Here is a 57,671-nt window from a genome sequence, read left to right on the forward strand (position 1 = left end):
CCAGCTTGTCGTGCCCACCCAGCACAATCCAGCCATCACCGGCCACCGAGCCGCGCAACGATCACCAACGTCAAGATCACGAAAGATCCGGGCTAGACCAGGAACCGGAAGGCCGGCGAGCCCGGCTCGAGGGCCTCGATCTGCAGCGGCGAGCGAGCCATCCGCTCGAGCAGCGGCTCGAGGTCGTCACGGGACCCGATCTCCACGCCCACGAGCGCCGGGCCGGCCTCGCGGTTGTCGCGCTTGACGTACTCGAAGCGCGTGATGTCGTCGTCGGGACCGAGGACCTCGTCGAGGAAGCGCCGCAGGGCCCCGGGCTCCTGGGGGAACTCGACGAGGAAGTAGTGCTTGAGCCCCTGGAAGCGCAGCGAGCGCTCGATGACCTCGGCGTAGCGCGAGACGTCGTTGTTGCCGCCGGAGACCACGACGACGACGGTCTCGCCGGGCACGAGGTCCAGGCCCGGCCCGTCGGGGCGGATCGCGGCGCCGGCCAGGGCGCCCGCGGGCTCGGCGATGATCCCGTCGGTCTGGTACAGCGCGAGCATCTCGGTGCACACGAGGCCCTCGTCGACGGCGACGAGCTCGGCGCCCGAGCGGCGGATCAGCGGGTAGGTCACGGCGCCGGCCTTGCGCACCGCCGCGCCGTCGACGAACCGGTCGAAGCCGTGCTCGTCGAGCACCACCGGGGTGCCGGCGTGCAGGGCCGCCGCGACGTTGCGCGCCCCGGCGGGCTCGACGCCGACCACGCGGGTGCGCGGGTGCGTCGCCTGCAGCCAGGTCGCGGTGCCCGCGAGCAGGCCCCCGCCGCCGACCGGCACGACGACGGTGTCGGGCGCGCGGCCCAGCTGCTCGACGATCTCGGCGACGACCGTGGCCTGGCCGGCGACGGTGCGCGTGTCGTCGAACGCGGGCACCAGCGTCGCGCCGGTCTCCTCCGCCCACCGCGACGCCGCCGCCGACGCCTCGTCGTAGGTGTCGCCGTCGACCACCAGGTCGATCATCTCGCCGCCGAGGGCCACGATCCGCTCGCGCTTCTGGCGCGGGGTGGTCGACGGGATCACCACACGCCCGGGCACGCGGTGCGCGGCGCAGGCGAACGCGAAGCCCTGGGCGTGGTTGCCGGCGCTCGCGCAGACGACCCCGGCCGAGCGGGCTTCGTCGTCGAGCTGGCTGATGAGGTTGTAGGCGCCGCGCAGCTTGTAGGAGCGGCCCACCTGCAGGTCCTCGCGCTTGAACCACACCTCGGTGCCCGTGAGGCCCGAGAGCCGCGCGTTGCGCTGCAGGGGCGTGCGCTCGGCGATGCCCGACAGACGCTCCGACGCCGCGAGGACCTGCTTCTCGAACGTCGTGCCGTCGTGCCGTGCCATGCCCGCTCCCCGTGAACCGCCGGTTGATCCGTTCGATGGTAGGCGGACCCCCGGTGTGCCCTCGGGGCTGACCCCGATGGAGACCGGGGTCGGGTACGTCGAGACGCTGACGACGCGGGCCGTCGCGGCCCCTAGCGTGCTCGGGGTGATCCCGGCTCCGCGTCCGTCGTGGTGGCCCCGCGCGGGCGACGTGGCGCTGGCGGGCGCGCTCGCCACGGCCTCGATCCTGGGCACGGCGCTCACCGCGCGGCCTGACGACCGGCCCTGGTGGCCCGGCGGCGCCGCGCTCGTCGTGGCGGCCGCGACGGCCCTCGTCTGGCGGCACCGCGCGCCGGTGCTGGTGCTGGCCGCGACGCTGCTGACCGTCGCGCCCTACTACTGGATGGGCTACCCCGACGGGCCGGCGTCGCTGATGGTCGCCGTCGCGATGTACACCGTCGCCAGCCGCCTGAGCTGGCCGCGGTCGGTCGGGATCGGCGTGGTGCTGTTCGTGGTGTGGGTCGGGCTGGAGCGGGTGATCTCGTTCCGCGAGGTCGTCGTCGTGCCACCGGACCGCGACCGCTTCATGTGGATCATCGTCACCGTGGCCGTCGGGGTGGCCGTGGGCGGGCTGCGCCGTGGCCAGGCGGAGGCGGCGGAGCGTGCCGAGGAGCAGGCGCGCCGGCGCGTCGGGCAGGAGCGGCTGCGGCTCGCACGCGAGGTCCACGACGTCGTCTCGCACAGCCTGGCCATGATCGCGGTGCAGGCCGGCGTGGGCGCGCACGTCGCCGATCGGCGACCCGAGCAGGCCGTGGCCGCCCTCCTCGAGATCAAGGAAGCGAGCCGTGCCGCGCTGGCGGAGCTGCGCACGACGCTCGCGGTGCTGCGCGAGGCCGAGTCCCCGGACGCGCCGGGCCTGCACCGCCTCGACGAGGTCGCGCGCGTGGCCGGGCTCGCCGGCGTCGGCGTGGAGGTGCGGGGGAGCGCGGGCGAGCTCGACCCGCCGGTGGACGGCGCCGCGTTCCGCATCGTGCGCGAGGCCGTGACCAACACCGTGCGCCACGCCCGCGACGCCCGCCGCGTGACCGTCGACCTCGAGCGCGACGCCGGCGAGCTGCGCCTGCGCGTGACCGACGACGGCGGCCCCACCGACCCCGTCAGCCCGGGCCACGGGCTGCGCGGCCTCGCCGAGCACGCCGCCGCGATCGGCGGGCGCTCGTCGGCGACGCCCGGCCCGGACGGGTTCGTCGTGGAGGCCGCCCTCCCGTTGGTGTCGCGGTGATCCGGGTCGCGCTGGCCGACGACCAGCAGCTCGTGCGCGCCGGCCTGCGGGTGCTGCTGGAGACCGAGGACGGCTTCACCGTGGTGGGGGAGGCCGCGGACGGGGAGCAGGCGGTCGCCCTGGTGCGCGCCGAGCACCCGGACGTCGTCGTCATGGACGTGCGCATGCCCGGGGTCGACGGGCTGACCGCGCTCGAGACGATCGTCGCCGACCCGGACCTGGCCGCGACCGCGGTGCTCGTGCTCACGACCTTCGACCTCGACGAGTACGTCTACCGGGCCCTGCGCGGCGGTGCGGCCGGGTTCCTGCTCAAGGACGCCGAGCCCGCGGATCTGGTGCGCGCGATCGCGTTGGTCACCCGCGGGGACGCGCTGCTCGCCCCGGCGGTGACGCGGCGGCTGATCGCCGAGTTCGCCGGGCGCCCGCAGCCCGTCGTGCCCGCGGCGCACCTCGACGTCCTCACCCCGCGCGAGCGGGAGGTGCTGGCGCTGGTCGGCGGCGGGCTGGCCAACGACGAGATCGCCGCTCGCCTCGTCATCAGCCCGGCCACCGCCCGCACCCACGTCGGGCGCCTGCTGACCAAGCTCGACGCCCGCGACCGCGCCCAGCTCGTCGTCGTCGCCTACGAGACGGGGCTCGTCACCCCGGGATGCGCATCGCTCACGAGGGCGCAGCCGATCCCGGGGTCGGTACGCCTGCGGACGTAGGCCCGGGACACGTCGTCACGCCGACGACGGCGACCCCCGGACGTCGCGACGCTCCTCGGCGTGTCCCCGCTGTCCCGGCGCCGCTTCCTCGGCGCCTCGCTCGCCGCGGCCGGCGCCGCGGCGGTCGCCTCCGTGGCCGGCTGCGCCTCCGGCCCCCCGACGGTGCGCCCGCCGGCGACGCCGCGCCCGCTCGCGATCCCGCCGCTCGCCCCGTCGACCCGCGACGCCGCCGGCCGCCGGGTCGTCGAGCTGGTCGCCGCGCCGGGCACCCACGAGTTCCTGCCCGGCCTCGCGACCCCGACCTGGGGCTACGGCGGCCTGCCGTTCGGCGGCCCGACCGTGCGGGCGCGGCGCGGCGAGGAGGTCGTGCTGCGGGTGACCAACCGCCTGCCCGAGACCACGACGACCCACTGGCACGGCGCCACCCTCCCCGCCCGCGCCGACGGCGGCCCCCACCAGCCGATCCCGCCCGGCGGCACCTGGGAGGCCTCCTGGCGCCTCGACCAGCCCGCGGCGACGCTCTGGTACCACCCCCACCCGCACGGGCGGACCGAGCGCCACGTGCACCGCGGCCTCTGCGGGCTCTTCCTCGTCGACGACGACGTCCCGGTCGACCTGCCCGCCCGCTACGGCGTCGACGACGTGCCGCTCGTGCTCACCGACCGCAGCTTCACCCCGGACGGCGCGTTCGACGAGCAGCACCGCAACGCCGTCGGCCTGCTCGGCGACACGGTGCTGGTCAACAGCACGGTCGCGCCGTACCTCGACGTCACCACGACCCGGGTGCGGCTGCGCGTGCTCAACGCCTCGCCCGCCCGCAGCTACCGGGTCGTGCTCGACGACGAGACCCCGCTGACCCTCGTCGGCACCGACGGCGGCCTGCTCCCCGCGCCGCGGGTCGTCGACGGCGTCGTCCTCACGCCGGGGGAGCGGGCCGAGGTGGTGGTCGACCTCGTCCCCGGCCGGCGGCGGGTGCTGCGCTCGGTGTCGCACGACCTCGGCGCGGTCAACGGCGTCACGCGGGCCGCGGGGGCGCACGACTCGTTCGACCTGCTCGAGCTCCGGCCCGCCCCGCGCCTCGAGCCCTCGCCGCCGCTGCCCGCGCGCCTGTCGCGGGAGGCCCCGCTCGCCGAGGCGGCCGCCGCGCGCACCCGCCGCTTCACGCTGTCGCACGACCGCATCAACGGGCTCGCGATGGACATGACCCGGGTGGACGAGGTCGTCCCGGTCGCGGCGACGGAGATCTGGGAGTTCACCAACCGCCACACGCTCCCGCACAACATGCACGTCCACGACGCGCGGATGCAGGTCCTCGAGCGCGGCGTCCCGGCCGCCGAGCGGCCCTGGAAGGACACGGTCGCCGTCCCGCCCGCCCGTACCGTCCGCGCGCTCGTGCGCGTGGGCCCGCACGCCGACCCGGAGGTGCCCTACATGCTCCACTGCCACCTGCTGCGCCACGAGGACGACGGGATGATGCTCCAGTTCCTCGTCGTCGCCCCCGGCCAGCGGCCCGCGACGACCATCACCGGGGCCCACGATGACCACGGCTGAGCGCGGGGGCCGCGGGGCCGCGGTCGGCCTGTTCCGCGCCGTCACCGTGCTGCACGCGGCGATGACCGTCGTCCAGGCGCTCGCCGCCGGCGCGGTGCTGCAGGCGTCGCTCGCCGGGTTCCTCGTCCACCAGGCCGTCGGCGGCACCCTGCTGCTGGTCGCCGTGGCCCAGGTGGCGGTCGCCGTGCTGGCCTGGCGCCCCGGGCGGCTGCCGCCCTGGCCGATCGCCATCGCCGCGGGCCTCGTCGTCGGCGAGGTCGCGCAGGTCGCGCTGGGGTTCACCGGCGTCCTCGCCGTCCACGTCCCGCTCGGGGTCGCGATCGTCGGCACCGCCGTGGCCCTGGCCGTCTGGGCCGTGCGGGCGCGCCCCGGGCCCCGGGAAGGGTCGGTGATCGCGCCCGCTGCTCCGGGCACCCCACCTCCTCATCGGGCGCAGCGAGCACCCGGAGCGATCACCGGGTGAGCGTGCGCGACCCCGGTCCTCGGCTCGCGCCCCCCGCTTGTCGGGGGCCGGTGCTCTCCCTTGCGCGATGGCATCGAGGACGGGAGACGGCGATGAAGGTGCTGGTGGCCCCGGCCCAGACCCAGGGCGCGCGGAGGGGGGACTTCCACCACGCCGTGGAGGGCGAACTGGTGCGCATCGATCCGCCCTGCGCGGCCGACCGCCGCGATCCCGACGGTCGCTGCGGGTGTGGGCGCGCCTTCGCCGGCCTCAACTCCGCCCGGGCGACGACGACGGCGCGGGTCGCCGACCTCCCGCTGAGCCGCGCCGACGTGGTGGAGGCCCTGCGGTCGAGCCTGGCGCAGCAGGGGTGGGATCCCGCCGAGGCGGCGCAGGAGGCCGACGACCTGCTCCGCACGGTCGCCGACGTGCCGGTCGGCACCGTCTACGGGCGGCGGTTGTCGAAGCTCGTCGCACTGCGCACGACGGAGGAGACCGCGTCGGGGTGATCGGGGCCGCGAGCGGCGCGCGGCGCGCGGATATCGTGGTCGGCGCACGCCGAGCAGGAGGAGAGGACGCATGACCGAGACGATCGAGTTCCAGGCCGAGGCCCGTCAGCTGCTCCAGCTGATGATCCACTCGATCTACTCCGACAAGGACGTCTTCCTCCGCGAGCTCGTGTCCAACGCCTCGGACGCGCTGGACAAGGTCCGGCTCGCGAGCTACGTGGACAAGGACGTGGCGGTCGAGACGGACGACCTGCACATCGAGCTGGTCACCGACGCCGAGCAGCGCACCCTCACGGTCCGCGACAACGGCATCGGGATGACGCGCGAGGAGGTCGTGGACCTCATCGGGACGATCGCCAAGTCGGGCACCGCCGAGATGCTCGCGAAGATGCGCGAGGCGGAGTCCGCCGGGTCCAAGGAGCAGACGGCCGAGCTCATCGGCCAGTTCGGCATCGGCTTCTACTCGAGCTTCATGGTCGCCGAGCGGGTCGAGATGACGACGCGCAAGGCCGGAACGGCCGAGGGCGTCCACTGGGAGTCCACCGGCGAGGGCACCTACACGCTCGAGCCCGTCCCCGACGCGCCGCAGGGCACGGCGATCACGGTGCACCTCAAGCCCGAGGACGCCGAGGACGCGCTGCACGACTACGCGAACCCGGACACGGTGCGCCGGATCGTGAAGCGCTACTCCGACTTCATCACCTGGCCGATCCGGCTGAACCCGGGTGAGGAGGAGGGCTCGCAGGAGCCGATCAACTCGCGGAAGGCCTTGTGGGCGCGCCCGCAGTCGGACGTCACGGCCGAGGAGTACGCCGAGTTCTACCGTCACGTCAGCCACGACTGGCAGGAGCCGCTGGAGACCATGCGGCTCTCGGCGGAGGGCACGTTCGAGTACCAGGCGCTGCTGTTCCTGCCGAGCCACGCGCCGATGGACCTGTTCATGCGCGAGCACAAGCGCGGCGTGCAGCTCTACGTCAAGCGCGTGTTCGTCATGGACGACTGCGAGGCGCTGGTCCCCGAGTACCTGCGCTTCGTCAAGGGCGTCGTCGACGCGCAGGACCTCTCGCTCAACGTCTCGCGCGAGATCCTGCAGCAGGACCGCCAGATCCAGATGATCCGCAAGCGGCTCGTGCGCAAGGTCCTGCAGACGATCGCGGCGATGCAGGAGAACGAGCCCGAGAAGTACGCGACGTTCTGGCGCGAGCTCGGCCGGGCGGTCAAGGAGGGCCTGCTCTCCGACCACGACAACCAGAAGGCCATCCTCGACATCTGCTCGTTCCCGTCGACGCACAGCGCCGACGAGCCGACCACCCTGGCGGCCTACAAGCAGCGCATGCCCGAGGGCCAGGACACGATCTACTACGCCACCGGCGACTCCCGCTCGGGGCTGGAGAACTCCCCGCACCTCGAGGCGTTCCGCGCCAAGGGCTACGAGGTCCTGCTGCTCACCGACCCGGTCGACGAGGTGTGGGTCGACGTCGTCACCGAGTTCGACGGCACGCCGCTGGCGTCGGTGGCCAAGGGCGAGGTCGACCTCGGCGACGAGACGGAGACCCCGGAGGGCTTCGACGACCTGCTGTCCTGGATGGGCACCGAGCTCGCCGAGGAGGTCAAGGAGGTACGGCTCTCGTCGCGGCTGACCACCTCGCCGGCGTGCCTGGTGGGCGACCCGGGTGACCTCACCCCGACCCTGGAGAAGATGTACCGGGCGATGGGGCAGGAGCCGCCGAAGGTCAAGCGGATCCTCGAGCTCAACCCCTCCCACCCGCTGGTCACCGGGCTGCGGGACGCCCAGGCCGGCGGCACGGCGGAGAAGGACGTCGCCGAGCTGCTCTACGGGATGGCGCTGCTCGCCGAGGGCGGCGACCTCGCCGAGCCCGCGGCCTTCGTCAACACGCTCGCAGCGCGCCTGCAGAAGGCCCTCTGATGGCGGAACCGGCGGCGCCGGTCCTCCTGGGCGTCGACAGCTTCGTCGCACGGGTCACCGAACCCGACAGCGGGCGGGAGATCGGGCCCGAGGAGCGTTTCGAGCACCTGCTCGAGGAGATCGCGCTCGCCGACCGCGTCGGCCTGCACTCCTACGGCGTCGGCGAGCACCACCGCAGCGAGTACTACGACGCGGCGCCCGCGGTGATCCTCGCCGCCGCGGCGGCGCGCACCGAGCAGATCCGGCTGCGCAGCGCGGTGACGGTGCTGTCGGCGGCCGACCCGGTGCGGGTGTTCCAGGAGTTCGCGACGATCGACCTCATCTCGCGGGGACGGGTCGACCTCGTCGTCGGGCGGGGCTCGTTCGTCGAGGCGTTCCCGCTGTTCGGGCTCGCCTTCGACGACTACGACGAGCTCTTCACCGAGAAGCTGGACCTGCTGCTCAAGATCAACTCCTCGCCCGTCGTCACCTGGTCGGGCAAGCATCGCCCGGCCCTGCACGACCAGCCCGTCTACCCGCGCCCGGCCCAGGAACGGCTGCCGATCTGGGTCGGCGTCGGGGGCACGCCCGAGTCGTTCGCCCGCGCGGGCCTGCTCGGCCTGCCGCTGATGATCGCGATCATCGGCGGGGAGCCCCGGCAGTTCGCCCCCCTGGTCGATCTCTACCGCCGCGCGGGCGAGCACGCCGGGCACCCGCCGGAGGCCCTGCGGGTCGGCCTGCACTGCTTCGGGTTCCTGGGCGACGACGTCGCCAAGGCGACGAACGCCTTCTACCCCGGCTGGGAGGAGATGTTCACGACGGTCGCCGCGGAGCGGGGCGGGATGCCCCCGACACGGCGCGCGTTCGACGCGATGCGCGGGCCGGACGGGGCGTTCTTCGTCGGCGACCCGCGGACGGTGGCCGACAAGGTCCTGCGGGTGGCCGAGCAGCTCGGCGGCGTCGAGCGGATCAACCTGCAGATGACCAACCCGCGCCTGCGCCACGAGGACCTGCTGCACTCCATCGAGCTGCTGGGCACCGAGGTCGCGCCGCTGGTGGCGAAGGGCTGACGGTCCGGGCAGGGGCTTCCAGCGCAGGTCGGGAAAGCGGGCGAAACCGCGGTCGGTGGTCACCCACGTCGCCCCGTGCTCCATCGCGAGGGCCGCGTGGAAGGCGTCGGGCACGACGTCGCCCCGCGCCCCGACGTCGCGGCAGAGGCGGCTGAAGATCGTCCAGTGCCGGGTGCCGGGACGGACTGCACGGTGCACATCGAGCTCGGCCCAGCACGGCATCCCCCGCGGGCCGCGCGACGGTCATCGCTCGGTCCTCCCGTCGACCGGGGCCTTACCCCGCGCGACGTCCGGGTAGCCGGGCGAGACGTCGACCGCACGGCGCACCACCACAGCTCCACCCTGCAGGAGGCCGTCATGGCTGACCAGCGCACCGACCTCGATGTCGTCGACGAGCTCACCACCGACCACCGCGAGGCCCTCGAGATCCTCGACCGCCTCGGCACGACGCTGGACCCCGAGGAGCGCCGCGACCTCGCCGACACCGTGATCGGTGAGCTGGTGCGGCACTCGGTGGCCGAGGAGATGTACGTCTACCCGGCCATGCGGGAGCACCTGTCCGACGGCCGCGAGGTCACCGAGCACGATGCCGAGGAGCACAAGGAGCTCGAGCGGGTCATGAAGGAGCTCGAGTCGACGAAGACCGGCGACCCGCGCTTCGACGAGCTCGTGTCCGACCTCGCCGAGAAGCTCCGCCACCACGTGCACGACGAGGAGGACGAGCAGTTCCCCCGCCTGCGCGAGCAGCTGCCGCGGGAGACGCTCGTCGACCTGCGGGAGCAGGTGGACCGGGCGAAGAAGCTCGCGCCGACGCGGCCGCACCCGGACGCGCCGAACGCCGAGCTGTTCCACAAGATGGCGGGCCCCGGCGTCGGGATGGTGGACCGGATGCGCGACAAGCTCTCCGGACGGTCGCGGAGCTGACCGGCCACGGGGGCGAGGGCCGCCGGTTCGTCAGATCCGTCCCTCCCAGAAGACGAAGGAGCCCGGCACCTCGTCGCTGCCCGGGACGTCCTCACCCCCCGCGGTCTGGTCCGCCTTGGCCACCTCGACGGTGACCTCGGTGGGCCCGGGGTCGGGGAGGGCGAAGCGCAGCGGGACGACCCGCTCCTCGCCGGGGGCGAGGGTCCCCGAGAGCCCGTCGTCGACCGACGGGGCCTCCCGGTCCTCGGGCACCGTCACGTCCACGCCGAACCGGGACAGGTCCTCCGGCACCGGCGTGCCGTTGCGCACGGTGACCGTGACCTCGAGGGTTCGCGGGAACGGCGCCCCGGCCACCGCCGGACCGGCGACCGGGCCGGCCACGGTGACCGCGTTGCCGTCGCCGAAGACGTGCGTGGCCCCGTACGCGAGCACCGGCGCCTCGGGTTCCGCGGCCGCGGCGTCGTCCTCGGCCGGGGACGCGGCCGGCGCCGGCGTCGAGGCGGGTGCCGATGGTGGCGGCGGTGCCTGCGGTGCGGACGAGCACGCCGCGCCGAGGACGAGCGCGGTCGCCGCGCCGAGGGTCCCGAGCGCGGAGGCCCACGGGCGACGTCGACGCGCACCAAGGCTCCGGGTGGGGGCCGCCGTCTCAGCCATGCCGGCGCAGCTCGTGGAAGAAGCCGTCGACGACGTGGAGGCCACCCCGGCGGGCGACGTCGTCGTAGACCCACCGGCCGAGCGCGACGTCGAGGACCCCGAGACCGAACGGGGAGAAGATCGTGGTCCGGTCGCGCGGCGGTGTCACCCGCCCCGCCATGACGTCCGCGAGGGTGCCGAGCACGAACTCCCGGTGCCCGACCTGCTGCTCGGTCAGGTGCGGCGAGGTGTTCGCCCGCAGGCAGTGGTCGACGTCGTCGACGACGTTGGTCGATGCCAGCACGATCTCCGGGGAGAGATCGCGCAGCGAGACGTGCAGCACCAGCGGGTGGTGGTCGAACCAGGACGGGTCGTGCACGTGCGGCTCGCCGGCCACGGTCGCGAACACCACCAGGTCGCTGGACCGGATCAGCGACTCGGCCGTGTCGTGCACCGTGATCCGCCCGCGCTCCCCGGCGCGCTCGAGGTGCCCGCGGAAGCCTGCGGCGCTCTCGGGCGACAGGTCGTGGACCCCGACCTCGTCGGGGGCCCACCCGGTGCCCGCGAGGTAGGTGTGCACGAACCGGGCGATCAGCCCGGTGCCGATGAAGCCGACCCGGGTCGGCCGCGGTCCGCCACGGCCCAGGACGTCCGCGGCGAGCGCCGCCGACGCGGCCGTCCGTGCGGCGTTGATGATCGACGCCTCGAGGCAGGCGATCGGGTAGCCGCAGTCGTGGTCGTTCAGGATCAGCACCGCCGACGCCCGCGGGATCCCGGCGGCCACGTTCTCCGGGAAGCTCGACACCCATTTCAGGCCGTCGGTCCGGACGTCGCCCCCCACCGACGCGGGCAGGGCGATGATCCGCGAGGTGGGGCGGTCGGGGAAGCGCAGGAAGGACGACGGGGGGTTGACGGTGTCGCCGAGGTCGTGCAGCCGGTAGGTCTCCGCCACCAGGTCCACCACCTGGCGCTCGCGTCCCCGCAGCGCCTCCTCCACCTGCTGCCCGGTGATCACTGCGAACGGCGGGACACCGGTCGCGGGCCCGGGGGCGTCGGGGCGTGCATCGACGGCGGTCACGTCGCGACCGCCGGGGCGACCGGGGCGACCTGGGTGACGTGCAGCGGGTCGGCCATGCCCACGAGCACCGACCGCGTCCCCCCGTAGGGCTCGCGGGCGTGCGCGGTGCGGACGTTGTCGACGAGCAGCAGGTCGCCGGGCTGCCACGGCTCGCGCCGGGTGTGCCGGTCGTAGACCTCGTTGATCAACGCGACGAGGTCCTCGGACACGGGCAAGCCGTCGCCGAAGCGGGTGGTGAACGGCAGCCCGTCCTCCCCGTACATCTCGACGAGGAACTCGTGGACCTCGGGGTCGAGGGTGTGCTCGTTGAGGAAGGCGATCTGGTTGAACCAGCACCGCACGCCGGTGACGGGGTGGCGCGCCACCGCCGGCCGCCGCTGCCGGGTGCGCAGCCCCCCGTCGTCCTGCCAGGCGAACTCGATGGCGTGGGTCCGGCAGTACTGCTCCACGGCGCGGGGGTCCTCGGTGCCGAACGCCTCGCTCCACGGCGCGCCGATGTCGTCGCCGTAGGTGCGGTCGAGCCGCCAGCCCTCCCGCTCGAAGCGGGCGACGAGATCGGCGGGCAGCGCCTCGAGGACCGCGGCGGCGTCGGCGATCGGGGTCGCGCCGCCCGTCTCGGGCGCGACGAGGCAGGCGAACATCATCGTGCCCGGGAACTGCAACCCGTAGCTCAGCTCGTGGTGCATGCACATCTGCTGGTGGGCCGGCCACTTCGTCGACGAGTACACCCCGCCCGGGTAGGGCTGCCGTGGTGCGAAGGCCTCCCGCTCGGGCAGGAGGCCACCGGGGGCCAGCCCGCGCAGCGCGGCACCCGCGTCGGCGTCGTCGCGCAGGCCGAGACCGCGCAGCAGCAGCGCCCCGTGGTGCACGACGGCCGCGCGCAGCGCGTCGCGGTGGCGCTCGACCCAGTCGACGGGGTCGCCGGCGGCGTCGACCGCCAGCTGTGGCGGCCGGCCGGGCGGCTCGGCGACGTCGAGGCCGTGATCGGGGTGGGGCATCGTGGTCTCCTCCGAAATGGTCGTCACGACGTGGGCACGAGATCGGCGGCGTGCAGGACGGCCCGGGCCGCGTCGGCCGGGCGGGTGCGCAGGAAGTGGTGGCCGCCGTGGTCGAGGACGTGCAGGGTGACGTCCTCGGCGACGAGCTCCCAGCCGCGGTGGTGCTCGACGAACCCCGCGGTGCTCGGGTCGTCGGCGGCCACGACGACGGTCACCGGGGTCGCGAGCCGGCCGGCCGGGGGGTGCTCGAGCACGTCGACCAGGAAGGCGTGGGCGGCCTGGCAGTCGTGGCGGTAGGCGGCGGCCGACCGCTCGACACGCCGGGGGTCGAGCTCGGCCGCCACGCCACCGACGTCGTGGTGGCCCGCCAGACGCACGGCGATCTCGGCGTCGGTGCGCGCGTCCAGCTCCGCGGCGTCCCGCCGGCGGGCGGCCACCGTGCCGAGCAGCTGGGCGCCGAGCACGACCCGGCGGGCCGGGACCCCGCGCGCCTCGAGCCGCCGGGCCACGGCCAGGGCGACCGCGGCGCCGGACGAGTGGCCCCAGAGCAGGACGTCGGGCAGGGCGCGCTCGACGATCTCGCCCGCGACCCGGTCGGCGACCTCGGCGAGCGGGACGAACGGCTCGTCGTCGACGGTCGGGTCGTGCCCCGGCAGCTCGACGGCGTGCACGGCGAGCCCGGTCCCCCGCAGCCCGGTCGCCAGGGGCCGGAAGGACACGGCGTGCCCGCCGGCGGGCGGGATCCCGACGACCGTGCCGCGGGCGGGCCCGTCGGACTCGGCGAGCGCCTGGATCAGCCCCGTGCTCGCGGCGGCCCGCCCGTCCATCAGGGCCGCGAGGTCGGCGAGGACCGGGTGGCGGGTGATGTCGGTGAGCGAGACCTCCTTGCCCAGCCGCACCGCCATCTTCACGGCGAGCAGCGACGAGCCGCCGCGGTCGAAGAAGTGGTCGTCGCGCCCGACCGCGTCCTCGTCGACCCCGAGCAGCGGCGCCCACACCGCGGCGAGGCGGTGCTCGGTCGCCGTGCGCGGTGCCGCCCGGTCCGGCCCGCCGGTGCCGAGCTCGTCGGCGAGGGCGGTCAGCGCCTTGCGGTCGATCTTGCCGTTGCCCGTGAGCGGGAGCGTCTCGCGGTGGTGCAGCACCGCCGGGACCATGTAGCCCGGCAGCGAGGCGCCGAGGGTCGCCCGCAGCGTCTCGGTCGCGATCGGTCGTGAGCCGCTGTAGAAGCCGACCAGCTGCTTGCCGCGGCCCGGGGCCTCGGAGACGACGACGGCGCCGTCGCGGACGCCCGGCACGCGCAGCAGGGCGTTCTCCACCTCGCCCATCTCGATCCGGAAGCCGGAGATCTTCACCTGGTGGTCGCGGCGGCCGAGGAAGTCGAGCTTGCCGTCGGGCAGCCACCGTCCGCGGTCACCGCTGCGGTAGAGCCGCTCGCCGGGGCGCCGCGGGTCGGGGACGAACGCCCGCGCCGTCCTCTCGGGGTCGTTGACGTAGCCGCGACCGACGCAGACGCCCGAGAAGACGATCTCCCCGGGGGCGCCGAGCGGCACCGGGGACAGGTGCTCGTCGACGACGCGGACACCGACGTTGGCCACGGCCGGCCCGAGCGGGACCCGCTCGTGGTCGGGAACCCCGTGCAGGACCTCGTGGTTGGTGTCGTCCGAGGTCTCGGTGAGCCCGTAGGCGTTGACCAGCGGGATGTCGGGACGCACCGCGAACCACCGGGCGACGAGCTCCTTCTTCAGGGCCTCGCCGGTCACCGCGACGCAGCGCAGGTCGGGCAGGTCGACCGGGTGCTCCTCGAGGAAGGAGACGACGACGTCGAGGTAGGAGGGGACGATCTGCAGCACGCCCACCCGGCGCCGCGCGACCAGGTCGACGAACCGGGGGACGTCGAGGACGATCTCCTGCTCGACGAGGAGGGTGGTGCCGCCCACCACCAGCGCCGACACCAGCTGCCACAGGGAGATGTCGAAGCACTGCGGCGCGGTCTGGGCGACGACGGTGCCCTCGGTGATCCCCAGGTCCTCGATCTTGACGAGGACGTGGTTGAGCATCCCCGCGTGCTCGCACATCGCGCCCTTCGGCTCGCCCGTGGACCCGGAGGTGAAGTAGAGGTAGGCGAGCTGGCCGGCCGTGACGGCCGGGCGGCCGCACGCAGGGTCGGCGGTGTGGTCCCCCGCGTGGCCATCGGCCAGCGCGTCCTCGACGAGCAGCCGCTGCACCCCGTCGAGGTCGTCCAGCGCCACGTCGAGGGTCTCTTTGCTCCCGTCCTCGGTGAGGACGAGGCGGCAGCCGGCGCGCCGGAGGACGGTGCCGATGCGGTCGGCGGGGAAGTGCGGCTCGATCGGCAGGTAGGCGCCGCCCGCCGCCATGACGCCCAGCACGGCGGCCGCCCAGCCGAGGGTGCGCTCGGTGACGACGGCGACGACGTCCTCGCGCCGCAGTCCGCGCGCCAGCAGGGCGCGCGCGACGCGGTCGACGCGGTCGTCGAGCTCCCCGTAGGTCCACCGGTCGGCTCCGCGCACGAGGGCGACGGCGTCCGGTCGGGCCCGCGCGCGGTCGCGGACGAGGTCGTGCAGACGGCGGTCGGGCCGGGGGACGCGCGGGCCCGCGAGGCCGTCGAGCTGCACCCGGAGCTCGGCGGGACCCACCAGGCCGTAGCGGGTGGGAGCCGCGTCGGGATCGCCGACGAGCTGGCGCAGTGCGGTGAGGTGGTAGCCCGCGATGCGGGCCGCGGCGTCGGCGTCGAGCACGTCCGCGCGGTGGCGCACGCGCAGCACACCCCCGATCGGGCCGGCGACCCGCAGCAGGGTGCGGTCGTCGAGGTCGGCATCGCCGCCGGTGGGGTCCAGCACGCTCTCGGGCCACCCGCCCGCGAGCTCGGGATCACGGCGCAGCTCGTCGAGCGCCTCGGCGTCGCGGTCCCGCGCGTCGGCGGCTGCCGCGCCGGCGGCGGCCATGAGCTCCCGCCAGGACACCACGGTGACGTCGAGACGGCAGGGCCGCGGGGGAGCGCCCGCCGTGGGGGCGAGCCCGGTGACGACCTCGTCCTCACCGGTCAGAGCGGCGAGCACGCGGGCGTGGGCGGCCAGCACCACGGCCTCGACGGGCACCCCGGCCGCCGCCGCGAGGTGGCGCACCCCCTCCGCGAGGTCGTCGGGGACCGCCGCGACGTGCACCGCGGTCGAGGCGACGGGATCGCGGCTCCATCGGGGCAGGCGCTCGGTGCCACGGGCCAGGACACCTCGCCAGTGGGTGCGGTCGATCTGCGTCGTCATGCCCGTCCCTCCGTCCTCGCGGCCGCGGGGGCCCGGTAGCCCACCGTCTGGGTCTCGGCCATCTCGCGCGCCGGGTTGCCGCCCCACCGCTCGCCCGGGGGGACCTCCTCGCCCTTCATGAGGAAGGAGTCCGTGGCGAGGACCGCGCCGTCGCCGATCGTCGTGCCGTAGTGGATGAAGGCGCCGACACCGAAGGTGGCGCGCGCCCCGATCACGATGTGCTCGGACTTGAAGGCGCCGTCCTCCTGCGAGTGGCACTGCAGCACGACGCCCTCGTTGAACGTGCACTCGTCGCCGATGGTGGTGAAGGCGCGCTCGGTGAGGCTTGCGCCGTCGTCGAACACACGAGCGCCGATGCGGACGCCGAGCATCCGCCAGACCAGGTTCTTGTAGGGCGTGCCGTTGAACAGCGCCACCCAGGTGGGCAGGGCGACCTTCCAGTACCGCTCGTGGCGCCAGAAGTCGGGGTCGTAGATCGAGCGGCCCTCCGGGGCCCGGCACATCAGCGGCCTCACGCTGCGCTCGACCAGCACCAGGCACAGCGTCCCCAGCACGAAGATCAACAACTGCCCGGCGAGCATCTCCAGGGCTCCGACCTTGACGGGCACCGACGCGACGCACGCCACGAGCGCCGCCATGACGAGGACGAGCCACCACCCGACGAGCAGGTACAGCGCCATCGTCACCGCGTTGTGCCGGTTCTTGGCCGACAGGCCCCGGGCGAGCTCCTCGGGGGCGAGGTCGAGGGCGCTGTCGCGGGCGACCGTGCGCGGGATCTCGAAGCTCGGCGAGCCCAGGAGCCCGACGCCCTCACGCACCGGGCCGTCGACCGGGATCATCACCTTCGTCCCGAGCAGGCAGTCGTCACCGGTCCGGCCCTGCACGGGGTAGTGGATCCGGTTGCCGAGGAAGTTGCGCGCGCCGATCGCCGTGGGCGAGACCCGGAACGACGTGGCGGACAGGTCCGCGTTCATCACCGAGAGGCCGTCCGCGACGACGGTGCCGCTGCCGACCCGGGTGAGGAACGGGTTCTCGTGCTTGTTCAGCATCCCGAAGTTCGACCCGGTCTGCACCAGGGGCCGCATCCGGTAGCCGACCCGGCCGAGGTAATGGGCGATGGCCGAGCTGTCGCCGAACAGGTAGGTGAAGGCCGGGACGTTGCTCAGCGCGGCGACCGTGCGGTGCTGCCAGAAGCGCAGGCCGTAGAGGGGATACACGCGGTCGGCGCGGAGCCCGAGCGCGAACAGCCGGGGCAGCGTGGTCACCAGCAGCAGGCCCACGAGCAGGAGCCCGAAGACCATGATCACCGAGACGATGCCGGTCTCGATCCAGAACAGCCGGTTGGTCAGCGTTCCGGGTCCGGGCTCGATGAGGACCCGGAGCTGGGGGATCTCCAGGATCAGCAGTGCCGAGAGGCCGGCGGCAACGGGCAGCACCACGGCGAGCAGGACGGCGAGGGTGACCAGCGAGTAGAGGACCTTGCGCAGCGCCCCGCAGCGCATCGGCGGGACCCTCGGATAGGTCGTGTCGGTGGGCCGGGCGGGCGAGCCATGCCAGGTCGTCCCGGCGGGTACGGCCTGCCCCCGGTGCAGCGTGGAGCTGTGACCCACCGTCGCGCCGTCGCCGACGGCCGTGTCGATGTCGAGCACGACGTTCTCGCCGACCAGCGCGTCGCGCCCGATGGTGACCGGCCCGGTCTGGATGCGGCCGTCGTGCGCCCGGTAGCACGAGAGGTAGGTGTCCTTGCGGACGACCGCGCCGGTGCCCACGGTCAGCAGGTCGGTGCAGACCGGCACGTGCCCGGTGAGCAGCACCGTGCCCCGGCCGATGCGGGCGCCCAGCGCGCGGAGGTAGAGCGGGAAGAGGGGGGTCCCGGCGAAGAGCACCAGCGGGTTGGAGCGCACGAGGATCTTGACGATCCACAGCCGCAGGTAGGTCGCGCCCCAGACCGGGAACTCGCGGGGCCGCCAGCGCCCGATGATCAGCCACTTCAGCGCGATCGGGAGCACCGACAGGGCGGTGAAGGCGAAGGCGCCGACGGCGACCGACCGCAGGTAGAGGTGGAGCTCGTCCGGAGCGGCCGCGAGCCACTCGAAGGCCCAGGTGACGATGATCGCCGCGACGTAGGTGTACCCGAGGAAGAACAGCAGCTGCGCGGCGCCGCACAGGACGTAGGCGAGCCGCCCGGCCCGGGGGACGGGCGCCGCGGCCGGCGGGGGCGCGGGAGGCACTGGCACCAGGGCGGCCGAGGGCCGTGGTGCGGGGACGGTTGTGTCGGCCGGTGCGGGGGTGGGGGCGAGGGCGGTGGCCAGGGCGGTGAGGGTGGGGTGGGTGTAGACGTCCTGCATGGCGACCGACGGCAGGTCGGGGTGTTTGCGGACCCGGGCGCAGAAGCGGGCCATGACCATGGAGTCGGCGCCGAGGTCGTCGAAGACGTGGGCGTCGGGGTCGACGTGGTCGCGTTCGAGGACGCCGGCGAGGACCTCGCCCAGCTGCGCCCGGAGGCGTGCAGGCGCGGCGTCGGCCGGGGCGGGGGCCAGCGCGGGTGCGGGGGCGAGGGCGGTGGCCAGGGCGGTGAGGGTGGGGTGGGTGTAGACGTCCTGCATCGCGATCGAGGGCAGGTCGGGGTGTTTGCGGACCCGGGCGCAGAAGCGGGCCATGACCATGGAGTCGGCGCCGAGGTCGTCGAAGACGTGGGCGTCGGGGTCGACGTGGTCGCGTTCGAGGACGCCGGCGAGGACCTCGCCGAGCTGCACCCGGAGGTGCTCGGATGCCGGTGTGGGAAGCGGCCGGACGGTCGAGGCCGGACGTGAGGACAGCGGTACCAGCACCCGCGGGCGTGGCGCCGGAACGATCGGTAGCCGTTCGGTCGGGGGGTCGGGGACGGCGATGGCCGTCGTGACCGCGTCGAGGGCCACGGTGCGCGCGTCGCCACCCGGCGGCGGACCGGGCGGGGCCGCCGCCGGGCGCACCGCCCCGGCGCCCGGCGCCGACACCGCCCGATGCCGCCCCGCCGAGGGGGCGAACGTCATGGAGCGGAGCGGTCGGGTGCGTCCGTCGGTGCCGGCGCGTGGGGTCTGCACCGGAGGTGTCATCAGCCGTGTCCTCGGCGTCGATCAGGCCGGCCGGGCATCGGCGAGCGGCGCCGGCGGCGCGAGCACCCCGTCGCCGTAGTTCTCGATCAGCCAGGAGGGGGAGTAGACGGTGTCGAGGTAGCGCTCCCCGAGGTCGGGCGCGATCGCGACCGCGGTGAGGTCGGGCGCGCCGTGACGTTCCAGCCATGCCGTGGCGCCGCTGACGACGGTGCCGGTCGAGCCGCCGAACAGGAAGCCGCGCTGCGCGAGCTGGTGGCAGGCGCGCACGGTGTCCTCCTCCTCGACCCGGACGACGTCGTCGACGAGGGACGCGTCGAGCTGCGGGGGGTGCACGCTCATGCCGAGTCCGGGGATGAGCCGCCGACCCGAGGGGCCCCCGAAGCTGACCGACCCCACCGCGTCCACGGCGACGATGCGCACCGCTCGGTTCCACCGACGGAACCACCGCGCGCAACCCATCAGCGTGCCGGTCGTGCCCGCCCCGATGAACACGACGTCGAGGTCCGGGAACTGGCGGGCGATCGCCGGTGCCGTCGTGCGGTGGTGGGCCTTCCAGTTGTTCGGGTTGGCGTACTGGTCGAGCCAGACGTAGCGGGCGCTGGAGGCGCAGAGCCGGCGGATGTGGTCGAGCCGAGCACCGAGGAAACCGCCGGTGGGGTGCGGCTCGGTCACCGTGTGCACGCCGCTGCCCAGGGTCTGGATGAGGCGCCGGGTCGTGGCGTTGCATCGTGGGTCGGTCACGCAGAGGAATCGGTAGCCCTTGCTCGCCGCCACCATGGCCAGAGCCACGCCGAGGTTCCCCGAGGACGACTCCACCAGGATCGACCACTGGTTGAGGAGCCCGTCGCGCTCGGCGGCCTCGACCATGCCGATGGCCGCCTTCAACTTGATGGACCCGGCGAAGTTGAATCCCTCGCACTTGAGGAAAAGCGTGTGGCCGGTCGCGCCGCGGAGGTCGACGAACAGGTCGTCCTCGTTGTACTGGAGGGGGTCGGAAATGATGGTCACGCTGGATGCCCCCCATTGGGATCAGGTGCGCGCCGAGCGCGTGCGACTGTCGGCCGGTCCGCCACGAACGGCATCGATGCCCGTCGAGAATTCCCCTCTCGCCGTGCACGGGCAGGAATGCCCCTACCCTCCCGCTCTCCGTCGAGAGCCCGTGCTCCGCGAGGAATCCCCCTCCGCCGGTCGGTACGTGGTGCCGCCGGAGGATGTCGGTGCCGATCTCGCGGGCGTCTGTCCGCCCGTGTGCTGCAGTTCACCGGAGCCCGGTTCGCTGTTACTCCTCGGAGCGGGATCTCCGACGAGATTCACTCGTTCGGAGTAGAAGAGGCCAGGACGGTCTAGGCCTTCTGAGGCGGGTCGGGTCGCCGGTGGGGCGCGTGGAGTAACCGTCCGTCACGTCGAGCGACAGCGGCTCGATCACCGCGAGCGGAGGCGGCGCACGGTCCTCTCCGATCATCCACGGGAGGCGCGGGGCCCCCGCGTTGCGACGTTTCGGGACCTTCGACCCTGGTGCGAGCACACGGGATCGGGGCGCAAGTCGACGATTCGTGGAGGCAGGGCTCGGTGCGGTAACGAATCCTTGTCGGCCGCCGACCAACGGGGCACGCTCGGTGCTTCTCCCCGCTCGGAGGCGGGATGCCCGCGACGGCTCGACGGAGGGGCGTCCACGGAGCGGCGAGATCGACGGGGGAGAGCGGGGGAGAGCGCGGGGGCCGGAGCGTGACAGGGGGAGACCGTGGTGATCGACGACCTCGACGCTGTCGCGGAAGAGGCGTCTCGGGGCGGCCGCCGGCCGCTCGAGGAATTGCTCGCCGCCTTGACGCCGATCGTCGAGCGATATTGCCGGGCACGACTCGGGGGCCGTGAGCGACCGACGATGTCGTCGGCGGACCTGGCCCAGGACGTGTTGCTCTCCGTGATCACAGCACTACCGCGATGGCGCCGGGCCGACGGCCCGTTCCTCGGCTTCGTCTACGGGATCGCGGGCCACAAGGTGGCCAACGCGTTCCGGACGATGGGACGGGACCGCAGCGCGGCGACCTCCGACGTGCCCGAACTCCTCGAGACCGCGGAGCGCGCTTCCGGGCCGGAGGAGATGGCGATCGGGGCGTGGACCCGCCACCGGCTGTACGGGCTCCTCGAGCGACTGCCCGACCGGCAGCGCGAGGTTCTCGCCCTGCGCACGGTGATCGGTCTGAGCGTCGAGGAGGTCGCGGACGCCACGGGTAGCACGCCGGGAGCGGTGCGGATCGCGCAGCACCGGGCCCTGAGCAGCCTGCGTCAGATGCTGGCGATCGACGTCGCCGCCCGGCGCCCGCGGACCGAGCGGGCCGCCCCCGGGCACGACCAGGCGCCGTCGTGGACCGCAACGTGCTCGGGCGGGTCGGGATGACGGCAGCCGAGGGCAGGGGACGCGGCGTCGCCGACGGCTCCGGGACCTCCGGCTCCGCCCCGGGCGGTGAGGAGCGGTGCCCGGGTGGGTCGTGCGGGGACGGCTCCTGTGCCGAGGCACTCGCGGCCGACGACGCCCTCCTCGAGCGCGTCGCCCGGGGCACCCACGCGGTCGAGGAGCCAGTGGCCGACGACCTCGACGAGGAGGTCGAACGGGAGCTGGCCGCGGTCCTGAACACCTGGCGGGGATCCGTGCGACGGCACCCCGAGACGTGGTCGGTGGACGTCGACCGCGCGATGGTGCTCGTGGACCGGGCACGGTCGACCGCGTCCGGCACGCGGCGGCACCGTCTCCGCGCGCCCCTGGTCGCCGCCGCGGTCGCGGCCCTGGTGGCGGTGACCGTGTGGTCCACGCCGGGGCCGTCGACCCAGGACGCCGACGACGTCGTGCTGGCGGCCTCGGCCGATCTCGATCAGGCGTCGGCGGCCCTGGACCGCGGGGACGTGGCCCGGGCGCGGAGCGCGCTGGACCGGGCCGACCAGCACCTGCAGACCGCTGACGAGAGCCGGGCCGCCCGTCTCGCGCGGGAGCGCTGGCGAGCGGTGCACGAGCAGGTGGATTCCGGACCGTCGGCCCGGGCGACGACACGGTCGTCGGAGCGGCGGGCGGCCAGGAACACGACGTCCTCCACGACGACGGGCACGGCCGCCACCCAGGGCGCGGCGGCGGGGACGGCGGAGACGTCGTCGCGGGCCCACCGACCCCCGGCGTCGCCGCGCCGGCCCGACCGGGAGGACGCCTCGCGGCCCACGGCGCCCGAGACGGCGCCGAGGACCTCGCCGAACACCACGCCGAACACCCCGTCGACCGACCTCCGGCGACCGGCGTCAGCGCCGGTCCGCGACGTCCCCGAGCGGTCTGCGCGTGACCGCGACGAGCGGGACCGGAGCAGCCGCGAACGGCCCGAACGCGTTCAGCCTGAGCGCCACCGACCCGACAACGGCCAGGTGGAGCGCGACCGGTCCGAGCGGGTTCAGCCTGACCGCCACCGGTCCGAACGGGTTCAGCCCGACCCTGAACGGTCCGAACGTGTTCAGCCCGACCGCCACCGGTCCGAACGGGTTCAGCCCGACCCTGACCGGTCCGAGCGGGTTCAGCCCGACCGCGACCGGTCCGAGCGGGTCCATCCTGACCGCGACCGGTCCGAGCGGGTCCATCCTGACCGCGACCGGTCCGAGCGGGTTCAGCCCGACCCTGACCGGTCCGAGCGGGTTCAGCCCCAGCGCGCCCAGCCCGACCGCGACCACGGCACGGCCCGCCGGTCGGGGCCCGGCCACGTCGCCGACCCGCCTTCCGACCATCCGGTGGGTGGCACACCGGCTCCTCCGGGTCCACGCACCGAGGACCGGGACGGGCGACACGGCGAGAAGGGGCTCCAACAGCGCCGCCCGGACGACCGTGAGCATCGTCAGGATCGTGCCCAGCAGGACCGCCACGGCGACCACGAGGACGACGACCACGACGACGAGGACGAGGACGACGACGAGGACGACGACGAGGACGACGACGAGGACGACGACGAGGACGACTGACCGCCACGGAGCCGACACCGGGGCGCGGCGCACGCCGCGGCCACCGTGGCGTCCAGAACGGTCGCGTCCCACCGGCCTACGCTGGGACCGTGACCACCAGGGTGGCGGCGCTGTACACGGCGCCTGCGCGGAAGGCCCCGATGGTCGCGGTGGAGTCGATCGAGGCCGAGGCCGGCTCGGGGATCGTGGGCGACCGCCACCACGGCAGCCGTCACCGCCACGTCTCGGTGCAGAGCCGCGACGAGCTCGCCGCCGCCACCGCGGCCCGCGGGGCGCCGGTGCCCGAGGAGCTGACCCGGCGCAACCTCACCCTCGACCACGGGGCGGTACCCACGATTCCCGGCGCCCGCCTCGTGGTCGGCGACGTCGTGCTCGAGGTGGTCCGCCGGGCCGCGCCGTGTCGGGTGATGGACACCGAGATCGGTCCCGGCGCCGCGCGGGCGATGCACGAGCGCGGCGGCGCGATCTGCCGGGTGCTCAGCTCGGGGACGATCGCCGTGGGCGACGCGGTGGAGCTGCCGGGCTGATCACCGCGACGGTCCGGCGCAGGGGCCGACCGTCGCGGCGACGCCGTCGTGGTCCGAACCCGGCAGCGGGAACCGGCGAGCCCCGTCGCCGCACCAGCCGGGGCCGACGAGCAGGTGGTCGATGCGCAGGAGCAGCAGCCGCCACTGCGTCACCGACGTCGGCCCCGCCCACCCGGCACGCATCGCGTCGGTCAGCCCGACCTCGTCGGCGAGCAGCCGGTAGTCGCGGGCGCGGTCGGTGGAGTTGAGGTCGCCGGCCACGACGACGGGACCGCGCTCGCGCGCGACGCGCGCCGCGACCTCCTCGACGAGACGGTGGTGCTCGGCCGGCGTGGCCTGGTAGCTGCCGCGGCCGGTCCACCAGGGCCGCGGCACGTGCAGGGCGTAGAGCACGAACGGCGTCGGCCCCTCGACCGCCACGCGCATCCCGCGCAGGTCCGGCCCGGGCCGTTCGAGCAGCCGGACGGGGACGCGGCTGTACACCCCGACGGCCGGGGCGCCGAGCGAGGACACGTGGAACGGGTACGCCGCGGCCACCGCGCGGTCGACGCCGGGGCCGTTCTCCACGACGACGAGCACGTCGGCGGACGCCCCCACCAGCGCGGGCACCGTCGAGGGCAGGCCGGTCACGTTGGCGCTCGCGACGGTCAGGGCCGCGCCCGGGCGCACCGCCCCCGCGTCGGCGGGCGTCCACGGCCCGACCACCGCCATCGCGGCCGCCAGCACCGCGGACACGGCCGAGGGCACGCCACGTCGCCGCCCGCGCACGACCGCGGTGGCCGCCGCGGCGAGTGCGATCACCGGCAGGAGGATCGCGAGGACGTCGCCGACGAGGCCGAGCGGGTCGCGCAGCGGGAACCACAGCCAGGGCAGCACCGCGAGCAGCGCCCAGAGCCACGGCGCGGCCCCCGTCCGGCGGCGTGGCGGCGGAGCGACGGTGTCCCGCTCCACGTCTCGGCCCTCCCCGGCGCTGCCCGGGTCGACGGTAGCGAGCCGGATGACGCGGCGCCGCACGACGATCGTGCGCGGGCGACTCGGCCGCCGACAGCGGATCGCAAGGCGGGGTCGGGACCGGGTCGGGTACCCGAGGGACTCGTGCACACGTCGCGCCTCCTCGATACGGGGCGGGTGCGCCACGGCCGGCCGTGCCCGTGTGCCTGCCCCCGGCGTGCCGTCGCCGTGGTGGAGGGGTTGCATTCGAGGAGGGAGGCCCCGAGTGAGACGCGCGCTCGTCCGCCTGGGGGTCGCGCTGCTGACCGCTCTGGTGCTGCTCGTCGCGTACGGGCTGCTGGTGGAACCGCGCCTCGTGCGGGACGAGGAGCGGTTCCCGGTCGATCTGCCCCGGCTGCCCGCCGACGCGCCGAGCCGGACCGTCGCCGTGTTCTCCGACCTGCAGGTCGGGATGTGGTTCGCCAACACCGGGATGGTCGAGGACATCGTCGAGCGGGTGGTCGAGGAGCGTCCGAGCGCGGCGCTGATCGGCGGTGACTTCGTCTACAGCCACGATCCCGTCCCGGCGGAGCAGGTGGACCGAGCCGTCGACCTGGTGGCACCGCTCACCGCGGCCGGGATCCCGACCTTCGCGGTCCTGGGCAACCACGACTACGCCGTGGGCGCGGTGGACGAGCTCGTCGTCGGCCTCGAGAGCATCGGCGTGCGGGTCCTGCGCAACGAGGCGGCGCCCGTCCCCGGTACCGGCGCCGGCGCCGCTGCCCTGCACGTCGTGGGGCTGGGCCCGGCCCGGCCGGACCGGACGGACGTGGCGGCGGCGCTGGCCCAGCTCCCGAACGGTGCGCCGAGGGTGGTGCTCGCGCACAACCCGACGTCGTTCCCGCAGCTGCCCGCGGACAGTGCGCCGCTGGCCGTGGCCGGACACACCCATTGCGGTCAGGTCGCCGTCCCGTTCACCCCGGAGTGGTCGTTCCTCGAGCTCACCGCCGAGGAGCGCTACGTCGTCGACGGGTGGGCTCCGCCCGGGTACGGCGCCGTGGGGAACCGGCTCCACGTCAACTGCGGCATCGGGTTCAGCGTCGCCCCGATACGGATCGCGGCACCGCCGCAGCTGGTGCTCTTCGACCTGCAGCCCACCACGCGGGGCTCGCCGTGACCGGCGGGCGCCGGGGCTTCGTGGTCGACAGCGTCGTCGGACTCGCGGCGCTGCTGATGGGCGGGGTGGTGTTCGCGCTCCTGGTGGCGCTGGTGCAGGCCGAGTCGATGCTGGTCACCCTCGACCGGTACGTCGCCGCGGAGCTGAACGCGATCGTGTCGGGGAGCCCGTTCCTCCGATCGGTCCTCGGACTGATCACCGACCTCGGCGGGTCCCCAGCGAGCTGGGTGGTCCTCACCGCGCTGTCGGTCGCCCTGTGGTGGCGCCGCCGGCGCCGCCTCGCCCTCTACGTCGTCGTGACCGGGCTCGGGCTGCTGGTGCTCAACCCCGGGGTGAAGGAGCTGGTCGGGCGCCTGCGGCCGGTGGTGGAGGAGCCGGTCGCGACGGCGCCGGGTCCGAGCTTCCCGAGCGGTCACGCCCTCGGGTCGCTCGTGACCTACGGTGTCGCGCTCCTGGTCCTGCTGCCGGCGATACCGCAGCGGTGGCGGCGGCCGGCGATCGCGGGCGCGGCGTCCCTCGTCGTGCTCATCGGCTTCACCCGCGTCGCGCTGGGCGTCCACTTCCTGAGCGACGTCGTCGGCGGGTGGCTCCTCGGGCTGGGCTGGCTTGCGATCACCACGACCGCGTTCCGCGCCGGGCCCGGAGCCGGCCCGCGGTCGGCGCCCCCGCTCCCGCACGGCCTCGAGCCGCGAGCGGCCCCGGATCTCGTGCCCGTCCCGGACGACCGACCGTCCTTCACGGACCCGGTGCGGCGTGCCGCCGCGCTGGTGGTCGCCTGGGTGCTGCTGTGGGGGCTGCTGCTCGGCGCCGGCGCCGTGGTCACCCAGGCCTTCCCCGCCCCGGCCGACCGGGTCGACAGCGCCGTCGTGCGGTGGATGGTCGAGCACCGCACGTCGCCCGTGACCGTCGTGGCCACGACGGTGGGGAAGCTCGGCAGCACCGGCGTCGTGATCAGCGTCGCCGTGTTCGTCGCCGTGGTGGCCGTCGGGATCACGCGCCGCCGGCGGCCGGTGCTGTTCCTCGGGGTCGTGCTCGTCGGGGAGGTCGCCCTGTTCCTCGCCACGGCGTCGATCATCGGCCGTTCCCGTCCGCCGGTCCCGCAGCTCGGACCGGAGCTCCCGCCCACCTCGAGCTTCCCGTCCGGTCACGTCTCCGCCGCGGCCAGCCTCTACGGGGCCACCGCCGTGCTCGTGCTGACCTGGGCCCGGAGGTGGTGGCGATGGCTCGTGGTGGCCACGGCGGCGCTCGTCGCGGTGCTGGTCGCGCTGGCCCGCCTCTACTTCGGGGTGCACTACCCGAGCGACGTGCTCGCCAGCGGGCTCCTCGCGGTGCCCTGGCTGCTGGCCTGCTGGTACGTGCTGCGGCCGGAGGCGGCGCGAGGTCGGCCACACGGTGTCCGAGGGGGGACTTGAACCCCCACGCCCTACTCGGGCACTAGCACCTCAAGCTAGCGCGTCTGCCATTCCGCCACTCGGACTTGCCGGTGTCGAGAGTAGAGGATGCCGGTGGCGGTCCGGACACCGGGGACCGATCACGGTTCGGGAGCGGAGCGTTCGACCGCGACGGCCAGGTCCTCGAGGTCCCGGGCGAGCGCGCGCCGCACCATGTGGTTGCCCACCGGCCCCATGAGGGCCGACAGCACGCGGGACGGCCCGGACGTCCCGCGGCGGCTGGCAGGATGCGGCGCATGGGTCGTGCCGAAGACGAGGTCGTGACGCTGACCAGCGAGCTCATCCAGATCGACAGCCAGAACACGGGAGACCTCGCGACGACCACCGGCGAGGCCGAGGCGGCCGCGTACGTGGACGCGAAGCTGCGGGAGGTCGGCTACGAGACCGAGGTGATCGAGTCCGGGGCCCCGGGTCGGCACAACGTCTTCGCGCGGCTGAAGGGCGCCGATCCGGACCGTCCCGCGCTGCTCGTGCACGGCCACCTCGACGTCGTCCCGTTCGACGCCGGCGAGTGGTCGGTCCACCCGCTGTCCGGGTCGGTCCAGGACGACTACGTCTGGGGCCGGGGTGCGGTGGACATGAAGGACATGGACGCGATGATCCTGGCGTTGGCCCGCCAGTTCGCCGCCGAGGGCACCGTGCCGCCGCGGGACCTCGTGTTCGCGTTCCTCGCCGACGAGGAGGCCGGCGGCACCTACGGCTCCCACTGGCTCGCCGAGCACCGCCCCGACCTGTTCGAGGGCTGCACCGAGGCGCTCGGCGAGGTCGGCGGCTTCTCGCTGACCCTCGGCGAGGACGTCCGCGTCTACCCGGTGATGACCGCGGAGAAGTCGATCGCCTGGATGAAGCTCCGGGTGCGCTCGCGCCCCGGCCACGGCTCGATGGTGCACGACGAGAACGCCGTGACGATCCTCGCCGAGGCCGTCGCGCGGCTGGGCCGCCACCGCTTCCCGCTGGTGCTCACCGAGTCCGTGCAGGGCTTCTTCGACGAGGTCACGGCGCTGACCGGCATCGCGTTCCCCACCGACTCCTCCGCCGCGCTCGACTCGGCGGTGGCCAAGCTCGGCGGGGTCGCCCGGGTCGTCGGCGCGACCACCCGCGACACCGCCAACCCGACGATGCTGCAGGCCGGCTACAAGGCCAACGTCATCCCGTCACTGGCCGAGGCCACGATCGACTGCCGCGTGCTGCCCGGCCGCCAGGAGGCGTTCGAGCGCGAGCTCGACGAGCTGCTCGGCCCCGACGTCGAGCGCGAGTGGATCCGCAACCTCGAGGCCGTCGAGACCCCGTTCTCCGGCGAGCTCGTCGACGTCATCACCCGCGCCGTGCAGGAGGAGGACCCGCAGGCCCACACGCTGCCCTACATGATGTCGGGCGGCACCGACGCGAAGGCGTTCGTCAAGCTCGGGATGCGCTGCTTCGGCTTCGCCCCGCTGCGCCTGCCCCCCGACCTCGACTTCACCGCGCTCTTCCACGGCATCGACGAGCGGGTGCCGGTGGACGCGCTGCACTTCGGCACCCGGGTGCTCGAGCGCATCCTGCTGCGGGCCTGATGCGCGCCTGGCGTGTGCCCGCGTACGGCCCGTTCGACGAGGTCCTCGAGGTGGCCGATGTGCGGCGCCCGGAGCCGGGGGAGGGACAGACCCGCGTGCGGGTGGAGGCGGCCGCCCTGAACTTCGCCGACATCCTCTACTGCTCCGGCGAGTACCAGGACCGCATCCCGCCGCCGTTCACGCCCGGGCTCGAGGTGGCGGGCGTGACCGAGGACGGCCGGCGGGTCTTCGGGCCCGTGGTGATGCCGCACGGCGGCTTCGCCGAGGAGGCGGTGCTCTCGACGACCTGGCCGTGGCCCGAGGGCATGACCGCCGCGCAGGCCGCCGGCTTCTTCGTCGCCTACCAGACCGGCTGGTGCGCGCTGCACCACCGCACGACGCTCTCGCCCGGGGAGACCCTGCTCGTGCTGGCCGCGGCGGGCGGGGTCGGCGCGGCCGCGGTGCAGCTGGGCCGGGCGGCGGGCGCGCGCGTGATCGCGGTGGTCGGCGACGAGGAGAAGGCCGCCGTGGCGCGCGGCCTCGGCGCCGACGAGGTGCTGGTCCAGCCCGAGGACCTCGTGACGGCGGTGCGGGAGCTGACCGACGGCCACGGGGCCGACGTCGTCTACGACCCGGTGGGCGGCGACTCCTTCGACGCCGCGCGGCGGGTCGTGGCGTGGGAGGGCCGGCTGTTGGTGATCGGCTTCGCGGGCGGGCGGATCGCGCACGCGCCGACCAACCACGCGCTGGTGAAGAACTACGCCGTGATCGGGGTGCACTGGGCGGTCTACCGGCAGCGGGCGCCCGAGCTCGTCGCGGCGTGGCAGCGCGAGCTGGAGGCGTGGGCGCGGCGGGCGATCGACCCGCTGGTCGGGGCCGAGTACGCCTTCGACGACCTGCCCGCGGCGCTCACCGAGCTGGCCGCGCGGCGCACGACCGGCCGTGTGGTGCTGCGCGCGCCTTAGGTGGCGAGGCCGGCGACCAGCGAGCGGGAGAGCCTGCGGCGCAGCCACACCTTCCGCGTGCCGTCGGCGTAGAGCAGCGTGCGGGCGAGCTCCCAGCCGCCGAACTCGGCGCGGATGCCGAGCTGGACCGTGGCCGAGATGCGGGTGATGTCCGGGGGGAGGCGGACGGGCTGGTACTCCCAGTCTCCGTCCACCACGGGTGCGCCGACGGCCGCACCCCCGTCGTGGGCACCAGCGTCGTTCACGAGCCGACCACCTCCGGGACAGCTGCAGGAAGCCAGAGCCACCGTACGCAGACGGGTGCGCTCCGCGCACGTGAGCAGTGAGAAGTGCCGGAGCACCAATTTCTGCTCACGTGCGCGGAGCGCACCTCACTCCCAGGGCGGGAGGTCGGGCTCCTCGGGCTCGTCGTCCGGGGTGGTGGGGGAGCTCACGTCGTCGAGCGCGCCCCGGATCGCCGGTGGCAGGACGAGCTCCTCGGCGGCCAGCGACCCCAGCAGCTGGGCCCCGTCGCGGGCCCCGACGACCGGCGCGACCACCCCGGGCCGGTCGCGGACCCACGCCAGCGCGACGGCCAGCGGCGAGGTGCCGAGCCCGTGGGCGGCGGTCACGACGGCCTGCACGATGCGGGCGGTGCGCTCGGTGCGGTGCCGCCCGACGTAGCCCGCGAGGTGGGCCGAGGCGCCGCGGGAATCGGCGGGCACGCCCTCGCGGTACTTGCCGGTGAGCACGCCGCGCCCCAGCGGGCCCCAGGGCAGCAGCCCCAGCCCGTGGTGCTCGGCGGCCGGCAGCACCTCGGCCTCCACCGACCGGTCGAGCAGCGAGTACTCCGACTGCACCGACACCAGCGGCAGCGAGGTCACGCTCTGCCGCACGGCGGCCGAGGCCACCTGCCAGCCCGCGTAGTTGGCGACCCCGGCGTAGCGGGCGCGCCCGGTGGTCAGCGCCACGTCGACCGCGGCGAGGGTCTCGTCGAGGGGCACGTCGTCGTCCCAGGCGTGCAGCTGCCAGAGGTCGACGTAGTCGGTCTCGAGCCGGTCGAGCGAGGCGTCCAGCGCCGCGAGCAGCGCCGCCCGTGACGCGCCGCCGCCGAACGGCCCGTCCTCCCGGCGCGCGCCGGCCTTGGTGGCCACCACGACCTCGCTGCGCGGGATGACGTCGTCGAACAGCCCGCCCAGGATCCGCTCGGCCTCGCCGGCGGCGTAGACGTCGGCGGTGTCGACCAGTGTGCCGCCGGCGTCGAGGAACGCCAGCAGGGACGCGCCCGCCTCGTCGGCGTCGGTGTCGCGGCCCCAGCTCATGGTGCCCAGGGCCAGGCGGGAGACCCGCAGCCCGCTCGTGCCCAGGCGTCGCTGCTCCACGGCGCCCCACCTTACGAAGCGCTCACGGGCGGGAGCGCTCCGGGCACGGGGCGCCGGGTCACATGCCCGGTGTGGGCTACCGTCACGCGCCGTGCAGGGCGCTCCGATGGGCTGGCTCGAGGCGATCGTCCTCGGGATCGTGCAGGGACTCACCGAGTTCCTGCCGGTGTCCTCCTCGGCGCACCTGCGGATCACCTCGGCGTTCTTCTTCGGCAACGACGCCGGCGCGGCGTTCACCGCCGTCACCCAGCTCGGCACCGAGACCGCGGTGCTCATCTACTTCTTCTCCGACATCTGGCGCCTGCTGAAGGCCTGGTGCGTGGGCCTCGTCCGCCGCGAGGACCGCGGGTACGACTTCCGGCTCGCCTGGTACGTGATCCTCGGCTCACTCCCGATCGGCGTGCTCGGGCTGGCGTTCGAGGACGCGATCAAGGGCCCGGCCCGCAACCTCTACCTCAACGGCGCCGTGCTGGTGATCTTCGGTCTCATCCTGGCCGCCGCCGAGCGCTACGGCCGCCAGCGCCGCGGGCCCGATCAGCTCTCCCTGCGCGACGGCCTCGTCATGGGCTGCGCGCAGGCGATGGCGCTCATCCCGGGCGTCTCCCGCTCCGGCGGCACGATCACCGCCGGCCTCTTCCTGGGGCTCGAGCGGGCCGTCGCCGTGCGCTTCTCGTTCCTGCTGGCCCTGCCCGCGGTGTTCGCCTCCGGGCTGACCCAGATCCCCGACATCCTCGACCCGACCAGCGCGGACGTGCAGGGCGGCGTGGTGGTGTTCCCGAGCGTCGCACAGATGATCGTCGCCACCCTCGTCGCGTTCGTCCTCGGCTACGCCTCGATCGCGTGGCTGCTGCGCTTCGTCGAGAACCACACGATCTACGTGTTCGTCTGGTACCGGGTGCTGCTCGGCCTGATCGTCGTGCTCGCGGTCAGCAACGGTGTCGTTCCCGCCACGTAGGGTCGGCACCGTGACGACGGTGATCCTGCTGCGGCACGGGCGGTCGACGGCCAACACCTCGGGGGTGCTCGCCGGGCGCAGCCCCGGCGTGGGCATCGACGACCACGGGCGCGCGCAGGCCGAGAAGCTGGTCGACCGCCTGGCCGAGCTGCCCCTCGCCGCGGTCGTGACCTCGCCGCTGCAGCGCTGCCGCGAGACCCTCGCGCCGCTGCTCGACGCCCGCGGGCTCGAGCCGACCGTCGAGGACGACCTGTCCGAGGTCGACTACGGCGACTGGACGGGCCGCAAGCTCGGCGACCTGGGCAAGGAGGACCTCTGGAAGGTCGTCCAGGCCCACCCGTCGGCGGCGGTGTTCCCCGGAGGTGAGGGGCTGGCCGGCATGCAGGCCCGCGCCGTGGCCGCGATCCGGCGCCACGCCGCGCGCATCGGCGCCGAGCACGGCGAGCGCGCCCTGTGGGTCGCGTGCAGCCACGGCGACGTGATCAAGGCCGCGGTCGCCGACGCGCTCGGCCTGCACCTCGACTCGTTCCAGCGCATCGTCGTCGACCCGTGCTCGGTCAGCGTCATCAGCTACACGCCGACGCGGCCCTTCGTCGTGCGGGTCAACGACACCGGCGGCGACCTGTCCGCGCTGGTCCCGAAGCCGGAGAGCGAGGAGACGGCGGCCGACGGCGAGGCGGCGGACGGCGCCGGCGGCGACGACGCCGTGCCCGCGGCGGCCACCATCGGGGGGTCGACCGGCGTAGCATGAAGGGGCTGTCCGCGCCAGGTCCGCGCACGCCCGTGCGCACCGGTCCGGCGGCGCCCCGCCCGGAGTCCTACGATCGAGATGCCATGCCCAGGGTCATCCACGTCTTCCGTCAGCCCGACCGGTTCGTCGCCGGCACCGTCGGGCAGCCCGGCGAACGTTCGTTCTACCTCCAGGCCACCGAGCAGGCCCGCAAGGTGAGCGTGCTGCTGGAGAAGCAGCAGGTCTCCGTGCTCTCGGAGCGGATCGGCACCCTGCTCGAGGAGGTCTCCCGCCGTTTCGGCGCCGACGTGCCCACCACCGTGCCCGAGGACGAGGTCGACACCTCGCCGCTCGAGGTCCCGGTCGAGGAGGAGTTCCGCGTCGGCACCATGGGGCTCGGCTGGGACGCCGAGTCACGCAACGTCGTCGTCGAGCTCCTCGCGGTCACCGAGGAGGAGATCGACGAGTCGGTCGTGCTCGACGACACCGACGAGGGCCCCGACGCGCTGCGCGTGTTCCTCTCGCCGGCCGGCGCGCGGGCGTTCGCGACGCGCGCCGAGCGGGTCGTCTCGGCCGGTCGGCGCCTGTGCCCGCTGTGCACCCAGCCGCTCGACGCCGCGGGCCACGTCTGTCCCCGCCAGAACGGCTACCGCCGCGTGACGACCCCCGAGTAGGCGCGTGACCGAGACCCCGGACACGCTGGAGCTCCTCGTCCACGGCACCCTCGAGGTGCACGGACGCCTCACCGAGGCCTCCAACACCACGCTGCTGTGCGGCATCGCGGTGAACGGGGTCTCCGAGCTCTGCGTCTACAAGCCCGTACGCGGAGAGCGCCCCCTGTGGGACTTCCCGGACGGCACGCTCGCCGGGCGCGAGGTGGCGACGTACCTGGTCAGCCAGGCCGCTGGCTTCGACGTCGTCCCCCCGACGGTCCTGCGCGACGGCCCGTTCGGGCCGGGCATGGTGCAGCGCTGGATCGAGGTCGACGAGGAGCGCGAGCTCGTCGACATCGTCTCCCCGAAGAAGGTGGGCAAGGGCTGGCGGACGGTGCTGCGCGCCCGCGGCGCCGACGGCGACCCGGCGCTGCTCGTCCACGCCGACGACCCGGCGCTGTATCGGATGGCCACGCTCGACGTGGTGGTCAACAACGCCGACCGCAAGGGCGGGCACGTCCTCGCCGGCGCCGACGGCGGCGTCTACGGCGTCGACCACGGCATCTGCCTGCACCGCGAGGAGAAGCTGCGCACGGTGCTGTGGGGCTGGGTGGGCGAGCCGCTGCCGGAGGAGATCGTCGAGTGCCTGCGCCGGCTGCGCGCCGCGCTGTCACCGGGGCACCCGAGCGGACTGAACGACACCCTGCACGAGCACCTGACGCGCGCCGAGGTCTCGGCGCTGCGCTCGCGCACCGCCCGGCTGCTCGACGCGGGCGAGCTGCCGGCCCCCGGCGGACGCTGGCCGCCGATCCCGTGGCCCGCCTTCTGACCTGACCCCTGACCACGTGCGTGATCTTCGGCGCTATAGCTCAAAAGATCACGCACGATCCCCAGCCGAGGTGCTCCGCCCTGGTGTCCCGACGCCGTCACGCCCGTGATCCCCGCTGGCCGCGGGACTTCCACCACCGTCGCACCGCTGGGCTCCTCTCGCCCCGACAGGCCTGGGAGCTGCTGCGCTCGTTCCCCTCGCAGGCCGAGCGGAACGCCGCCCGGGTGCCCGTCACCCCGGCCGAGCCGCTGCCGCCCACCGGACCCGGGGGCATCGCCGTGACCTGGCTCGGCCATGCGTCGGCGCTGCTGCGCGTCGACGGGGTGACCCTGCTCGTCGACCCCGTGCTCGCGGGCGGCATCCCCGGCGCCCGCCGCCGCCTGACCCCGCCACCGCTGGCGCCGGAGCAGCTTCCCCCGCTCGACGCGGTGCTCATCAGCCACGACCACTACGATCACCTCGACGCGCCGACCCTGCGCCGCCTGCCGCGCGCCACGCCGGTGCTGGTCGGGGCGGGCAGCGCGCCGTGGTTCGTCCGGCGCGGGTTCACCGACGTCACCGAGCTCGACTGGTGGGAGTCGGTCCCGGTCGGCAGCACCCGGGTCGAGTTCGTCCCCGCCCACCACTGGTCGCGGCGCACCCCGTTCGACACCTGCCGGCGCCTCTGGGGCGGCTGGGTGGTCACCGCCGCCGACGGGCGCAGCGTGCTGCACGCCGGCGACACCGGCTACGGGCCCTTCCACGCCCGCGTCGGTGCCCGCCACCGCGACATCGCCGTCGCCCTGCTGCCGGTGGGCGCCTATGCGCCGCGGCGGCTGCTGCGCGGCGTCCACATGGACCCCGCCGAGGCCGTGCGTGCCGCCGCCGACCTCGGCGCCCGCCGCGTCGTCCCGGTGCACTGGGGGACCTTCGTGCTCTCCGGCGAGCCGATCCTCGAGCCGCTCGAGGGGGTCCGCGCCGCGTGGGCCCGCGCCGGCCGCGACCGCGACGACCTGTGGGACCTGCCCGTCGGCGGAACGGGGGTGCTGTGAGCACGTTGGGCGCCGCCCACCCCGTCGTCCCACCCCGCCGGTCGGGGCGGGCCCTGGTCGTCTTCGGCGTCGCGGTCCTCGCCTACGTCGCCGCGGTCCTCGGGCGCTCGTCGCTGGCCGCGACCGGCGTCGAGGCCGCGGAGCGCTTCACGGTCTCGTCCGGGGTCCTGTCGTTGCTCGCGGTCGTGCAGCTCGCCGTGTACGCGGCACTGCAGGTGCCGGCCGGGGTGCTCGCCGACCGCCTCGGGCCGCGCCGGCTCATCGCGGGCGGGGCGGTCCTCGTGGCCGTCGGGCAGGTGGTGCTCGCGCTCGCCGCGCCGTTCTGGCTCGCGGTGGCCGGGCGGATGCTCGTCGGCGCGGGCGACGCGGTGACCTTCGTCAGCGTCCTGCGCCTGATCCCGTCGTGGTTCCCGGCGCGCCGGGTGCCGGTGCTCAACCAGCTCGCGGGCATCCTCGGCCAGCTCGGCCAGGTGGTGTCCGCGGTGCCGCTGGCCGCGCTCGTGGTGGGGGCCGGCTGGACGCCGGCCTACCTCGCCGCGGGCGGGACGGCGGTGCTCGTGGCGGTGCTCGTGCTGGCGGTGGTGCGCGACGGTCCGGCGGGCGCGGCGGCGGTCTCCGCCCCGGCGATCGCGGGCGGGCTGGGCGCCGCGCTGCGCGAGCCGGGGGTGCGCCTGGCGTTCTGGTGCCACCTCGCGGCCCCGTTCCCCGGCAACGTGTTCGGGCTTCTCTGGGGCTTCCCGTTCCTCACCGGGGGCGAGGGCCTGGGTGCCGGCGCCGCCCGCTCCCTGCTCGCCCTGTACGTGGTGGCGGGCATCGCGATCGGCCCGCTGTTCGGGACCCTGGCCGGGCGGTGGCCGGCGCGGCGCGTGCGCCTCGTCGTCGGCAGCGTGCTGGCCCAGGCCACGACGTGGCTGGTGGTGCTCGCCTGGCCGGGGCCGGCGCCCGCGGCGCTGGTGGTGCTGCTCGTCGTCGTCCTGGGCGGGGGCGGCCCGGCCTCCCTCGTCGCCTTCGACATCGCCCGCGCCGCCGTCCCTCCCGAGCGCCTGGGCCGCGCGTCGGGCATCGTCAACGTCGGCGGTTTCGTCTCCACCGTCGCGGTGGTCCTGCTCGTCGGCCTCGCCCTCGACCTCCAGGACGCCGGCACCCCGGACACCTACGACCTCACCGCCTTCCGCCTGGCCATGCTCGTCCAGGTGCCGGTGTGGCTCGTGGCGCTGCTCGGGATCGCGCGCAGCGCACGGCGGGTCAGGCCGCGAGGCGACGGCCCCTGGCCGCCCGCAGGCGCGCGAGGCAGTCCCCGGGGCGCAGCACCACGTCCCACCACGTGAACTGGAGAACGGTCCAGCCGGCGAGCTGGAGGGCGTTCTCCCGCGTCGCGTCGGCCTGGAGGTCCTCGAGCGTGCGGTGATACGCCCAGCCCTTGAGCTCGACCACCACCCTCTCCCGGTCGAACACGAGGTCGGCGACCACCGCGCGGTCGGGGAGCACCAGCCGGGCGTTGGCCCGCCAGTCCGCCACCCCGGCCGTGCGGAGCATCGCGTGCGCGCGGCGCTCCAGCTCGAAGGCTGCCCCGCCGGCGGCGCGGACGAGGAGGTCGCCCATCGCGGTGCTGCCGCGCCGGCCGAGGGCCCGGGCGTGCGCCCGACGCAGGGCGGCGAGGTCGACGCGGCGCTGCAGCGCGCGGTCGAGGACGCGGTCGCCCTCCTCGCCGCCGACCTCCACCGCGGTCTCCAGCACCGCGAGCGCGAGGTGGACGACGGGGACGCCCCGGCGGTGCACGATCTCGTCGGCGCCCAGGTCCCGGCGGACCACATGCAGCCCCTCCAGCGAGGCGCCGACCGTGCGTGCGCGGTCGACCGCGACCCGGATCGTCCGCGGGCACGTCGCGACCAGGCCCCACCACCAGCCGGCGGCCGCCCCGCAGAGCGTCGCGCCCTCGCCCGCCAGGAGGACCGCCGCCCACACGCGGGCCTCGGGGCCCGCCGGTCGGTCGAGTGCGCGGTAGAGCCCGGCGGCGAGACGCTCCCATTCGCCGCGCGCCACCCGCGCGCGGCGGGCCCGCGGCCCGACACCGGCGGCTCGCGCCTGCCTCGTGGTGACGACGCCGTGCTGTCGGCGCAGGACCGTGGCGAGGTCGACGGGGTGGAGGCCCATCCGGCGACCGTGCTCCGCGCAGAGGCGTGGGGGCGAGCGTCGGCGCGCGTTCTGGGGACCGGTCGCGGGGCTGGGGACGGAGAGGCGCGACGTCCGCGCCCCCGCTGCTCCACGCGGAGCAGCGTCGGACGCCGCCCGGTGCGCCACTCGTCGAGAGATCGCCGAGAGTGCGCGATCCGTGGCCCTGCGAGCACCTCGGCGCACACTGTTGGCGATCACGGCCCACGCGTCGGGGATGCGCGCCCGAGGAGGCGCCCACCGCCCCTGACCGACACCCCGCGCGCGCCGGTCGGTCGCGGAGCCCGGCACCCCCACTGTGATCGCCGGGAGTGGGCGATCCCTGGCTCCAACAGCACCCCGCCGCACACTCCTGACGATCACCGGTCACGAACCGGACGCACCGGACCCCCACGCCGACGATCACCGCGGCGGGGCGCCGGATCCCGCGCGCGGACGTAGCGTGGAGGCGTGAGCACTCCTTCCGCTCCTGCTGATCTCCCCACCACCGCCGGTGAGCTGGCACGCAGCGGCCACCCGGCGGCGACGCCCCGCAGCGTCCGCACCGAGCTGCGCGACAACCTCCTCGCGCGGCTGCGGGCCGGCGCGGATCCCTGGCCCGGCATCGTCGGTTTCGACCGCACCGTGCTCCCGCAGTTCGAGCGCGCCGTGCTCGCCGGCCACGACGTCGTGCTGCTCGGCGAGCGGGGCCAGGGCAAGACCCGCCTGCTGCGCAGCCTCGTCGCCCTCCTCGACGAGTGGACGCCGGTCATCGCCGGCCCGGGAGGTGGGGCGACAGAGCTCGGCGAGCACCCGGGCGAGCCGATCACACCCGCGAGCCGGCGCCGTGTCGCGCAGGAGGGCGACGACCTGCCGATCACGTGGCGCCACCGCTCCGAGCGCTACGCCGAGAAGCTGGCGACGCCGGACACCTCCGTCGCCGACCTCATCGGCGACGTCGACCCGGTCAAGGTCGCCGAGGGCCGCAGCCTCGGTGACCCCGAGACCATCCACTACGGCCTCGTGCCGCGGGCGCACCGCGGGATCGTGACGATCAACGAGCTGCCCGACCTCGCCGAGCGCATCCAGGTCGCGCTGCTCAACGTCATGGAGGAGCGCGACATCCAGGTGCGCGGCTACACGCTGCGCCTTCCGCTGGACATCATGCTCGTGGCCAGCGCGAACCCCGAGGACTACACCAACCGCGGGCGGATCATCACCCCGCTCAAGGACCGGTTCGGGGCGGAGGTCCGCACCCACTACCCGCTCGAGGTCGCCGGCGAGATCGCCCTGGTCCGCCAGGAGGCCCACCTCGTCGCCGAGGTGCCCGACCACCTCGTCGAGGTGCTCGCGCGCTTCACCCGCCACCTGCGGCAGTCCGGCGCGGTCGACCAGCGCAGCGGCGTGTCCGCCCGCTTCTCGATCGCCGCGGCCGAGACCGTCGCGGCCGCCGCGCTGCGTCGTGCCGCGGTGACCGGCGAGGAGGCCGCCGTCGCCCGGCCCGTCGACCTCGAGGCCGTGCCGCCGGTGCTGCGGGGCAAGCTCGAGTTCGAGTCGGGCGAGGAGGGCCGCGAGGCCGAGCTGCTCACCCACCTGCTGCGCCGCTCGATCACCGAGACCGCCCGCGCCCGCCTGGCCGGGGTCGACCTGTCCCCGCTGGCCGACGGCGTCTCGGCCCTGGAGGGCGACCGCCGCGTCGTCACCGGCGATCGCGTCGCCGCCCGTCAGGTGGTGGACGCGCTGCCGTCCATCTCGGTCGTCTACACGATCGCCGAGCGGCTCGGCGCCGCCGGCACCGAGGCGCCCGGGCCGCTGGCCAGCGCCGTCGAGCTGGCGCTCGAGCACCTCTACCTCACGCGCAAGCTGGCCAAGGATGACGACGCGGACGAGGGAACGGTGGCCTATGGCGGCTGATCCGAACCGAGGCCGGCCGGGTCCGGGGCGCTACTCCTACGGGCGCTTCTACGACGGCCCCGACCCGCTCGCCCCGCCGTTCGACCTGCGCTCGGCGATGGACGAGCTGGGCCGCGACGTCATGGAGGGCACCTCCCCGCGGCAGGCGATGCGCGAGCTGATGCGCCGCGGCACCGGAGAGCAGCGGGGTCTCGACGACCTCATGCGCCGGCTCAACGAGCGGCGCAGCCGTCTGCAGCGCACCCACCGCCTCGACGGGACGCTGCAGGAGGTCCGCGAGCTCCTCGAGCAGGCGCTCGAGGCGGAGCGCGGCTCACTGCAGGCCGAGGACTCCGACGATGCCCGCTTCCGCGAGATGCAGCTCGACGCGCTGCCCCCGTCGCCGGCCGGGGCGGTGCGCGAGCTGGAGGACTACGACTGGCGCAACGCCGAGGCGCGCCAGGCCTACGAGCAGATCCGCGACCTGCTCGGCCGGGAGGCGCTCGACCAGCGCTTCCAGGGCATGAAGCAGGCGATGGAGAACGCGACGCCGCAGGACGTCGAGCGGGTCCGGGAGATGATCTCCGACCTGAACGACCTGCTCGAGGCGCACGCCCGGGGTGAGGACACCGCCGACCAGTTCGCCGAGTTCATGGGCAAGCACGGGCAGTTCTTCCCGGAGAACCCGCAGAACACCGATGAGCTGATCGACCTGCTGGCCGAACGCTCGGCGGCGGCGCAGCGGATGATGAACTCGCTGTCGGCCGAGCAGCGCGCCGAGCTCGAGGGCCTCATGCAGCAGGCGTTCGGCGACCCGCGGCTGGCCGAGCAGCTCTCGCGGCTCGACCAGCAGCTCCAGGGTCTGCGCCCCGGGGAGGACTGGCAGGGCCGGGGCCGGTTCCGCGGCGAGGACCCGCTGGGCATGGGCGAGGCCACGCGGGCCATGGAGGAGCTCGGGCAGATGGACGCCCTGGCCGAGCAGCTCTCCCAGTCGTACCCGGGCGCGCGGATGGAGGACATCGACCTCGAGGCGCTGGAGGCGACGCTCGGCGAGCAGGCGCGTGTCGACGCCCAGCGCCTGGCCGAGCTCCAGCGCGAGCTCGAGGCGCAGGGCGTGTTCCAGCGCGCCGCCGACGGCTCGTTGATGCTCTCGCCGAAGGCGCTGCGCCAGCTCGGGCAGTCCTCGCTGCGCGACATGGTCGGCTCGCTGTCGACCCGTCGGGGCGAGCGCGAGACCCAGCGCTCGGGCGCGGCGGGGGAGGCCACGGGGGCGACGCGTCCGTGGGCGTTCGGTGACACGGAGCGCTGGGACGTCTCGCGCACGCTGCTCAACGCGGAGATGCGACACGCCTCGGGGGACCCGCGCACCCTCGACGTCACCGACGTGGAGATCGTCGAGACCGAGCAGCGTACGCGGGCGGCGGTGGCGCTCTGCGTCGACACGTCGTGGTCGATGGTCGCCGACGGCCGGTGGGTGCCGATGAAGCGCACCGCGCTGGCGCTGCACCACCTCGTCTCCACCCGCTTCCGGGGCGATGCGCTGCAGCTCGTGACGTTCGGCCGGCACGCGAAGGAGGTGGAGCTGGGCGAGCTCACCGCCCTCGAGGGCGCCTGGGAGCAGGGCACCAACCTGCACCACGCGCTCCTGCTGGCGGGGCGGCACCTGCGGAAGCACTCCGACGCCGCGCCCGTGGTGCTGGTGGTGACCGACGGCGAGCCGACCGCGCACCTCGAGCCCGACGGGCACGCGGTGTTCGACTACCCGCCGAGCCCGGAGACGCTGCGGGCGACCCTCGGCGAGGTCGACGCCCTGGCCCGGCTGAACGCGGCGATGACCGTGTTCATGCTCGGCGAGGACCCGCGGCTCGAGGCGTTCGTCGACCTCGTGGCGCGGCGGGCCGGCGGTCGGGTGGTCAACCCGGATCTCGACGGTCTGGGGGCCGCCGTGGTGAGCGACTACCTCGCGAGTCGACGACGACGCTGAGCACAGTGGTGCACGATCCGTTGCCCCGGAAGGACCAGCGGTCGGACGCGTCGACCACGTCCCGCCACCGGCCGGCGAAAGCGGTTACGCTCGATCGTGGCTGGAGCCGATCCCCCCCGCGGTTCCAGGCCACCCCGGCCGGGTCCGTCATCCCGTGCAGGAACGTCGTGCTCGCCCACGACGTCCCTGCTGACACGACCCGGCCGGGGTCCCGGGGCGTTCGCCCCGGATCGGCCAACGGTTCGCCCTCGGGAGACGCGACGCTGCCCGCCACGCGGCGGGCTTAGGCTCGTGGTCATGCGTGCGTGGTCAACCGTCGACGTCCCGCGGCTGCCCGGCAGCCCGCCCCCGCTGCGCCTCCACGACACCGCCAGCGGCGGCGTCCGTCCCACCGCGCCCGGCGCGACGGCCCGGATGTACGTCTGCGGCATCACGCCCTACGACGCGACCCACCTCGGCCACGCGGCGACCTACCTCGCGTTCGACCTGATCCACCGGCTCTGGCTCGACGCCGGCCACGACGTGCACTACGTCCAGAACGTCACCGACATCGACGACCCGCTGCTCGAGCGTGCCGACCGCGACAGCGAGGACTGGATCGTGCTCGGGATGCGCGAGACCGCGCTGTTCCGCGAGGACATGGCGGCCCTGCGGATCCTCCCGCCGCGCGACTTCATCGGTGCGGTCGAGGCGATCGACGAGATCGCCGAGCTGGTGGGCAAGCTGCTGGCGGGCGGGGCGGCCTACCGTGCCGACGACGCGCGGTTCCCGGACGTCTACCACGACCACACCGCCACCCGGGACTTCGGCTACGTCTCGCGCTACTCGGAGGCCCGGATGCTCGAGGTCTTTCCCGAGCGCGGGGGCGACCCCGACCGTCCCGGCAAGCGCCACCCGCTCGACGCGCTGCTGTGGCGGATGGCCCGCGACGGCGAGCCGTCCTGGGCCTCCGACCTCGGCGAGGGGCGGCCGGGCTGGCACGTCGAGTGCGCGGCGATCGCGCTCAACCGTCTCGGCGACCAGTACGACGTGCAGGGCGGCGGGTCGGACCTCGCGTTCCCGCACCACGAGTTCGGCTCCGCCCACGCCGAGGCCCTCACCGGCGCGCACCCGCTGGCCCGGCACTACTGCCACGCCGGGATGATCGGGCTCGACGGCGAGAAGATGTCGAAGTCGAAGGGCAACCTCGTCTTCGTCTCCCGCCTGCGCGGCGACCGCGTCGACCCGATGGCGATCCGGCTGGCGCTGCTCTCCGGCCACTGGCGCACCGACCGGTCCTGGACCGCCGAGCTGCTCACCGAGGGCCAGGCGCGCCTGCACCGCTGGCGCGAGGCGGCCGCGGCGCCGACCGGACCCGACGTCGAGGACACGATCGACCGGGTGCGCACCCACCTCGCCGACGACCTCGACACCGCCGGGGCGCTCGCGGCGATCGACGCGTGGGCCGACGACGTGCTCGCCCACCGCGGCGGCACCGGGTGGACCGCCGACGGCCCCACCCGCCTCGCCGACGCCGCCGACGCGCTGCTCGGGGTCGTGCTCCGCACGTGAGTGATTCGGGTCGTCATGGGCGACCCAGATCGCTCACGTGCGGTACGCATCGGGTTCGTGCCCGTCGATCCGCCCACCACGACCCAGGTGCAGGCCCACCGGTTCGCGGTGCGGCGGCTGGAGTCCGCGCTGGTCGGGCGCGACCCGACGCCGCGCCACGACCCCGGGCGGCGGCAGAACCGGGCGTTGCTCGTGGGAGCCACGCTCGCGGTGCTCGCCCTGGTGGGGTTCGCCGTGGTCGGCCTGGTCCGCGGCGACGAGGGCTGGCGCGACGAGGCCGTCGTGCGCGGCGTGCCCTCGGGGGCGCTCTACGCCGTCGCCCACGGTCCGGACCGTCTCGTCCCCGCCCTGAACCTCGCCTCCGCGCGGCTGCTCGCCGCCGCGGCCGGCAACACCGACGGCCTCGGTCCGCCGACGCCGGTGCGCGACGACCTGCTCGCCGAAGCCCCGCGCGCGGCGCCGGCCGGCATCCCCGGCGCGCCGTCGGTGCTGCCCGACCCGACTGCTCCTGCCACCGACGCCTGGGCGGTCTGCGACGCCGCGACCCTCGACCCGTCGGTGCCGGATCCGGCGGCCGACCCCCCGGTGACGACCGTGGCGCTGGGCGGGGTGCCGGCACCGGGACGGGCGGTGGCCCCGGACGAGGCGTTGCTGCTGCGGGGGCCGGACGGGTTCTGGCTGGTCACGGAGGGCCGGCGCGCGCGGATCGACCCCACGATCGGGTCGGTGGTGCGCGGGCTCGACCTCACCGGCGCCCAGCCCCGCGCGGCGAGCCCGGCCCTGCTCGGCGCGCTGCCCGAGGGACCGCCACTGGCCCCGGTGATCGTGCCCGGCAGCGGCGCCACGCCCACCGATGCGCGCACGGCCGCGCTCGGGGTGCCCGTCGGCGCGGTCGTCAGCCCGGACGGCGCGCGCTTCCACCTCGTCGCGGCGGACGGGGTGCAGGAGGTGCCCGCGGTCGTCGCCCAGCTCGCCCGCTTCGCCAACCCCGACCCCGCCGCCGACCCGGGCATCGCCGTGGTCCCGGCCGGGCGCCTCGCGGCGGCCCCGCGCGTCACGGTGGTCGACGTGGCCGCCTACCCCGCGGCGACCCCGCGGCTGGTGACCTACGAGCAGGCCACCACCGCCTGCGTGCGCGCCGACCCCGCGGGTACCGCCGTCGTCTTCGTCGGCCCCGCCCTGCCCGGGCCCCCCGAGCCCACGCCGCTCGTGGGCCCGCCGCTGGACGGGGCGCGGGTCACCGGCGGCGGCGCGTACGTCGTGCCCGTCGCCCCGGGCGCGTCCTCCGACCCCGCGGAGGCGGTGCTCGTCGACCCGGGCGGGCGCGTCTTCGCCGTCCCGGACCCGGCGGCCGGCGCCGCGATGGGCCTCGGCGCCCCGCGACCGGCGCCGCGCGCCGTCCTGGACCTGCTGCCCCGCGGGCCCACCCTCGACCTGGTCGCCGCGCAGACGGCCCGCTGAGGCCCACGCCGCACCGGAGCGAGGGACGCCCTGGCTGCGTGCGACGCAGCGGGGGCGTCCCTCGCTCCCGGGGGCGGGCCCGGGACAGCGCAGCCCCGCATGGGGCAGGGTGCGGGCATGCGACCGGCGTGGGTCACGGGGACGAGGTCGCGCAGCGCCGTCCCGGCCCTGTGGACCGTGGTGTTCGTCGTCGCCTTCGGCACCAACGTGCCGACGCCGCTGCTGCTCGTCTACCGGGACGTGCTCGGGCTCGGCCCGACGGCGCTCACGGCGGCGTTCGGCGTCTACGCGGCGGGGCTGATCCCGGCGCTGCTGCTCTCCGGGCCGGCGTCGGACCGGCTCGGGCGCCGCCCGGTCGTCGTGCCCTTCGTCGTGCTCGCCGCGCTCGTGTCGGTGCTCTTCCTCGCCGCCGGCTCCTCGGTGCTGGTGCTCTTCCTCGGCCGCTTCCTCCAGGGCGCGGTGTCCGGCGTGGTGTTCAGCGTCGGCACCGCCTGGCTGGGGGAGCTGGTCGGCGAGCCCGGCCGCTCGGCCCGCCTCACCACCATCGCGCTGGCGACCGGCTGGGCCGGCGGACCCCTCCTCGCCGGCCTGCTCGGGCAATGGGCCCCGCTGCCGACCGTGCTGCCCTACCTCGTGCACGTCGCCCTCATGGTCGGGGCGCTGGCCGTGCTGCCGACGGTCCCGGAGAGCCTGGGGCCGGAACGCCGCCGGACGGCCGGGCCCGTCGTCAACCTGGGGGTCCCGGCCCCCGCGCGGCGGGCGTTCGTGCTGGTCGTGGTGCCCGTCGCGGTCGGGGTGTTCGCGTTCCCGTCGACGGCGGCCACCGTGCTGCCGCTGCTGCTCACCGCGCAGATGCCCGGCATCGCGGTCGCGGTCGCGGGGATCGTCGCCGGGGTCACGCTCTCCACCGGCGCGCTGGTCCCGCCTCTGCAGCGACGCCTCGGCGCGCCGGTCGCGGGCCCGGTGGGCCTGGGGCTCGGTGCGCTGGGGCTCGGCGTGGCCCTCGCCGGGCTGGCGCTGGCGGCGTGGCCGCTGCTGCTCCCGGCGTCGCTGCTGCTCGGCGCGGGCTACGGCCTGTGCCTGGCGTCGGGGCTGGCGACGGTGGCGCGGCTGGCCCCGGCCGGCGAGCGGGGCGCGCTCACCGGCACCTTCTACGCCTGCGCCTACCTGGGCTTCGGTGTGCCGTTCGTGCTCTCGGCCCTCGCGGGCGATGGCGGCCTGACCGGTCCGCTCACCGGGCTCGCGATCGTGTCCGCGGTGGCGGCCCTGGCCGTCGGTCTCCCCGGCGCCCGGCGGCTCGCGGCCGCCTGAGGAGTCACCCGCCTCGAACGTCGGTCGCCTCGTCGGGGAGCGAGGGTCGCCCCGAGTGCGCCGCACGCAGCCAGGGCGTCCCTCGCGCCCCGACATCCGCGAGCGTCCCACGGAGCCGAGGGTCACCCCCGCTGCTCACCACGCAGCCGGGGTGACCCTCGCTGCGCGATCGGCGCGCCTCAGCGTCGCGGCACCAGCACCGCCGCCACGGCGAGCAGCACGCCCGCCACGGCGAAGCCGGCGACGGGGGAGAGGTGGTACGGCGCGAGGAACACCGCCGGCGCGGCGGCGGCGCCGAGGAAGCGCAGCGCCTGGACCACCGACACCCCGCCGGGGGTCCCTCCCCGCAGCACCAGCGCGTTCACGCCCACGAGCAGCAGCTGGGCCGCCGCACCCGCGGCGGCCCACACCGCGGCGACGGCGACGGCCGAGGGCAGCACGCCGATCGCGGCGACGAGCACCGCGCCCACGACCGCGCCCCAGCGCACGAGCACCCCGGGCCCGACCCGGTCGACGCCCGCCCCCACGAGGCGCGCGGTGAGCAGGCCGGCCACCCCGAAGGCGGTGAGGAGCGCGCCCCGCAGCCCGGCGCCCAGGGTGAACGCGTCCTCGACGCGCAGCGCCACGAGGAACGACAGCCCGCCGAGCGCGCCCCACCCGAGCCCGGCGACGAGCCCGAGCCGCAGCACCGCGGGCCGCCAGGCGTCGCGCAGCCGGGGGCGACGGTCGGTGTCCTCGGGCCGGGGGTCGGCGGGCAGCCCCGCCAGGGCCAGCAGCGCCGCCACGGCGGCGACGCCGGCGAACGCGAGCCGCCAGTCCAGCTCGGCGGCGAGACCCCCGACCAGCGGGGCGAAGGTCTGTCCCGCGGCCTGGAGCGACCCGAAGACGCCCAGGGAGCGGCCCAGCCGGTCCGGGGGCGACGCGGCGGCGAGCGCCGAGAGGAGCAGGGGCGTGGTGAACGCGTTCGCCGCACCCTGCAGCGCCCGCGCCCCGAGGAACAGCCACCCCACGCCCGCGACGGCCGCGAGCACGGAGAACACGACATAGGCGACGTAGGCCGCGCGCACGGTGCGCCGCGCGCCCCACCGCTGCCCGAGCGTGCCCGACACCAGCATCAGCAGCGCGAACGGCAGCAGGTACGCGGTCAGCGACGCCGCGGCGCCCGACGGCGAGAGGCCGAGGTCGGCGCCCAGCTCGGGCAGCATCGACGCGGTGATCCCGCCGCCGAAGGGACCCAGGAAGCCGCCCGCGTAGAGGGCCGCCAGCCGGAGCCGGTCGAGCCGGATGCGTCCGGGCGAGGAGGAGGGTGGAGCGGCCGTCACCGCTCCCAGGGGCCCTTGCCGGGCCCGGGCGGGCCGCCGGCCGTGCCTCCGGGGCCGCCGCCCGGACCGCGGCGCCGCAGGTAGCGCTCGAAGTCGGCGGCGATCTCCTCGCCCGAGGCCTCCTCGAGGTCGGTCTCGGCGTCGCCGGCCTCCTCGAGGGCCTTGACGTACTCGCGCACCTCGTCGTCCTCGTCGGCCATCTCCGAGACCGTGCGCTCCCACTTCTCGGCCTGCTCGGGCAGCCCGCCGAGCGGCACCTCGACGTCGAGGACCTCCTCGACGCGCTGCAGCAGCGCGATCGTGGCCTTCGGGGCGGGCGGCTGCGAGACGTAGTGCGGCACGGCCGCCCAGAACGAGATGGCGGGCAGCCCGGCCTGCACGCAGGCGTCCTGCAGGACGCCGACGATGCCGGTGGGGCCCTGGTAGCGCGAGCGCTGCAGCCGGTAGCGCGCCGCGGAGGCCTTGTCGAACGACGTGCCGGTGACCGGGACCGGGCGGGTGTGCGGGGTGTCGGCCAGCAGCGCCCCGAGCGTGATGACGGTGCCGACGCCCAGCTCGCGGGCCTGGTCGATCAGCTCGGCGCAGAACGCCCGCCACCGCATGTTGGGCTCGATGCCGCGCACCAGGATGAGGTCCTGGGCGGAGCCCGGAGGCCGGCAGCGGGTGAAGCGGGTGGTGGGCCAGTCGATGGCCCGGCTCACGCCGTCGACCATGCGGACCGTGGGCCGCGAGACCTGGAAGTCGTAGTACTCGTCCGGATCGATCGCCGAGAGCTCGGTGGCGTCCCAGTGCAGCGCGAGGTGCTCCACCGCGGTGCTGGCCGCGTCACCGGCGTCGTTCCAGCCCTCGAACGCCGCGAGCATGACCGGTGCGTCGGTGCGGTCCGGCGGGGGAGGATTCTCCGTCTCGGGGGTCGCGGGGAGGTCGTCGGGCTCGGACACGACGACAGCCTACGTCTCGTGACGAGGCTCGCAGTGCGCCCGGCACTGCTCGCCGACCACGTTACGATCGCGTGATGACTACTTCGGGTGAGTCTGCCTTCCTGTCCGCTCTGCACTCCCGGGTCCTCATCGGCGATGGTGCCATGGGAACCGCGCTGCAGGACCAGGACCTCTCGCTCGACGATTTCCAGCAGCTCGAGGGCTGCAACGAGATCCTCAACGTCTCGCGCCCGGACGCGGTGCTCTCGGTGCACCAGGGGCACCTCGAGGCCGGTGCCGACGTCATCGAGACCAACACCTTCGGCACCAACTGGCCGAACCTCAACGAGTACGACATCGCCGACCGCATCCGCGAGCTCTCCCTCGAGGGCACGAAGATCGCCCGCCGGGCCGCCGACGAGTACTCCACCCCCGACCGGCCCCGCTTCGTCTTCGGATCCAACGGCCCCGGCACCAAGCTGCCGACGCTCGGGCACGCCCCGTACGCCCAGCTGCGCGACGCCTACGTCGAGTCGGTGCTCGGTCAGCTCGAGGGCGGCGCCGACGCGATCCTCGTCGAGACCTGTCAGGACCTGCTGCAGGCGAAGGCCGCGATCCTCGGCGCCTACCGCGCGATGGAGCAGTACGGCCGCCGCATCCCGGTCATCTGCCACGTCACCGTCGAGCTCACGGGCACGATGCTGGTCGGCTCCGAGATCACCGCGGCGCTGACCGCGCTGGAGCCGCTGGGCATCGACGGCATCGGCCTGAACTGCGCCACCGGCCCGGCCGAGATGAGCGAGCACCTGCGGGCACTGAGCCGCCAGAGCCGCATCCCGGTCACCGTCATGCCCAACGCGGGCCTGCCCGAGCTGGGCCCGAACGGTCCCGAGTACCCCCTGTCGCCCGACGAGCTGGCGAACTACTGCGCCTCGTTCGTCACCGACTACGGGCTCCAGCTCGTCGGCGGCTGCTGCGGCACCACGAACGACCACGTCCGGGCGCTGGCCGAGCGCTGCCGCGACCTGACGCCGGCCGACCGGCACCCGCAGCCCGAGCCGGGTATCTCGTCGGTGTACCACTCGGTGCCGTTCCGGCAGGACACCGGCCTGCTGATGATCGGCGAGCGCTCGAACGCCAACGGCTCCAAGGCGTTCCGCGAGGCGATGGTCGAGGACGACTACGAGCGCTGCGTCGACATCGCGAAGGCGCAGACCCGCGAGGGCGCGCACTGGATGGACCTCTGTATCGATTACGTCGGGCGTGACGGCGTCGCCGACATGGACCGCCTCGCCCACGACGTGTCGACGGCCTCGACGCTGCCGGTGGTGCTCGACTCCACCGAGCCCGAGGTGCTGCAGGCCGGCCTCGAGCAGCTCGGCGGCCGCTGCGCGATCAACTCGGTGAACTACGAGGACGGCGACGGCCCGGACTCGCGGTTCCAGAAGATCATGCGACTGGTGCGGGAGCACGGCGCCGCCGTCGTCGGCCTGTGCATCGACGAGGAGGGCCAGGCCCGCACCGCGGAGTGGAAGACCCGCGTGGCGTTCCGCCTGATCGAGGACCTCACCCAGAACTGGGGCATGCGGGTCGAGGACATCATCATCGACTGCCTGACCTTCCCGATCTCCACCGGCCAGGAGGAGGTCCGCAAGGACGGCATCGAGACGATCAACGCGATCAAGCAGCTCAAGGAGCGCTACCCCGAGGTCCAGACGACGCTGGGCCTGTCGAACATCTCGTTCGGCCTCAACCCGGCCGCGCGCCAGGTCCTGAACTCGGTGTTCCTCAACGAGTGCGTCGACGCCGGCCTCGACACCGCGATCCTCAACGCCTCGAAGATCCTGCCCTTCTCGCAGATCGACTCCGAGCAGCGGGAGGCCGCGCTCGACCTGATCTACGACCGGCGCGAGAAGCACGACCCGCTGCAGCACTTCATGGGCATCTTCGAGGGCGTCTCGGCCCAGTCGGCGAAGGACCAGCGCGCCGAGGAGCTCGCGGCCATGCCGCTCTTCGAGCGCCTCGCGCAGCGGATCATCGACGGGAACCGCAACGGCCTCGAGGAGGATCTCGACGCCGGCATGCAGGAGAAGGACCCGCTCGAGATCATCAACACCGACCTGCTGGGCGGCATGAAGGTCGTCGGCGACCTGTTCGGCGCCGGCAAGATGCAGCTGCCGTTCGTGCTCGCCTCGGCCGAGGTCATGAAGGCCGCCGTGGCCTACCTCGAGCCGCACATGGAGGCCACCGACAACTCCGGCAAGGGCAAGATCCTGCTGGCCACGGTCAAGGGCGACGTCCACGACATCGGCAAGAACCTCGTCGACATCATCCTGTCCAACAACGGCTACGACGTCGTGAACATCGGCATCAAGCAGCCGATCAACGCGATCCTCGACGCCGCGGACGAGAACGACGTGGACGCGATCGGGATGTCCGGGCTGCTGGTGAAGTCCACCGTGGTCATGAAGGACAACCTGCAGGAGATGAACGACCGCGGGGTCGCCGACAAGTACCCCGTGCTGCTCGGCGGCGCGGCGCTCACCCGCTCCTACGTCGAGAACGACCTCGGCTCGATGTACCAGGGCGACGTCCGGTACGCGAAGGACGCCTTCGAGGGCCTGCGGCTCATGGACTCGGTGATGACCGGGGAGGGCCCGTCCGAGGAGGAGAAGGCCAAGATGGCCGAGCGCAAGGAGCGCCGCGAGCGCTCCGAGCGCATCAAGGCCAAGCGCGAGGCCGAGGCGGAACCCGAGGAGATCCCCGAGATCTCCGACGTCGAGCGGCGCATCGAGGTCCCGCAGCCGCCGTTCTGGGGCACGCGCGTGGTCCGCGGCCTGCGCGTGAACGACTTCGCCGCCCTGCTCGACGAGCGCGCCACGTTCTTCGGGCAGTGGGGCCTGCGCGGCTCCAAGGGCGACGACGGGCCGTCGTACGAGGAGCTCGTCGAGACCGAGGGGCGCCCGCGCCTGCGCTACTGGCTCGACCGGCTCCAGGCCGAGGGCATCCTCGCCCACGCCGCGGTCGTCGCCGGCTACTTCCCGGTGATCTCCGAGGGCAACGACGTGATCGTGCTCGACGAGCCCGACCCCGAGGCCAAGGAGCGCTACCGCTTCTCCTTCCCCCGCCAGAAGCGCGACCGCCACCTGTGCCTGGCCGACTTCTTCCGCACCAAGCAGGAGGCCGTCGAGCTCGGCGGCGTCGACGTCATGCCGATGAACCTCGTGACGATGGGCCAGCCCATCGCCGACTTCGCCAACACCCTGTTCGCGGAGAACTCCTACCGGGACTACCTCGAGGTCCACGGCCTCGGCGTGCAGCTCACCGAGGCGCTCGCCGAGTACTGGCACCGCCGCGTCCGCGAGGAGCTCGGGTTCTCCGACGGCTCGGTGATGGCCGACTCGGACCCGGAGGACGTCACCGAGTACTTCAAGCTCGGCTACCGCGGGGCGCGGTTCTCGCTCGGCTACGGCGCCTGCCCGAACGTCGAGGACCGCGTGAAGATCGTGGACCTGCTCGAGCCGGGCCGCATCGGCGTGGAGCTGTCCGAGGAGGACCAGCTGCACCCCGAGCAGTCCACGGACGCGCTGGTCGTCCACCACCCGGAGGCGAAGTACTTCAATGCCTGATGAGCGTGCCTGACCTCGCGGCCGTCCTGTGGGACATGGACGGCACGCTGGTCGACACCGAGGGCCTGTGGTCGGTCACCATGGCCGAGCTCGCCGCCCACCACGGCGGCGAGCTCTCGGCCGCGACCCGCGAGGAGCTGACGGGCTCGAGCCTGCACCGCACGGTGCGTGCGGTGCGCGCCGAGGTCGGGCTCGACCCGGGCGACGCCGACGGTGTGGCGGCCGACGGCCGCTGGCTGATCGACCGCACCGCGGAGGTCTTCTCCCGCGGCGTCCCCTGGCGCCCGGGCGCCTACGAGGCCCTCACCGCCGTGCGGGAGTCGGGGCTGCCGACGGCGCTGGTCACCAGCACCTACCGCGAGCTCACCGACGTCGCCCTCGACACGATCGGTCGGGAGTTCTTCGACCTGACCGTCTGCGGGGACGAGGTGCCGGCGACCAAGCCCGACCCGGCGCCCTACCGGCGGGCGGCGGAGCTGCTCGGCGTCGACCCGCGGGCGTGCGTGGCGGTGGAGGACTCGCCGACGGGGACGCGGTCGGCGGTCGCGGCCGGGGCCACCGTCCTCGTCGTGCCCGCCGAGGTGCCCGTGCCGCCCGGGAAGCGCCGGGTGCTGCGCGCGAGCCTCGTCGGACTCGCCGTCGCGGACCTGCGGGCGCTGCTGACGGGCCCGACCACCGACGGGAGCACCGACCACCGGACGCGGGCGGCCGCGCACTGAGCGCTCCGTGATCGGCGCGCGCCTCGGCCGGTGCAGGCGTCCACCGCGGTGATCGCGCGAACGGCCCAGTGCCGGCGTCGGATCCCCGCCCCGAGCGGCCGTTCGGCGCGCGGGGACGGCCGTGTGGCGCGTGACGCGTCGTCCGGGAGAACCGCGCCGCGCCTCCGGGAGAATCCGGTGGTGTGCGACCCCGCGTGACCACGTGCGACGATGGCTCGACGTGAAGACGTTCGACGGGCTCTTCGACGAGCTCACCGCCAAGGCGCGCGACCGGCCCGCGGGTTCCGGGACCGTGGCCGCCCTGGACGCCGGGGTCCACGCCCAGGGCAAGAAGGTGCTCGAGGAGGCCGGCGAGGTGTGGATCGCGGCCGAGTACGAGACCGACGACAAGCTGGCCGAGGAGATCTCCCAGCTGCTCTACCGCGTCCAGGTGATCATGCTGGGTCGCGGTCTCACGCTCGACGAGGTCTACAAGCACCTGTAGCCGACACCCGCAGGTGTCAGGAGGAGAGCCCATGCTCCGCGTCGCCGTCCCCAACAAGGGATCGCTGGCCGAGGAGGCGTCGACGATGCTGCGCGACGCCGGCTACCGGCAACGGACGGACAGCCGCGACCTCAGCCTCCACGACGAGGCCAACGGCGTCACGTTCTTCTATCTGCGTCCCAAGGACATCGCGACCTACGTCTCCGAGGGCCAGCTGCACCTCGGGATCACGGGCCACGACCTCACCGAGGAGTCGAGCGCCTCGGTGAACCAGCTGCTGCGGCTCGGGTTCGGGCACTCGAAGTTCCGCTACGCCGCGCCCGCGCGCAACGAGTGGACGGTCCAGGACCTCGCCGGCAAGCGGATCGCGACGTCGTACCCGCGGCTCGTGCGGGCCAACCTCGCCCAGCAGCGTATCGCCGCCAAGGACGTCATCCGGCTCGACGGCGCGGTCGAGATCTCGATCGAGCTGCAGGTGGCGGACGCCATCGCCGACGTCGTGAGCTCGGGGCGCACGCTGGCCCAGCACGGTCTGGTGGCCATCGGTGATCCGATCACCGAGTCGCAGGCGGTGGTCATCGACCGCAACGCCAAGTTCGACCAGGTGCCCGACACCGCCGAGACCGAGCGCGCGAAGTCCCGCTTCGTGGAGCGTCTGCGGGGCGTGGTGTACGCCCGGCAGTACGTGATGCTCGACTACGACTGCCCGGTGGACCTCAAGGACCGCGCGGTGGAGCTGACCCCGGGCATCGAGTCGCCCACCGTCTCGCCGCTGTCGAACGAGAAGTTCGTGGCCGTGCGCTCGATGGTGGAGCGCAAGCGGGTCAACGACATCATGGACGAGCTGGCCGACATCGGGTGCACGGGCATCGTGACCTCGTCGCTGCAGTCCTGCCGGGCCATCGGCTCGGCCAACGGCCACCGCTGAGGCCGGCACCGCTTCTCACCGGGGTCGGACCGTGAGGGCCTGGGCGGCGCGGCCGACCGTGCCGCCCTCGTCGTGCAGCACCGAGAACGCGGTGCCCAGCCCCTCCGGTCCGATCACGCTGTCGGCGTCGAGCCCGATCCACTCGCCCCGCGGGGCGCGGTGGACGTGCAGCGTGAGGTCGGTGTTGACGAACAGCCAGCTGTTGAGGTCGAGGCGGGCGGCGGCACCGTTGGTGGAGTCGGCGACCGCGGCGAGGCACTGCCACGGCGTGGGCTCCTCGCCGGAGACGACGGGCACGCGCAGCCGCCCCCAGGCGCGTCCCGGTCCGGACTCGCCGAGGTGCCCGGAGAGCCAGCGCCAGTCGACGGCGTCGAGGTAGCCCGGCAGCCAGCCCGCGGGCGTCGGGATCTCCCGGCCCGCCTCCGGTCCGGGCATCGTGGAGCCCCGCTCCGTGGCCGCCGCGGCCGTGTCGGTGGCCGCCAGCCGCCAGCCCGCCGCCCGCGCGACGGCCCGGCCCGCCGCGGCGATCTCGGCCGCGACGAGCTCGATCGTGCGCCCGGCCCGCTCGACCCGGCTCGTGACGGTGAGCTCGCCCATCGGCACCCGGCCCAGCACCTCGACGGTGACGCGCGAGAGCAGCATCTCCGGGCGCGGGTCGCACGCCTCCAGCGCGCGGACCAGCAGCGCGCTCGGCGGGCCCATGTGCTGGCCGTCGGGGAACCACGGGCCGGCCGTGGACCCCGTGGCGAACACCCGCTGCGTCCCGGGCGGGTCGTCGGCGGCGGACGGCAGCAGCCGGAAGAACGGCTCGGTGACGGTCACGTCGGCTCTCCGGTGCGGGGTCGGGGGACGGGGAGGGACAGCGGGCCGGCCGGGGGAGCGGGCGGGCCGGGGTAGGGCGGCGGCGTGCCGCCCTGGGCGGGGCACAGGGCGCGGAAGGCGCAGGAGGCGCAGCCGGGGCCCGGTCGCGGGCGGAAGTCGCCGGTGGGGGCGGCCCGGCGGATCGCCGACCAGACCGCGCGGAGCACGCTGGCGAAGCGCTCGAGCTCGTCGGCGGTGGGCCGCAGGGTCAGCGTCGTGGCGTCGCCGAGCTGGAGCAGGCGCACCGTGGGGACGACGCCGCGCGTGCGCGCGAGCAGCAGCGCGTAGAAGCGGACCCCGAACAGCGCCCGCAGCTCGCGGCGCACCGGCGGCGCCGCACCCGACTTGTAGTCGACGACGGTGAGCCCACCGGCGTGGGCGTCGAGCCGGTCGAGCACGCCGCGCAGGGGCGTGGACCCGTCCGGCCCCGCCAGCTCGGCCTCGACGAGCAGCTCGCGGCCCTCGGAGACGACGGCGCGCGGGTCCTCGAGGGCGTGGTAGCGGACGAGCAGCGCCTCGACACCCGGATCGGCGCCGAGCAGCGCCCGCTCGTCCGGCGCGAGCCCGTCGAGGACCTCCGCGGCGAGCCCCCGGGCCGTCGCGGGGCCGCGGTCGGCGGGCTCGAGGGCGTGGAGCCGCTCGAGCACCGCGTGCACCACCGTGCCGCGCAGGGCGGCGGGCGAGGGCGTCTCGGGCAGGCGGTCGATCGCGCGGAAGCGGTAGAGCAGCGCGCAGCGCCGGAAGTCGGCGGCCCGCGACGGGGAAAGCGCGAGCGGGCGCGTCGGCGCCTCGGCCGCCTCCACCCCCAGCTCGGTGCTCACGGACGTGAGGCTAGATCACGACCCCGACATCGCCGCTCCGCCGACGCGAGGGGCACGTTCCGCATGATCGACAGGCGGGCCGCTCAGCGCTGCGGAACGTGCCCCTCGTCCGCCGCGCGGGGCCGGTCCCTAGGGTGGACCGTCGTGCAGGACGAGGCAGCCGTGACCGAGGAGGAGCGCGGACCCGTGCGGTCGGGCCCCTTCCGCCCGGGCGACCGGGTGCAGCTCACCGACCCCAAGGGCCGGCACTTCAGCCTCGTCCTCGAGCGCGGGCAGAGCTACCACACCCACCGCGGGGCGATCGACCACGACAAGCTGATCGGCGCCCCCGAGGGCAGCGTCGTGCACTCGGCGGCCAACACCCCGTACCTCGCGCTGCGACCGCTGCTGCCCGACTACGTGCTGGCGATGCCGCGCGGGGCGCAGGTGATCTACCCGAAGGACGCCGCCCAGATCCTCATGTGGGGCGACGTGTTCCCGGGCGCGCGGGTGCTCGAGGCCGGCGCGGGGTCGGGCGCGCTGACGTGCAGCCTGCTGCGGGCCGTCGGCCCGACGGGGCACGTGCTCTCCTACGAGGTCCGCGCCGACCACGCCGAGCACGCCGCCGCCAACGTCGAGCGCTTCTTCGGCGAGCGCCCGGACACCTGGGACCTGCGCGTCGGGGACCTCGCCGACCACGACCCCGCCGAGACGGCGGACCGGATCGTGCTGGACATGCTGGCGCCCTGGGAGATGCTGCCGGTCGTGCGCGACACGCTGGTGCCCGGCGGCGTGCTCGTCGGCTACGTGGCGACGACGACCCAGCTCTCGACGCTGACCGAGGCGCTGCGCGAGCAGGCGTGCTGGACCGAGCCGCAGGCCTGGGAGGCGATGATCCGCCCCTGGCACGCGGTGGGGCTGGCGGTGCGCCCGGAGCACCGGATGATCGCCCACACGGCCTTCCTGCTGACCGCCCGGCGCCTCGCCGACGGCGTCACACCACCCCGCGTGCAACGGCGGCCCAGCCGGGGCTGACCCTGCGTGAGCAGCGACGGGCCCGGGTGCTGGGGGAGTCACCCTGGGTGATGCCGCGCAAGGGGCCCCCGTGAGAACTCCGTCACCGGCACGCTACTCCACGGACACCTCGATTCGCGGGTACGGTTCTAGCCACGGAGTAGCGGAGGAGGGCGCCGTGACGACTGACGACGACCCCAGGGGCCGATCCGACAGGGCAGACAGCGGCCGGGACCGCGGCGAACGACACGACCGCGGCTCGGCGGACATGGCAGCACAGGTGCGCTTCCTCGAGGACGAGGTGGCGCTGTTGCGTCGCAAGCTGACCGAATCCCCTCGGCACGCGCGCATCCTCGAGCAGCGCCTCGGCGAGGCGCAGCAGCGCGTGGCCCAGCTGACCGAGCGCAACGACAAGCTCACCGACACGCTCAAGGAGGCGCGGGCCCAGCTCGTCGCCCTCCGCGAGGAGGTCGACCGGCTCGCCCAGCCGCCCTCGAGCTACGGGGTGTTCCTCGAGGCGCACGAGGACTCGACGGTGGACGTGTTCACCTCGGGCCGTCGCATGCGCGTGGCGGTCTCGCCGGCCGTCGAGACCTCCGAGCTCACCCGCGGGCAGTCCCTGCGGCTCAACGAGGCGCTCACCGTCGTCGAGGCGGGAACCTACGAGCGCATCGGCGAGGTGTGCGCGCTGCGGGAGGTCCTCACCGACGAGGACGGCAGCCGCACGCGGGCGCTGATCATCGGCCACGCCGACGAGGAGCGGGTGATCCACCTCGCCGACTCGCTGCTGGACGCCGAGGGGCCCGAGCTCAAGCCCGGCGACTCGCTGATGGTCGACACCAAGGTCGGCTACGCCTACGAGAAGGTGCCGAAGGCCGAGGTGGAGGAGCTCGTCCTCGAGGAGGTCCCCGACGTCGCCTACACCGACATCGGCGGGCTCTCGCGGCAGATCGACTCCATCCGGGACGCCGTCGAGCTGCCGTTCCTGCACGCGGACCTGTTCCGCACCTACCAGCTGCGCCCGCCGAAGGGCGTGCTGCTCTACGGCCCGCCCGGCTGCGGGAAGACGCTCATCGCCAAGGCGGTGGCGAACTCCCTGGCCAAGAAGGTGGCCGAGACCCGCGGCGAGGACAGCCGCGACGTCAAGGCGCACTTCCTCAACATCAAGGGCCCGGAGCTGCTCAACAAGTTCGTCGGGGAGACCGAGCGGCACATCCGGATGATCTTCCAGCGGGCGCGCGAGAAGGCGTCCGAGGGCACGCCGGTGATCGTGTTCTTCGACGAGATGGACTCGATCTTCCGCACCCGCGGGTCGGGGGTGTCCAGCGATGTGGAGACGACGATCGTCCCCCAGCTGCTGAGCGAGATCGACGGCGTCGAGGGGCTCGAGAACGTCATCGTGATCGGCGCGTCCAACCGCGAGGACATGATCGACCCCGCGATCCTGCGGCCGGGCCGGCTCGACGTGAAGATCAAGATCGAGCGTCCCGACGCCGAGGCGGCGCAGGACATCTTCTCTAAGTACCTGATCGACGGCCTGCCGCTGCACGAGGACGACATCTCCGAGTTCGGCGGCAACCGCGCGGCGTGCCTCGAGGGCATGATCGAGCGGGTCGTCGAGCGGATGTACGCCGAGACCGACGACAACCGGTTCCTCGAGGTCACCTACGCCAACGGTGACAAGGAGGTC

General features: G+C 74.6%; 47 protein-coding genes, 1 tRNA gene and 1 pseudogene (1 of these 49 running past the window's edge). 32 read left to right on the forward strand and 17 right to left on the reverse strand.

All coding sequences use genetic code 11. The features are described 5' to 3' along the window. Positions 1–92 precede the first annotated feature (92 nt). Positions 93–1,367, reverse strand: coding sequence for a threonine ammonia-lyase IlvA (ilvA, locus tag C8D89_RS24605; RefSeq protein WP_116710781.1), 1,275 nt, complete (start codon positions 1,365–1,367; stop codon positions 93–95). A 55-nt stretch (positions 1,368–1,422) separates the two neighbouring features. On the opposite strand from ilvA, the gene C8D89_RS28840 reads away from it, so the two are divergent. The 7 genes from C8D89_RS28840 (at position 1,423) to C8D89_RS24645 (ending at position 8,813) form a co-directional block, all read left to right on the forward strand. Beyond that, positions 1,423–2,628, forward strand: a complete 1,206-nt coding sequence (locus C8D89_RS28840; RefSeq protein ID WP_243418353.1) for a sensor histidine kinase — start codon at positions 1,423–1,425, stop codon at positions 2,626–2,628. Further along, positions 2,625–3,335 carry a response regulator gene (locus tag C8D89_RS24620; protein ID WP_116710783.1) on the forward strand — a complete coding sequence of 237 codons (711 nt, stop codon included), beginning with the start codon at positions 2,625–2,627 and terminating at the stop codon, positions 3,333–3,335. Before C8D89_RS28840 ends, C8D89_RS24620 begins: the two co-directional genes overlap by 4 nt. Positions 3,336–3,395: 60 nt before the next feature. After that, positions 3,396–4,886 carry a multicopper oxidase family protein gene (locus C8D89_RS24625; RefSeq protein WP_116710784.1) on the forward strand — a complete coding sequence of 497 codons (1,491 nt, stop codon included), beginning with the start codon at positions 3,396–3,398 and terminating at the stop codon, positions 4,884–4,886. Further along, positions 4,873–5,349: a hypothetical protein gene (locus C8D89_RS24630; RefSeq protein ID WP_116710785.1), complete on the forward strand. Its 477-nt coding sequence runs from the start codon at positions 4,873–4,875 to the stop codon at positions 5,347–5,349. The genes C8D89_RS24625 and C8D89_RS24630 overlap by 14 nt, the downstream gene beginning before the upstream one ends. Before the next feature lie 92 nt (positions 5,350–5,441). Then, positions 5,442–5,837 carry a DUF7715 family protein gene (locus tag C8D89_RS24635; protein WP_116710786.1) on the forward strand — a complete coding sequence of 132 codons (396 nt, stop codon included), beginning with the start codon at positions 5,442–5,444 and terminating at the stop codon, positions 5,835–5,837. 70 nt (positions 5,838–5,907) lie between these two features. Continuing rightward, positions 5,908–7,764, forward strand: coding sequence for a molecular chaperone HtpG (gene htpG, locus C8D89_RS24640; protein ID WP_116710787.1), 1,857 nt, complete (start codon positions 5,908–5,910; stop codon positions 7,762–7,764). Further along, positions 7,764–8,813 carry an LLM class flavin-dependent oxidoreductase gene (locus C8D89_RS24645; RefSeq protein ID WP_116710788.1) on the forward strand — a complete coding sequence of 350 codons (1,050 nt, stop codon included), beginning with the start codon at positions 7,764–7,766 and terminating at the stop codon, positions 8,811–8,813. Before htpG ends, C8D89_RS24645 begins: the two co-directional genes overlap by 1 nt. 42 nt (positions 8,814–8,855) lie before the next feature. Here C8D89_RS24645 and C8D89_RS31240 read toward each other — a convergent pair. After that, positions 8,856–9,035: pseudogene (locus C8D89_RS31240) on the reverse strand (PIN domain-containing protein); the annotation flags it as partial. 135 nt (positions 9,036–9,170) lie between these two features. On the opposite strand from C8D89_RS31240, the gene C8D89_RS24655 reads away from it, so the two are divergent. Continuing rightward, a complete protein-coding gene (locus C8D89_RS24655) occupies positions 9,171–9,737 on the forward strand; it encodes a hemerythrin domain-containing protein (RefSeq protein WP_116710789.1) in 567 nt (188 codons plus the stop codon). 30 nt (positions 9,738–9,767) lie between these two features. On the opposite strand, the gene C8D89_RS24660 is transcribed toward C8D89_RS24655, so the two are convergent. The 6 genes from C8D89_RS24660 to sbnA all read right to left on the reverse strand — a co-directional run bounded on the left by C8D89_RS24660 (position 9,768) and on the right by sbnA (position 19,830). Beyond that, positions 9,768–10,391 carry a hypothetical protein gene (locus tag C8D89_RS24660; RefSeq protein ID WP_116710790.1) on the reverse strand — a complete coding sequence of 208 codons (624 nt, stop codon included), beginning with the start codon at positions 10,389–10,391 and terminating at the stop codon, positions 9,768–9,770. After that, a complete protein-coding gene (gene sbnB / locus C8D89_RS24665) occupies positions 10,384–11,448 on the reverse strand; it encodes a 2,3-diaminopropionate biosynthesis protein SbnB (RefSeq protein WP_116710791.1) in 1,065 nt (354 codons plus the stop codon). The genes C8D89_RS24660 and sbnB overlap by 8 nt, the downstream gene beginning before the upstream one ends. Next, entirely contained in the window at positions 11,445–12,446 is a 1,002-nt protein-coding gene (locus C8D89_RS24670) for a TauD/TfdA family dioxygenase (protein WP_116710792.1), read from the reverse strand. The genes sbnB and C8D89_RS24670 overlap by 4 nt, the downstream gene beginning before the upstream one ends. 23 nt (positions 12,447–12,469) lie before the next feature. Further along, positions 12,470–15,727, reverse strand: coding sequence for a non-ribosomal peptide synthetase (locus C8D89_RS24675; protein WP_116710793.1), 3,258 nt, complete (start codon positions 15,725–15,727; stop codon positions 12,470–12,472). Further along, the gene (locus C8D89_RS24680) at positions 15,724–18,759 is read right to left on the reverse strand and encodes a Pls/PosA family non-ribosomal peptide synthetase (protein ID WP_116710831.1); all 3,036 of its coding nucleotides are present in this window, start codon (positions 18,757–18,759) and stop codon (positions 15,724–15,726) included. Before C8D89_RS24680 ends, C8D89_RS24675 begins: the two co-directional genes overlap by 4 nt. 84 nt (positions 18,760–18,843) lie before the next feature. After that, positions 18,844–19,830 carry a 2,3-diaminopropionate biosynthesis protein SbnA gene (gene sbnA / locus C8D89_RS24685; protein ID WP_116710794.1) on the reverse strand — a complete coding sequence of 329 codons (987 nt, stop codon included), beginning with the start codon at positions 19,828–19,830 and terminating at the stop codon, positions 18,844–18,846. A 736-nt stretch (positions 19,831–20,566) separates the two neighbouring features. On the opposite strand from sbnA, the gene C8D89_RS24690 reads away from it, so the two are divergent. The 3 genes from C8D89_RS24690 (at position 20,567) to C8D89_RS24710 (ending at position 23,339) form a co-directional block, all read left to right on the forward strand. Beyond that, a complete protein-coding gene (locus C8D89_RS24690) occupies positions 20,567–21,220 on the forward strand; it encodes a sigma-70 family RNA polymerase sigma factor (protein ID WP_116710795.1) in 654 nt (217 codons plus the stop codon). Beyond that, a complete protein-coding gene (locus C8D89_RS29910) occupies positions 21,187–22,812 on the forward strand; it encodes a hypothetical protein (RefSeq protein WP_133252058.1) in 1,626 nt (541 codons plus the stop codon). The genes C8D89_RS24690 and C8D89_RS29910 overlap by 34 nt, the downstream gene beginning before the upstream one ends. A gap of 89 nt (positions 22,813–22,901) precedes the next feature. Then, positions 22,902–23,339: an MOSC domain-containing protein gene (locus tag C8D89_RS24710; protein ID WP_243418354.1), complete on the forward strand. Its 438-nt coding sequence runs from the start codon at positions 22,902–22,904 to the stop codon at positions 23,337–23,339. On the opposite strand, the gene C8D89_RS24715 is transcribed toward C8D89_RS24710, so the two are convergent. Then, positions 23,340–24,290 (reverse strand): endonuclease/exonuclease/phosphatase family protein, encoded by a 951-nt coding sequence (locus C8D89_RS24715; protein ID WP_133252059.1) that lies wholly within the window; start codon positions 24,288–24,290, stop codon positions 23,340–23,342. Positions 24,291–24,555: 265 nt separating this feature from the next. On the opposite strand from C8D89_RS24715, the gene C8D89_RS24720 reads away from it, so the two are divergent. Further along, complete coding sequence (locus tag C8D89_RS24720; protein ID WP_207787404.1) at positions 24,556–25,446, forward strand: metallophosphoesterase; 891 nt, start codon at positions 24,556–24,558, stop codon at positions 25,444–25,446. After that, the gene (locus tag C8D89_RS24725; RefSeq protein WP_116710801.1) at positions 25,443–26,858 is read left to right on the forward strand and encodes a phosphatase PAP2 family protein; all 1,416 of its coding nucleotides are present in this window, start codon (positions 25,443–25,445) and stop codon (positions 26,856–26,858) included. Before C8D89_RS24720 ends, C8D89_RS24725 begins: the two co-directional genes overlap by 4 nt. On the opposite strand, the gene C8D89_RS24730 is transcribed toward C8D89_RS24725, so the two are convergent. Next, positions 26,840–26,923, reverse strand: a tRNA-Leu gene (locus tag C8D89_RS24730). The genes C8D89_RS24725 and C8D89_RS24730 overlap by 19 nt on opposite strands. A gap of 210 nt (positions 26,924–27,133) precedes the next feature. Between C8D89_RS24730 and C8D89_RS24735 the strand changes: the two genes are divergently transcribed. After that, entirely contained in the window at positions 27,134–28,450 is a 1,317-nt protein-coding gene (locus tag C8D89_RS24735) for a M20/M25/M40 family metallo-hydrolase (protein WP_116710802.1), read from the forward strand. Continuing rightward, positions 28,450–29,394, forward strand: coding sequence for an NADPH:quinone oxidoreductase family protein (locus C8D89_RS24740; protein ID WP_116710803.1), 945 nt, complete (start codon positions 28,450–28,452; stop codon positions 29,392–29,394). Before C8D89_RS24735 ends, C8D89_RS24740 begins: the two co-directional genes overlap by 1 nt. On the opposite strand, the gene C8D89_RS24745 is transcribed toward C8D89_RS24740, so the two are convergent. Further along, positions 29,391–29,639 (reverse strand): DUF5703 family protein, encoded by a 249-nt coding sequence (locus tag C8D89_RS24745; RefSeq protein ID WP_243418355.1) that lies wholly within the window; start codon positions 29,637–29,639, stop codon positions 29,391–29,393. The two genes, C8D89_RS24740 and C8D89_RS24745, sit on opposite strands and share 4 nt — an antisense overlap. A 126-nt stretch (positions 29,640–29,765) precedes the next feature. Then, entirely contained in the window at positions 29,766–30,755 is a 990-nt protein-coding gene (locus tag C8D89_RS24750) for an aldo/keto reductase (protein ID WP_116710804.1), read from the reverse strand. A 106-nt stretch (positions 30,756–30,861) separates the two neighbouring features. On the opposite strand from C8D89_RS24750, the gene C8D89_RS24755 reads away from it, so the two are divergent. From C8D89_RS24755 to C8D89_RS24780, 6 genes are all read left to right on the forward strand, one after another. Beyond that, positions 30,862–31,710 (forward strand): undecaprenyl-diphosphate phosphatase, encoded by an 849-nt coding sequence (locus C8D89_RS24755; protein ID WP_116710805.1) that lies wholly within the window; start codon positions 30,862–30,864, stop codon positions 31,708–31,710. A gap of 10 nt (positions 31,711–31,720) precedes the next feature. Beyond that, the gene (locus C8D89_RS24760; protein WP_116710806.1) at positions 31,721–32,461 is read left to right on the forward strand and encodes a histidine phosphatase family protein; all 741 of its coding nucleotides are present in this window, start codon (positions 31,721–31,723) and stop codon (positions 32,459–32,461) included. Between the two features lie 83 nt (positions 32,462–32,544). Further along, entirely contained in the window at positions 32,545–33,114 is a 570-nt protein-coding gene (locus C8D89_RS24765) for a DUF3090 domain-containing protein (RefSeq protein WP_116710807.1), read from the forward strand. A gap of 4 nt (positions 33,115–33,118) precedes the next feature. Next, a complete protein-coding gene (locus tag C8D89_RS24770) occupies positions 33,119–33,922 on the forward strand; it encodes an SCO1664 family protein (protein ID WP_116710808.1) in 804 nt (267 codons plus the stop codon). Between the two features lie 83 nt (positions 33,923–34,005). Then, entirely contained in the window at positions 34,006–34,953 is a 948-nt protein-coding gene (locus C8D89_RS24775) for an MBL fold metallo-hydrolase (protein ID WP_243418356.1), read from the forward strand. Beyond that, the gene (locus C8D89_RS24780) at positions 34,950–36,281 is read left to right on the forward strand and encodes an MFS transporter (protein ID WP_165825929.1); all 1,332 of its coding nucleotides are present in this window, start codon (positions 34,950–34,952) and stop codon (positions 36,279–36,281) included. The genes C8D89_RS24775 and C8D89_RS24780 overlap by 4 nt, the downstream gene beginning before the upstream one ends. Here C8D89_RS24780 and C8D89_RS24785 read toward each other — a convergent pair. After that, positions 36,199–37,107 carry a type IV toxin-antitoxin system AbiEi family antitoxin domain-containing protein gene (locus tag C8D89_RS24785; protein WP_116710811.1) on the reverse strand — a complete coding sequence of 303 codons (909 nt, stop codon included), beginning with the start codon at positions 37,105–37,107 and terminating at the stop codon, positions 36,199–36,201. The genes C8D89_RS24780 and C8D89_RS24785 overlap by 83 nt on opposite strands. A 468-nt stretch (positions 37,108–37,575) precedes the next feature. On the opposite strand from C8D89_RS24785, the gene C8D89_RS24790 reads away from it, so the two are divergent. From C8D89_RS24790 to C8D89_RS24810, 5 genes are all read left to right on the forward strand, one after another. Continuing rightward, positions 37,576–39,018 (forward strand): ATP-binding protein, encoded by a 1,443-nt coding sequence (locus C8D89_RS24790; RefSeq protein WP_116710812.1) that lies wholly within the window; start codon positions 37,576–37,578, stop codon positions 39,016–39,018. After that, a complete protein-coding gene (locus C8D89_RS24795; RefSeq protein ID WP_116710813.1) occupies positions 39,008–40,981 on the forward strand; it encodes a vWA domain-containing protein in 1,974 nt (657 codons plus the stop codon). Before C8D89_RS24790 ends, C8D89_RS24795 begins: the two co-directional genes overlap by 11 nt. 297 nt (positions 40,982–41,278) lie before the next feature. Then, positions 41,279–42,532 carry a cysteine--1-D-myo-inosityl 2-amino-2-deoxy-alpha-D-glucopyranoside ligase gene (mshC, locus tag C8D89_RS24800; protein WP_116710834.1) on the forward strand — a complete coding sequence of 418 codons (1,254 nt, stop codon included), beginning with the start codon at positions 41,279–41,281 and terminating at the stop codon, positions 42,530–42,532. A gap of 57 nt (positions 42,533–42,589) precedes the next feature. Next, positions 42,590–43,993, forward strand: coding sequence for a type VII secretion protein EccB (gene eccB, locus C8D89_RS24805; RefSeq protein WP_165825930.1), 1,404 nt, complete (start codon positions 42,590–42,592; stop codon positions 43,991–43,993). Between the two features lie 117 nt (positions 43,994–44,110). Further along, positions 44,111–45,304 (forward strand): MFS transporter, encoded by a 1,194-nt coding sequence (locus C8D89_RS24810; RefSeq protein WP_116710815.1) that lies wholly within the window; start codon positions 44,111–44,113, stop codon positions 45,302–45,304. A gap of 179 nt (positions 45,305–45,483) precedes the next feature. Here the strand turns inward: C8D89_RS24810 and C8D89_RS24815 are convergent, their stop codons facing one another. Both C8D89_RS24815 and C8D89_RS24820 read right to left on the reverse strand, forming a co-directional pair. After that, positions 45,484–46,626 carry an MFS transporter gene (locus C8D89_RS24815; protein ID WP_243418357.1) on the reverse strand — a complete coding sequence of 381 codons (1,143 nt, stop codon included), beginning with the start codon at positions 46,624–46,626 and terminating at the stop codon, positions 45,484–45,486. After that, complete coding sequence (locus C8D89_RS24820; RefSeq protein WP_423717268.1) at positions 46,623–47,567, reverse strand: PAC2 family protein; 945 nt, start codon at positions 47,565–47,567, stop codon at positions 46,623–46,625. Before C8D89_RS24820 ends, C8D89_RS24815 begins: the two co-directional genes overlap by 4 nt. A 74-nt stretch (positions 47,568–47,641) precedes the next feature. Between C8D89_RS24820 and metH the strand changes: the two genes are divergently transcribed. The 4 genes from metH (at position 47,642) to hisG (ending at position 53,306) form a co-directional block, all read left to right on the forward strand. Continuing rightward, positions 47,642–51,175: a methionine synthase gene (gene metH / locus C8D89_RS24825; RefSeq protein WP_116710837.1), complete on the forward strand. Its 3,534-nt coding sequence runs from the start codon at positions 47,642–47,644 to the stop codon at positions 51,173–51,175. Continuing rightward, positions 51,175–51,894 carry an HAD family hydrolase gene (locus tag C8D89_RS24830; RefSeq protein WP_116710816.1) on the forward strand — a complete coding sequence of 240 codons (720 nt, stop codon included), beginning with the start codon at positions 51,175–51,177 and terminating at the stop codon, positions 51,892–51,894. Before metH ends, C8D89_RS24830 begins: the two co-directional genes overlap by 1 nt. Positions 51,895–52,114: 220 nt before the next feature. After that, complete coding sequence (locus C8D89_RS24835) at positions 52,115–52,378, forward strand: phosphoribosyl-ATP diphosphatase (RefSeq protein WP_116710817.1); 264 nt, start codon at positions 52,115–52,117, stop codon at positions 52,376–52,378. Positions 52,379–52,409: 31 nt separating this feature from the next. Continuing rightward, on the forward strand, positions 52,410–53,306 hold the full coding sequence (gene hisG, locus C8D89_RS24840) for an ATP phosphoribosyltransferase (RefSeq protein WP_116710818.1): 897 nt from the start codon (positions 52,410–52,412) through the stop codon (positions 53,304–53,306). 15 nt (positions 53,307–53,321) lie between these two features. Here hisG and C8D89_RS24845 read toward each other — a convergent pair whose 3' ends face one another. Then, a complete protein-coding gene (locus C8D89_RS24845) occupies positions 53,322–54,128 on the reverse strand; it encodes a thioesterase family protein (RefSeq protein WP_423717270.1) in 807 nt (268 codons plus the stop codon). After that, positions 54,125–54,988 carry a RecB family exonuclease gene (locus C8D89_RS24850; RefSeq protein WP_207787405.1) on the reverse strand — a complete coding sequence of 288 codons (864 nt, stop codon included), beginning with the start codon at positions 54,986–54,988 and terminating at the stop codon, positions 54,125–54,127. The genes C8D89_RS24845 and C8D89_RS24850 overlap by 4 nt, the downstream gene beginning before the upstream one ends. Positions 54,989–55,174: 186 nt before the next feature. Here C8D89_RS24850 and C8D89_RS24855 point away from each other — a divergent pair, with 186 nt between their 5' ends. Together C8D89_RS24855 and arc are read left to right on the forward strand one after the other, a co-directional pair. Then, positions 55,175–56,002 (forward strand): tRNA (adenine-N1)-methyltransferase, encoded by an 828-nt coding sequence (locus tag C8D89_RS24855; RefSeq protein WP_116710840.1) that lies wholly within the window; start codon positions 55,175–55,177, stop codon positions 56,000–56,002. A gap of 157 nt (positions 56,003–56,159) precedes the next feature. Next, positions 56,160–57,671 carry the 5' portion of a proteasome ATPase gene (gene arc, locus C8D89_RS24860; protein WP_116710819.1) on the forward strand. Its footprint extends 309 nt past the window's final position, so 1,512 of the gene's 1,821 nt are visible here — the first part of the coding sequence; its start codon is at positions 56,160–56,162; its stop codon lies beyond the right edge, outside the window.

It is taken from the genome of Actinomycetospora cinnamomea (assembly GCF_003096675.1).
Taxonomy (GTDB): Bacteria; Actinomycetota; Actinomycetes; order Mycobacteriales; family Pseudonocardiaceae; genus Actinomycetospora; species Actinomycetospora cinnamomea.

Coding starts and splice junctions, on each gene's coding strand:
- C8D89_RS24735 (WP_116710802.1), top strand. CDS start 27,134: ATGGGTCGTGCCGAAGACGAGGTCGTGACGCTGACCAGCGAGCTCATC.
- C8D89_RS24755 (WP_116710805.1), top strand. CDS start 30,862: ATGGGCTGGCTCGAGGCGATCGTCCTCGGGATCGTGCAGGGACTCACC.
- hisG (WP_116710818.1), top strand. CDS start 52,410: ATGCTCCGCGTCGCCGTCCCCAACAAGGGATCGCTGGCCGAGGAGGCG.
- C8D89_RS24675 (WP_116710793.1), bottom strand. CDS start 15,727: ATGACGACGCAGATCGACCGCACCCACTGGCGAGGTGTCCTGGCCCGT.
- metH (WP_116710837.1), top strand. CDS start 47,642: ATGACTACTTCGGGTGAGTCTGCCTTCCTGTCCGCTCTGCACTCCCGG.
- C8D89_RS24740 (WP_116710803.1), top strand. CDS start 28,450: ATGCGCGCCTGGCGTGTGCCCGCGTACGGCCCGTTCGACGAGGTCCTC.
- htpG (WP_116710787.1), top strand. CDS start 5,908: ATGACCGAGACGATCGAGTTCCAGGCCGAGGCCCGTCAGCTGCTCCAG.
- mshC (WP_116710834.1), top strand. CDS start 41,279: ATGCGTGCGTGGTCAACCGTCGACGTCCCGCGGCTGCCCGGCAGCCCG.
- C8D89_RS24765 (WP_116710807.1), top strand. CDS start 32,545: ATGCCCAGGGTCATCCACGTCTTCCGTCAGCCCGACCGGTTCGTCGCC.
- C8D89_RS24785 (WP_116710811.1), bottom strand. CDS start 37,107: ATGGGCCTCCACCCCGTCGACCTCGCCACGGTCCTGCGCCGACAGCAC.
- C8D89_RS24795 (WP_116710813.1), top strand. CDS start 39,008: ATGGCGGCTGATCCGAACCGAGGCCGGCCGGGTCCGGGGCGCTACTCC.
- C8D89_RS24660 (WP_116710790.1), bottom strand. CDS start 10,391: ATGGCTGAGACGGCGGCCCCCACCCGGAGCCTTGGTGCGCGTCGACGT.
- C8D89_RS24680 (WP_116710831.1), bottom strand. CDS start 18,759: ATGACGTTCGCCCCCTCGGCGGGGCGGCATCGGGCGGTGTCGGCGCCG.
- C8D89_RS24630 (WP_116710785.1), top strand. CDS start 4,873: ATGACCACGGCTGAGCGCGGGGGCCGCGGGGCCGCGGTCGGCCTGTTC.
- C8D89_RS24635 (WP_116710786.1), top strand. CDS start 5,442: ATGAAGGTGCTGGTGGCCCCGGCCCAGACCCAGGGCGCGCGGAGGGGG.
- C8D89_RS24830 (WP_116710816.1), top strand. CDS start 51,175: ATGAGCGTGCCTGACCTCGCGGCCGTCCTGTGGGACATGGACGGCACG.
- C8D89_RS24645 (WP_116710788.1), top strand. CDS start 7,764: ATGGCGGAACCGGCGGCGCCGGTCCTCCTGGGCGTCGACAGCTTCGTC.
- C8D89_RS24810 (WP_116710815.1), top strand. CDS start 44,111: ATGCGACCGGCGTGGGTCACGGGGACGAGGTCGCGCAGCGCCGTCCCG.
- ilvA (WP_116710781.1), bottom strand. CDS start 1,367: ATGGCACGGCACGACGGCACGACGTTCGAGAAGCAGGTCCTCGCGGCG.
- C8D89_RS24670 (WP_116710792.1), bottom strand. CDS start 12,446: ATGCCCCACCCCGATCACGGCCTCGACGTCGCCGAGCCGCCCGGCCGG.
- C8D89_RS24655 (WP_116710789.1), top strand. CDS start 9,171: ATGGCTGACCAGCGCACCGACCTCGATGTCGTCGACGAGCTCACCACC.